Origin of the sequence: Streptomyces sp. AP-93, from assembly GCF_022808175.1 — a bacterium.
In the GTDB taxonomy this organism is placed as follows: Bacteria; Actinomycetota; Actinomycetes; order Streptomycetales; family Streptomycetaceae; genus Streptomyces.
Genome location: NZ_JALGBX010000010.1, coordinates 1 through 56,039, shown reverse-complemented (window position 1 = coordinate 56,039; position 56,039 = coordinate 1). Strand labels below are relative to the sequence as shown.

The 56,039-nt window shown below is 71.4% G+C and carries 53 protein-coding genes (1 of these 53 running past the window's edge); 28 read left to right on the top strand and 25 right to left on the bottom strand.

What is annotated here, in order from left to right:
* A protein-coding gene (locus MTF69_RS18105) for an AfsR/SARP family transcriptional regulator (RefSeq protein WP_243335765.1) crosses the window boundary here: on the top strand, nt 1-816 show its 3' portion. The gene continues 87 nt to the left of window position 1, outside the view; 816 of the gene's 903 nt are visible here — the last part of the coding sequence; its start codon lies off the left edge, out of view; its stop codon occupies nt 814-816.
* Here MTF69_RS18105 and MTF69_RS18100 read toward each other — a convergent pair.
* The 4 genes from MTF69_RS18100 to MTF69_RS18085 all read right to left on the bottom strand — a co-directional run bounded on the left by MTF69_RS18100 (nt 748) and on the right by MTF69_RS18085 (nt 6,711).
* Nucleotides 748-1,413, bottom strand: a complete 666-nt coding sequence (locus MTF69_RS18100) for a flavin reductase family protein (protein ID WP_243335763.1) — start codon at nt 1,411-1,413, stop codon at nt 748-750. The two genes, MTF69_RS18105 and MTF69_RS18100, sit on opposite strands and share 69 nt — an antisense overlap.
* A 15-nt stretch (nt 1,414-1,428) precedes the next feature.
* Nucleotides 1,429-3,540 (bottom strand): tetratricopeptide repeat protein, encoded by a 2,112-nt coding sequence (locus MTF69_RS18095; RefSeq protein ID WP_243335761.1) that lies wholly within the window; start codon nt 3,538-3,540, stop codon nt 1,429-1,431.
* A gap of 39 nt (nt 3,541-3,579) precedes the next feature.
* Nucleotides 3,580-4,785, bottom strand: a complete 1,206-nt coding sequence (locus tag MTF69_RS18090; RefSeq protein WP_243335759.1) for a hypothetical protein — start codon at nt 4,783-4,785, stop codon at nt 3,580-3,582.
* A gap of 381 nt (nt 4,786-5,166) precedes the next feature.
* Nucleotides 5,167-6,711, bottom strand: coding sequence for a ricin-type beta-trefoil lectin domain protein (locus MTF69_RS18085; RefSeq protein ID WP_243335758.1), 1,545 nt, complete (start codon nt 6,709-6,711; stop codon nt 5,167-5,169).
* Nucleotides 6,712-6,818: 107 nt separating this feature from the next.
* On the opposite strand from MTF69_RS18085, the gene MTF69_RS18080 reads away from it, so the two are divergent.
* The 3 genes from MTF69_RS18080 to MTF69_RS18070 all read left to right on the top strand — a co-directional run bounded on the left by MTF69_RS18080 (nt 6,819) and on the right by MTF69_RS18070 (nt 11,603).
* Nucleotides 6,819-8,243 (top strand): aspartate ammonia-lyase, encoded by a 1,425-nt coding sequence (locus tag MTF69_RS18080; RefSeq protein WP_243335756.1) that lies wholly within the window; start codon nt 6,819-6,821, stop codon nt 8,241-8,243.
* Nucleotides 8,244-8,355: 112 nt separating this feature from the next.
* A complete protein-coding gene (locus tag MTF69_RS18075; RefSeq protein ID WP_243335754.1) occupies nt 8,356-9,123 on the top strand; it encodes a DUF402 domain-containing protein in 768 nt (255 codons plus the stop codon).
* A 230-nt stretch (nt 9,124-9,353) separates the two neighbouring features.
* Nucleotides 9,354-11,603 carry an ATP-binding SpoIIE family protein phosphatase gene (locus MTF69_RS18070; RefSeq protein ID WP_243335752.1) on the top strand — a complete coding sequence of 750 codons (2,250 nt, stop codon included), beginning with the start codon at nt 9,354-9,356 and terminating at the stop codon, nt 11,601-11,603.
* 134 nt (nt 11,604-11,737) lie between these two features.
* Here the strand turns inward: MTF69_RS18070 and MTF69_RS18065 are convergent, their stop codons facing one another.
* Nucleotides 11,738-13,999 (bottom strand): transglycosylase domain-containing protein, encoded by a 2,262-nt coding sequence (locus tag MTF69_RS18065; protein ID WP_243335751.1) that lies wholly within the window; start codon nt 13,997-13,999, stop codon nt 11,738-11,740.
* 263 nt (nt 14,000-14,262) lie between these two features.
* On the opposite strand from MTF69_RS18065, the gene MTF69_RS18060 reads away from it, so the two are divergent.
* Together MTF69_RS18060 and MTF69_RS18055 are read left to right on the top strand one after the other, a co-directional pair.
* Entirely contained in the window at nt 14,263-15,177 is a 915-nt protein-coding gene (locus MTF69_RS18060; protein WP_243335750.1) for an SPFH domain-containing protein, read from the top strand.
* Between the two features lie 149 nt (nt 15,178-15,326).
* Nucleotides 15,327-15,512 carry a hypothetical protein gene (locus MTF69_RS18055; RefSeq protein ID WP_243336133.1) on the top strand — a complete coding sequence of 62 codons (186 nt, stop codon included), beginning with the start codon at nt 15,327-15,329 and terminating at the stop codon, nt 15,510-15,512.
* A 40-nt stretch (nt 15,513-15,552) separates the two neighbouring features.
* Here the strand turns inward: MTF69_RS18055 and MTF69_RS18050 are convergent, their stop codons facing one another.
* Entirely contained in the window at nt 15,553-16,020 is a 468-nt protein-coding gene (locus MTF69_RS18050) for a hypothetical protein (protein WP_243335748.1), read from the bottom strand.
* 178 nt (nt 16,021-16,198) lie between these two features.
* Between MTF69_RS18050 and MTF69_RS18045 the strand changes: the two genes are divergently transcribed.
* The 3 genes from MTF69_RS18045 to MTF69_RS18035 are packed head-to-tail and all read left to right on the top strand — an operon-like array spanning nt 16,199 to nt 19,853.
* A complete protein-coding gene (locus tag MTF69_RS18045) occupies nt 16,199-16,723 on the top strand; it encodes a PadR family transcriptional regulator (protein ID WP_243335746.1) in 525 nt (174 codons plus the stop codon).
* Entirely contained in the window at nt 16,720-17,406 is a 687-nt protein-coding gene (locus tag MTF69_RS18040) for an ABC transporter ATP-binding protein (protein WP_243335744.1), read from the top strand. Before MTF69_RS18045 ends, MTF69_RS18040 begins: the two co-directional genes overlap by 4 nt.
* Nucleotides 17,403-19,853 carry an ABC transporter permease gene (locus tag MTF69_RS18035; protein WP_243335742.1) on the top strand — a complete coding sequence of 817 codons (2,451 nt, stop codon included), beginning with the start codon at nt 17,403-17,405 and terminating at the stop codon, nt 19,851-19,853. Before MTF69_RS18040 ends, MTF69_RS18035 begins: the two co-directional genes overlap by 4 nt.
* Nucleotides 19,854-19,886: 33 nt before the next feature.
* Here the strand turns inward: MTF69_RS18035 and MTF69_RS18030 are convergent, their stop codons facing one another.
* Complete coding sequence (locus MTF69_RS18030; RefSeq protein WP_243335740.1) at nt 19,887-20,834, bottom strand: hydrogen peroxide-inducible genes activator; 948 nt, start codon at nt 20,832-20,834, stop codon at nt 19,887-19,889.
* Nucleotides 20,835-20,968: 134 nt separating this feature from the next.
* Between MTF69_RS18030 and MTF69_RS18025 the strand changes: the two genes are divergently transcribed.
* The gene (locus tag MTF69_RS18025; RefSeq protein WP_243335739.1) at nt 20,969-21,523 is read left to right on the top strand and encodes a peroxiredoxin; all 555 of its coding nucleotides are present in this window, start codon (nt 20,969-20,971) and stop codon (nt 21,521-21,523) included.
* A gap of 3 nt (nt 21,524-21,526) precedes the next feature.
* A complete protein-coding gene (locus MTF69_RS18020; RefSeq protein WP_243335737.1) occupies nt 21,527-22,066 on the top strand; it encodes an alkyl hydroperoxide reductase in 540 nt (179 codons plus the stop codon).
* A 72-nt stretch (nt 22,067-22,138) separates the two neighbouring features.
* Here MTF69_RS18020 and MTF69_RS18015 read toward each other — a convergent pair whose 3' ends face one another.
* From MTF69_RS18015 to MTF69_RS17990, 6 genes are all read right to left on the bottom strand, one after another.
* Nucleotides 22,139-22,855, bottom strand: coding sequence for a hypothetical protein (locus MTF69_RS18015; protein WP_243335735.1), 717 nt, complete (start codon nt 22,853-22,855; stop codon nt 22,139-22,141).
* A gap of 48 nt (nt 22,856-22,903) precedes the next feature.
* A complete protein-coding gene (locus MTF69_RS18010) occupies nt 22,904-23,671 on the bottom strand; it encodes a hypothetical protein (RefSeq protein ID WP_243335733.1) in 768 nt (255 codons plus the stop codon).
* The gene (locus MTF69_RS18005; protein WP_243335730.1) at nt 23,655-25,058 is read right to left on the bottom strand and encodes an AI-2E family transporter; all 1,404 of its coding nucleotides are present in this window, start codon (nt 25,056-25,058) and stop codon (nt 23,655-23,657) included. The genes MTF69_RS18010 and MTF69_RS18005 overlap by 17 nt, the downstream gene beginning before the upstream one ends.
* Before the next feature lie 148 nt (nt 25,059-25,206).
* Nucleotides 25,207-25,779 carry a transglycosylase SLT domain-containing protein gene (locus MTF69_RS18000; RefSeq protein ID WP_243335727.1) on the bottom strand — a complete coding sequence of 191 codons (573 nt, stop codon included), beginning with the start codon at nt 25,777-25,779 and terminating at the stop codon, nt 25,207-25,209.
* A 561-nt stretch (nt 25,780-26,340) separates the two neighbouring features.
* Nucleotides 26,341-27,657, bottom strand: a complete 1,317-nt coding sequence (locus tag MTF69_RS17995) for a PhoH family protein (RefSeq protein ID WP_243335726.1) — start codon at nt 27,655-27,657, stop codon at nt 26,341-26,343.
* 415 nt (nt 27,658-28,072) lie between these two features.
* The gene (locus MTF69_RS17990; protein ID WP_243335723.1) at nt 28,073-28,846 is read right to left on the bottom strand and encodes an isoprenyl transferase; all 774 of its coding nucleotides are present in this window, start codon (nt 28,844-28,846) and stop codon (nt 28,073-28,075) included.
* 140 nt (nt 28,847-28,986) lie between these two features.
* Here MTF69_RS17990 and mgrA point away from each other — a divergent pair, with 140 nt between their 5' ends.
* The 4 genes from mgrA (at nt 28,987) to MTF69_RS17970 (ending at nt 33,156) form a co-directional block, all read left to right on the top strand.
* Nucleotides 28,987-30,024, top strand: a complete 1,038-nt coding sequence (mgrA, locus tag MTF69_RS17985; RefSeq protein ID WP_308401416.1) for an L-glyceraldehyde 3-phosphate reductase — start codon at nt 28,987-28,989, stop codon at nt 30,022-30,024.
* A gap of 420 nt (nt 30,025-30,444) precedes the next feature.
* Nucleotides 30,445-30,837 (top strand): DUF192 domain-containing protein, encoded by a 393-nt coding sequence (locus MTF69_RS17980; protein WP_243335721.1) that lies wholly within the window; start codon nt 30,445-30,447, stop codon nt 30,835-30,837.
* A 59-nt stretch (nt 30,838-30,896) separates the two neighbouring features.
* The gene (locus MTF69_RS17975) at nt 30,897-31,514 is read left to right on the top strand and encodes an SMI1/KNR4 family protein (RefSeq protein ID WP_243335719.1); all 618 of its coding nucleotides are present in this window, start codon (nt 30,897-30,899) and stop codon (nt 31,512-31,514) included.
* 328 nt (nt 31,515-31,842) lie between these two features.
* Nucleotides 31,843-33,156, top strand: coding sequence for an extracellular solute-binding protein (locus MTF69_RS17970; protein ID WP_243335717.1), 1,314 nt, complete (start codon nt 31,843-31,845; stop codon nt 33,154-33,156).
* Between the two features lie 191 nt (nt 33,157-33,347).
* Here the strand turns inward: MTF69_RS17970 and MTF69_RS17965 are convergent, their stop codons facing one another.
* The 4 genes from MTF69_RS17965 to MTF69_RS17950 form a co-directional block, all read right to left on the bottom strand.
* Nucleotides 33,348-33,983 (bottom strand): hypothetical protein, encoded by a 636-nt coding sequence (locus MTF69_RS17965; protein WP_243335715.1) that lies wholly within the window; start codon nt 33,981-33,983, stop codon nt 33,348-33,350.
* 91 nt (nt 33,984-34,074) lie between these two features.
* Nucleotides 34,075-34,404, bottom strand: coding sequence for a nuclear transport factor 2 family protein (locus MTF69_RS17960; RefSeq protein WP_243335713.1), 330 nt, complete (start codon nt 34,402-34,404; stop codon nt 34,075-34,077).
* Nucleotides 34,405-34,506: 102 nt separating this feature from the next.
* Nucleotides 34,507-35,334: a polysaccharide deacetylase family protein gene (locus MTF69_RS17955; RefSeq protein WP_243335712.1), complete on the bottom strand. Its 828-nt coding sequence runs from the start codon at nt 35,332-35,334 to the stop codon at nt 34,507-34,509.
* A gap of 283 nt (nt 35,335-35,617) precedes the next feature.
* Nucleotides 35,618-37,216 (bottom strand): MDR family MFS transporter, encoded by a 1,599-nt coding sequence (locus tag MTF69_RS17950; RefSeq protein ID WP_243335710.1) that lies wholly within the window; start codon nt 37,214-37,216, stop codon nt 35,618-35,620.
* A gap of 124 nt (nt 37,217-37,340) precedes the next feature.
* On the opposite strand from MTF69_RS17950, the gene MTF69_RS17945 reads away from it, so the two are divergent.
* Nucleotides 37,341-37,925, top strand: coding sequence for a TetR/AcrR family transcriptional regulator (locus tag MTF69_RS17945; protein WP_243335708.1), 585 nt, complete (start codon nt 37,341-37,343; stop codon nt 37,923-37,925).
* Between the two features lie 124 nt (nt 37,926-38,049).
* Entirely contained in the window at nt 38,050-39,045 is a 996-nt protein-coding gene (locus tag MTF69_RS17940) for an SGNH/GDSL hydrolase family protein (protein WP_243335705.1), read from the top strand.
* On the opposite strand, the gene MTF69_RS17935 is transcribed toward MTF69_RS17940, so the two are convergent.
* The 4 genes from MTF69_RS17935 to MTF69_RS17920 form a co-directional block, all read right to left on the bottom strand.
* Nucleotides 39,042-40,226, bottom strand: coding sequence for an acyltransferase (locus MTF69_RS17935; RefSeq protein ID WP_243335703.1), 1,185 nt, complete (start codon nt 40,224-40,226; stop codon nt 39,042-39,044). The genes MTF69_RS17940 and MTF69_RS17935 overlap by 4 nt on opposite strands.
* 236 nt (nt 40,227-40,462) lie before the next feature.
* Nucleotides 40,463-40,678: a DUF6243 family protein gene (locus MTF69_RS17930; protein WP_243335701.1), complete on the bottom strand. Its 216-nt coding sequence runs from the start codon at nt 40,676-40,678 to the stop codon at nt 40,463-40,465.
* Between the two features lie 215 nt (nt 40,679-40,893).
* Entirely contained in the window at nt 40,894-41,298 is a 405-nt protein-coding gene (locus MTF69_RS17925) for a DUF1992 domain-containing protein (RefSeq protein WP_243335700.1), read from the bottom strand.
* A gap of 81 nt (nt 41,299-41,379) precedes the next feature.
* On the bottom strand, nt 41,380-41,805 hold the full coding sequence (locus MTF69_RS17920) for a nuclear transport factor 2 family protein (RefSeq protein ID WP_243335699.1): 426 nt from the start codon (nt 41,803-41,805) through the stop codon (nt 41,380-41,382).
* Nucleotides 41,806-41,925: 120 nt separating this feature from the next.
* On the opposite strand from MTF69_RS17920, the gene MTF69_RS17915 reads away from it, so the two are divergent.
* Both MTF69_RS17915 and MTF69_RS42900 read left to right on the top strand, forming a co-directional pair.
* On the top strand, nt 41,926-42,501 hold the full coding sequence (locus MTF69_RS17915) for a TetR/AcrR family transcriptional regulator (RefSeq protein WP_374323279.1): 576 nt from the start codon (nt 41,926-41,928) through the stop codon (nt 42,499-42,501).
* Nucleotides 42,502-42,633: 132 nt separating this feature from the next.
* Nucleotides 42,634-44,154 (top strand): SH3 domain-containing protein, encoded by a 1,521-nt coding sequence (locus tag MTF69_RS42900; RefSeq protein ID WP_279345905.1) that lies wholly within the window; start codon nt 42,634-42,636, stop codon nt 44,152-44,154.
* Nucleotides 44,155-44,314: 160 nt separating this feature from the next.
* Here MTF69_RS42900 and MTF69_RS42895 read toward each other — a convergent pair whose 3' ends face one another.
* Nucleotides 44,315-44,440, bottom strand: coding sequence for a hypothetical protein (locus MTF69_RS42895; RefSeq protein ID WP_279345904.1), 126 nt, complete (start codon nt 44,438-44,440; stop codon nt 44,315-44,317).
* A gap of 97 nt (nt 44,441-44,537) precedes the next feature.
* Nucleotides 44,538-45,746, bottom strand: a complete 1,209-nt coding sequence (locus MTF69_RS17895; protein WP_243335697.1) for a collagen-like protein — start codon at nt 45,744-45,746, stop codon at nt 44,538-44,540.
* 326 nt (nt 45,747-46,072) lie between these two features.
* On the opposite strand from MTF69_RS17895, the gene MTF69_RS17890 reads away from it, so the two are divergent.
* From MTF69_RS17890 to MTF69_RS17875, 4 genes are all read left to right on the top strand, one after another.
* The gene (locus MTF69_RS17890) at nt 46,073-46,453 is read left to right on the top strand and encodes a hypothetical protein (protein WP_243335696.1); all 381 of its coding nucleotides are present in this window, start codon (nt 46,073-46,075) and stop codon (nt 46,451-46,453) included.
* Nucleotides 46,454-46,694: 241 nt separating this feature from the next.
* On the top strand, nt 46,695-47,108 hold the full coding sequence (locus MTF69_RS17885; protein ID WP_243335694.1) for a YciI family protein: 414 nt from the start codon (nt 46,695-46,697) through the stop codon (nt 47,106-47,108).
* 1 nt (nt 47,109) lies between these two features.
* Nucleotides 47,110-48,258, top strand: a complete 1,149-nt coding sequence (locus MTF69_RS17880; protein WP_243335693.1) for an RNA polymerase sigma factor — start codon at nt 47,110-47,112, stop codon at nt 48,256-48,258.
* A gap of 168 nt (nt 48,259-48,426) precedes the next feature.
* Nucleotides 48,427-49,401, top strand: a complete 975-nt coding sequence (locus MTF69_RS17875; RefSeq protein WP_243335691.1) for a TerC family protein — start codon at nt 48,427-48,429, stop codon at nt 49,399-49,401.
* 264 nt (nt 49,402-49,665) lie between these two features.
* Here MTF69_RS17875 and MTF69_RS43405 read toward each other — a convergent pair whose 3' ends face one another.
* Nucleotides 49,666-51,120, bottom strand: a complete 1,455-nt coding sequence (locus MTF69_RS43405; protein WP_308401415.1) for a methyltransferase domain-containing protein — start codon at nt 51,118-51,120, stop codon at nt 49,666-49,668.
* Between the two features lie 265 nt (nt 51,121-51,385).
* Between MTF69_RS43405 and MTF69_RS17855 the strand changes: the two genes are divergently transcribed.
* Entirely contained in the window at nt 51,386-51,907 is a 522-nt protein-coding gene (locus MTF69_RS17855; protein WP_243335686.1) for a zinc-binding dehydrogenase, read from the top strand.
* A 55-nt stretch (nt 51,908-51,962) separates the two neighbouring features.
* Here the strand turns inward: MTF69_RS17855 and MTF69_RS17850 are convergent, their stop codons facing one another.
* Nucleotides 51,963-52,736, bottom strand: coding sequence for a hypothetical protein (locus MTF69_RS17850; RefSeq protein ID WP_243335683.1), 774 nt, complete (start codon nt 52,734-52,736; stop codon nt 51,963-51,965).
* Between the two features lie 201 nt (nt 52,737-52,937).
* On the opposite strand from MTF69_RS17850, the gene MTF69_RS17845 reads away from it, so the two are divergent.
* From MTF69_RS17845 to MTF69_RS17830, 4 genes are all read left to right on the top strand, one after another.
* Entirely contained in the window at nt 52,938-54,374 is a 1,437-nt protein-coding gene (locus tag MTF69_RS17845; RefSeq protein WP_243335682.1) for a hypothetical protein, read from the top strand.
* Nucleotides 54,375-54,638: 264 nt separating this feature from the next.
* Nucleotides 54,639-54,830: a hypothetical protein gene (locus MTF69_RS17840; RefSeq protein ID WP_243335679.1), complete on the top strand. Its 192-nt coding sequence runs from the start codon at nt 54,639-54,641 to the stop codon at nt 54,828-54,830.
* Between the two features lie 85 nt (nt 54,831-54,915).
* Entirely contained in the window at nt 54,916-55,497 is a 582-nt protein-coding gene (locus MTF69_RS17835; RefSeq protein WP_243335677.1) for an alpha/beta hydrolase, read from the top strand.
* A gap of 192 nt (nt 55,498-55,689) precedes the next feature.
* Nucleotides 55,690-56,039: transposase (locus MTF69_RS17830; protein ID WP_243336128.1), on the top strand; the 350-nt coding region annotated here is incomplete at its 3' end.

Genomic DNA, 56,039 nt, shown 5'->3' with positions numbered 1-56,039 from the left:
CTCCTCGGGCCGCTGGAGGTGCGCCGGTCCGGGGTGCCGTGCACGCCGACCCCGCTCAAGCGCCGCGCCCTGCTCGCGGTGCTGCTGCTCCACGCCAACCGGCTGGCCTCGGCCGACATGCTGATCGACGAGCTGTGGGACGGGCACCCGCCGAGATCCGCCGCGGCGACCCTGCAGATGTACGTGTCCGGGCTGCGCCGGACCCTGGACCCGGCGCACGGCCGCGCGGGCGGGGACCCGCGCCGCCACCCGGTGCTCCGCACGACCGGCTCCGGCTACGTGCTGTCCGTGGAACCGGGTGAGCTGGACCTGGACCTCTGCCGCACGCTGGCCGCGCTCGGCCGGCGGCTGCTGGCCTCCGGGGACTGCAGCGCGGCGAGCAAGTCCTTCTCGGCGGCGCTCGCGATGTGGCGGGGCCGGCCGCTGGCCGACCTGGGCCCGGCGCGGCTGCCCGCGTACTACGCGGTCCGGCTGGAGGAGGAGCGGCTCGCGCTGCTCCACGACCGGATCGGCGCCGACATCTGCGCCGGCCGGGCCCAGGAGGTCGTCGCCGAGCTCGCCGAACTGTGCGCGCGCCACCCGCTGCGGGAGGGGTTCCACGAGCAGCTGATGCTGGCCCTGGCCGGCACCGGGCGGCGGGCCGAGGCGCTGGACGCCTTCGCCCGCGCCCGGCGCGTCGTCGTCGAGGGCACCGGCATCGAGCCGGGGCCCGGGCTGCAGGCCGTACAGCGGGCCCTGCTGGGCGGGTTACACCCGTCCGCTCCCGTGCACGGCCGATGTCGCAGCCCCCGGCTCCTCCAGCCGGCCGGGCTCTGATCCGCCCCGGCCGCGCGCGGTGCCCGGGCCGCGCGCAGTCCCCGCGATCCCCGCCGGCCCCGGGTCGGGACCCGGCCCCCGACCCGGCCCCAAGTGCCAGTCCAGGCGGCGCCGGTAGTAGACCAGCGGATCGGCGTCGGTGGCCACGGCGCAGCCCGCCACCTCGCCCACCAGCACCACGTGGTCCCCGTGCGGGAACACCGCGGCCACCCGGCACTTGAGGTACACCGGGACGCCCGCGAGCCGGGGCGTCCCGTCGTCCCAGTCCCACGCCAGGTCCGCGAACTTGTCCTGCGAGCGTCCCGCGAACACCTTCGCGAGGGCCTCGTCCGCCGAGCCCAGCAGGTGTGCCCCGAAAGGGATGCCCACCCGCGCGCCCATGGCCTCGTACGTACGGGAACCCCGTGCGAGCGCCAGCATGACGGACGGCGGGGCCACGCTGTAGGAGCTGAAGGAGGACACCAGCAGTCCGCAGGGGCTCCCGTCACCGCGCCGCGCGCAGATCACCGCCACTCCGGACACCAGGCGTGCCATCGCCTCGGCGAAGACCCCCGCCGGGACACCGGAGGCGAGCTCCTCGCGCTGCCACACGCTCATCCGCCGTGCCCCGCCTCAGACCGCGCTGCGCCCGGCGGCGCTCAGGCAGGAGTCCCGGTGCTCGCTCGCGTCGGGATCGCCGGTGGCCGCGTACACCGCGTCGAAGTCCGCCGCCGCCCGGTCGAACCGGCCGGCCGCCTCGTGGACCACGGCACGGTTGAAGCGGAACTCGGGCCGGTCGGCCAGTTCCACCGCCCGGTCGAAGTCGGCGGCGGCGGTCGGCAGATCGCCTTCCGAGTAGGCCAGTTCGCCCTTGACCGCCCAGGCCTCGGCCAGTTCCGGATCGCCGGCCAGCGCCGCTTCGAGGGCCTCGGCCGCCTCCTTGGTCCGGCCCGCCTCCGCCAGCAGGCGGCCCCGCAGGCACAGCAGGTGGGCGTGGCCGGGGGCCAGGGCGAGCCCGGCGTCCACGTCCGCCTGGGCCGCCTCGGCCTCCCCGAGGTCGGCGAACAGCCCGGACCGGGCCAGGAGTGCCTCCTGGTGGCCGGGATCAAGTTCCAGGGTGCGGTCGAAGTCGGCCAGCGCACCCTCGGTGTCGCCGAGTTCCAGCCGGGCGTCGCCCCGGTTGTAGTACGCCTCGGGGAAGGGGGCCTCGAGGGACAGCGCCCGCTCGTAGTCGGCGATGGCCTCCTCGGCGCGGCCCAGTTTGCGCAGGATGTTGCCCCGGTTGAAGTAGTGGTCCGCGAAGTCGTCGTCCGCGTCCAAGATCTCGGCGTAGTCCTCCAGGGCCGCTTCCAGCCGCCCGCTCATGCTGTTGACCTGGGACCGGTTGTAGCGCAGGCCGACCCGGTGCCAGGTGCGCTCGCCCAGGTCCAGTTCCCGGCCGAGGCGCTCGATCCCCTCGTCGAGCAGCCTCAGTGCCTCGTCCGGGCGGCCGTCGCGGACCTCCACGAGGGCCAGGCCGTTTCGGTTGAAGACCGAGTAGAAGGCGCGTTCCTTGGGGTCGGGCAGCAGGTCCGAGAGGGCGATGGCGGTGTTGACCCAGGCCCGGGCCCGGCGGGGGTCGCGCCGCTCCTCGGGGTAGTGGCGCGCGTACAGCATGCCGATCTCGTAGGCGAGCTTCATGTGGTGCGCGGGGTTCAGGGTGGCCGTGCGCGCCTCCTCCTGGAGGACGGCGGACTCGTCGGGGCGGCCGGCCGCCGCGAGGCAGACGCCCGACTCCCGGATGAAGACCCACCACAGCTCTGGGCGTTCGGCCGGGTCGACGAACCGCCGTCCCTCGTCCCCCAGTTCGGCCGCCATGTGGTAGAAGCCCAGGTACTTGCAGCGCAGCAGGGCGGCGCGCAGGGCCTCGACGCCGGCTCCGGCGGCGTCGGATCCCCGCATCAGGTGGTAGGGCAGCGCGCCCAGGCGCAGCGAGGCTTCGCCCTCCTCGGCCCGGTCGGCGAGCTCGGCGGCCCGCCGGTCGTGCAGCGCGGCGCGTTCGGCCCCGGGCAGCTCCTCGTAGGCCGCGATCAGGGCCGGGGAGTCGTCCAGGCAGTCCCCGTCCACGTACCGCCGGGCCGCCCCGGGGCCCGCGGGAGCGGGGGGAAGCACGGAACCGGCGCCCCGCGTCTGCTCCGCGTGCGCGGCCAGCGCCTCGGGCAGCGAGAGGGAGGGGAACCCGGGCGGGTCCAGCAGCTCCGCCGTCCCCGAGCACAGGACCAGGGTCAGCAGCTCGGGCGGGATCCGGCGCAGGGCGGCGGCCAGGAACTCCTGGTCGGTGACGTCGGCGTGCTCGACGTTCTCCACGACCAGGGTGCGCGGGCCCCCGGCCCCGTCGTCGGCCAGGGCGGCGAGGAGGAAGTCCACGATTCCGTGCGCGACGCGCAGGGAGTGCAGCCGGGCCGGGTAGCGGCTCACCTCTCCGGCCGAGGACTGCTCTTCCATGTGGTGCGTGATCTGCGGCACGAGCGGGGCCAGCTCGGGCGTGCTCTCCTGGAGCTCGATGTAGTGCCGGGCGGCCAGTTCGGGCCGCCGCTCCAGCGCCTCGGGGGCCACGAGCCGCAGCAGCGTACCGGCGGCGGTGTACGGGCCGCGCAGGCGCCGGTGCGCGTCGAGGGATGCGAGCAGCGGGGGCAGGTCGAGTCCGGCCCGCAGCGTTTCGCGCTCGCGGTGGTGCGGCGCGCAGATCCAGTGGTGCCCGCTCATGGGCCTGCCTTTCACAGAGGCCCGCCGGGGGTGGTCCCGTCAGGCGATGACGTGGTGGAGCCGGGCCCGTCGGCTGCGCATGCGCTCCCGGGCGGCGAGCCAGAGGGCGTAGCCGATCTGGCCGAAGGTCAGGACGAGGAAGACGGCCGCGTCGAGCAGCTGGATCCAGGACGAGCCGTGGCCGGCGCCGAAGCGGTCGAACGAGGCGGAGATCATGTCCAGGAAGACGGGGCCGACGCCCCACAGGAAGGTGCTCAGGCTGACGACGTAGCCGATGGGGAGCAGCCAGGAGTACCAGCGGGCGGCCCGCCGGTCCACGGGGTGCCACAGGGACTCGTCGGTGAGCCGGCCGGTGCGCCCGAGCAGCCGGTTGACCCGGTTGGCGAGCATGCGCACGGAGGTGGTGTGCAGGTCCACGCAGCCGAGCACGGTGGTGATCAGGACGTAGATGTCGGTGCGCAGGTAGAGGAAGAACTGCCACATCAGCCGGATGAAGGTGGTGAAGGCCACGGCCAGGCACACGCGCGAGGTCAGCCCGTGCGTGAATCCGGCCGCGATGACGGCCAGGCTGATCAGGACGAGGTCGGCGACCATCCCTGCGAGGATCGGCAGATAGCGTTTGCGGCGCTCCACGCCGGCGAGGCCGTCCAGCGAGGTCTCGACGACGAGGAAGTAGAAGCGGTACGACATCCTCGTGCGCGAGCGGATGCCGAGGCGGCGCCCGGCCAGCGCGTGGAAGATCTCGTGGATGGCGATGAGCGGGACAGCGACCACGAACAGGACGACAGTGATCACCGCGTAGTAGTGGCTGAAGACGAGGTCGCCCGGGGTGGGCAGGAGTTCGGGCCGGCGCACCACGGTGATCACCGCCCAGGCCGCGATCAGCGCGTACGCGGTCCAGGCCGCCGGGGAGAAGACCGCCCGTCCGAGCCGCTGCCAGCGCACGGGCTCCGCCGCCGTCTCCGCCTCGCCCTCGGCGCGCACGAATCCGAGCTCGCGCAGGGCCTCGACCACGTCCCCGACGTCGGCGCGCTCCCCGTACGTGTCCTCGTACCAGTCGGCGGCCTGCGCGGGGGTGGCCCCCTCCTGCAGCCGGCGTACGAGTGCGGCGCCGTCGGGCGGGAAGATCGCGTAGGACTCGGTGTCGCGGCGTCCGATGGTGACCTCGCCGCCGTCCTCCAGGTAGACCAGTGGATGGAGGACCAGCGGGAGGTCGTCAGAGCTGAGGTGGGCCGGCTCCGCCATGGCGGTGCTCCGTCTCTCGTCGGCCGGGCCCGGCCGGGGAGGGCGCCCCCAGGGTGACTGGGGGCGCCCCTACTCGAACTCGCCCGGATGTGGTTAGGCGGGGTTCGGGTAGACGTGGCAGGCGGAGGACGTCAGGCGGACCGGGCCGGCCTTGCGAATCTGGATCTTCTTCATCTCAATGCACCTCTTTCGGGAGGTTGGGTGGGAGTTGGACGTTCTCCATGCTGCCGAGCCCGGCCAGAACTTCCCCAAACCCCCGCCAAAGCCCGGTCGGGCCCGGGCATGGAAACACCCGGCCGGGATGCGCCGGCCGGGTGTGGGGGGTGCGGTGAGGGGTGGGTGTGAGGGGTGCGTGTGGGGCGGGGGTGCTAGCGGGGGCTGTTACGCGAAGCGCTGGTTGGCCGAGCCGTTGCAGGGCTGGAGGCGCAGCGGTTCGTGGGCCGCGGCCACCGTCAGGCACGTGCCCGGGGCGGCGGTGGGCCGGAAGGTGGCTCCGTCGCGGACGAACTGCTGGTTGGCGCCGCCGTGGCAGTTCCAGATGATCAGCGCGGTGCCGTTGCCGTAGTTGGCGCCGGGCGCGTCCAGGCAGCGGTCGTGGGTGAGTTCGATGTGGAGGGACTTCTTGGCGGAGTCGTACCACCAGCCCTGGTTGCGGCCGCCGTGGCAGTCCCAGCCGAGGATCTTGGTGTTGTTGGCGCTGGCGCCGCCGTTGGAGTCGACGCAGTTGCCCGTCGCCTCGTTCTTCAGCGGCTTGTACAGGTCGTCCCAGGCCCCGGCCTGCAGGACGGGGGTGCCGGTGCTCGCCGGGTCGGCGCAGGAGGCCTCGCGCAGGCCGGAGGCGTAGAGCTGGGTCAGGCAGGACGCGAAGGCGCCGTGGCCGCGGTAGTTGGGGTGGAAGGACTGCCGGGCGGTGTTCTCGTCCCACGGGAAGTGGTCCCCGAGGTCGAGGTAGAGGCCGCGGGCCCAGGTGTCCTCCATGCAGACCTCGTGGCCCTGGAAGAGCCGCGAGTTGTCGAGGTAGGTCGCGCCCGCGGCGAGGGCGGCCGCGCGCATGCCCTTCTCGAAGGTGGGCACCGCGTAGTTGCGGCCCCAGGTGGCGTCGGAGTCGTAGCCGGCGCAGCCTCCGGGGAGCTTGCCGGGGAAGTCGGGGTTGTCGTAGAAGTCGGGGCCGATCGGGCTGGGGTAGCCCATCACGACCAGTTTGTAGTCGGTGTCGGCGTAACCGGCGTCGCGCATGACAGTCTTGAGGTCGCCGATCGTCGACTGCACCTTGGGCTTCAGCCCGTCGACGCGCGCCTGCCAGCCCGGACCGTACTTCGGCTCGCAGGTGCCCTGGCTGAGCACCCAGCGGGTGACGCAGTCGGTCATGACCGGGCCGAACTGCAGGTCGTCGTTGGCCCCGGCGACCAGCAGCACCATCTTGATCTTGGTGTTGCGGGCCTTGATGGCCAGGCTGTCGCTCTGCACCAGCTCGTCGGCGTACTGCTTGCTGCCGCCGATCTTGATGTTGCCCGTGTAGCCGCCGGAGCAGGCCGCGTTGAAGGTGTAGTCGGCCGCGATGCCGGTGCGGTGGATCGCCGCGTCGGGCGAGCGGTGGCACTGGTTGGACGGGGTGTTGGTCGCGGGGTCGTAGTTGCCGACGCCCTCGCCCGAGATCTCGCTGTCGCCGAGCGAGATCAGGCCGGTCTTGCGGTCGGCGAGCGGGCGGATCGCGGAGTCGCCGTAGATCTTGACGGCCTCGGCGGCCCGGATGGCCTCCAGTTCGGGCGTGAGGGGGGTCACTACGGCCCCGGCAGACCCCGCGGCGGTCGCCGCGTGGGCCATGGGGGTGATGGCGGTGACGCCCCCGAGGGCGGCCGCCGCCGCCGCGACGGCGGCGAAGGTAGATCTGAGCCTGATCCTTGATTGTGTACGGGCACGTGCCATGAACGCCTCCCCGATCTCGGTGTTACCACCGGTATTTACTGGCCGGTAGGCGAGTTGGGAACAGTCCGAACAAGACAATTGCTCAACTTTTTGAGGAGGCACCACAGATGACCGACCACCAGCAGACCGCCGACGGCCCGGGCGACCCCGAGAGCTTCCGTACCGAGCACGACTCCATGGGCGACGTACGCGTCCCCGCGCACGCCAAATGGCGAGCTCAGACCCAGCGCGCCGTGGAGAACTTCCCGATCTCCGGGCTGCGCCTGGAGCGCGCCCACATCGAGGCGCTCGCCCGGATCAAGGCCGCGGCCGCCACCGTCAACGCCCGGCTCGGCGTGGTCGACGAGGACATCGCCGCCGCGATCGTCTCGGCGGCCGCCGAGGTCGCCGGGGGCCGCTGGGACGAACACTTCCCCGTCGACGTGTTCCAGACGGGTTCCGGCACCTCGTCCAACATGAACGCCAACGAGGTGATCGCCACCCTGGCCACGGAGCGGCTCGGCCGCGCCGTCCACCCCAACGACCACGTCAACGCCTCGCAGAGCTCCAACGACGTCTTCCCGTCCTCCATCCACATCGCCGCCACCGCCGCCGTCACCGGCGAGCTCATCCCCGCCCTGGAGCACCTGGCCGGCGCGATGGAACGCAAGGCCGCCGAGTTCTCCCAGGTGGTCAAGGCCGGCCGGACACACCTGATGGACGCCACCCCGGTCACCCTGGGCCAGGAGTTCGGCGGGTACGCGGTCCAGCTCCGCTACGGCGTCGAGCGGCTGCGCGCGGCGCTGCCGCGGCTGGCCGAACTGCCCCTGGGCGGGACCGCCGTGGGCACCGGGATCAACACCCCGCCGGGGTTCTCCGCGGCCGTGATCGCCGAGGTCGCCGCGGCGACGGGGCTGCCGCTGACCGAGGCCCGGGACCACTTCGAGGCCCAGGGGGCCCGGGACGCGCTCGTGGAGACCTCCGGAATGCTCCGCACGGTCGCCGTCTCGCTCACCAAGATCTGCAACGACCTGCGCTGGATGGCCTCGGGCCCGCGCACCGGATTGGCCGAAATCAATCTCCCGGATCTCCAACCGGGGTCCTCGATCATGCCCGGGAAGGTCAATCCGGTCATCCCGGAGGCTGCGCTGATGGTCGCCGCCCAGGTGATGGGGAACGACGCGGCGGTGGCCGTGGCGGGCGCCGCGGGCAACTTCGAGCTCAACGTGATGCTCCCCGTGATGGCCCGCAACCTCCTGGAGTCCATCCGGCTGCTGGGCTCCGTGAGCCGCCTGCTGGCGGACCGCACCGTGGACGGAATCACCGCCAACACGGCCCGGGCCAGGGAGTACGCCGAGTCCTCGCCCTCCGTGGTGACCCCGCTGAACCGGTACATCGGCTACGAGGAGGCCGCCAAGGTGGCCAAGAAGTCCCTCGCGGAGCGCAAGACGATCCGGGAGGTCGTCCTGGAGTCGGGCTACGTGGACCGCGGCGACCTCACCCTGGAGCAGCTCGACGAAGCACTGGACGTGCTGCGGATGACCCGCCCCTGACCTGGGAGCGGCAGCCCCGTCCCGGGGTCCGGATCCGGTCGTTTCCCGCCCCCGGGCACCTCGGTGACCTGCAGCGCAGCGTTCCTCCGGACCCCAGCCCTAAGATCTGCCCATGACAGGTACCGGAGGCCGCGGGGGCGGCAGTGCGCGGAGCTCGGCACGGGGCGCGGCACGGGGCTCGGCACCGCGCTCGGCACGGAGCGCGGAGCGGGGCGCCGCGGAGGGTGTCCGCTGGGCGCCCGGGGAGCAGATCCTCTGGCGCTACCGCGATCACGCGCCCGACGCGAAGGGCGCCGTCCGCATCTGCCGGCCCGTGACCGTGGTGGCCGACACCGACGAGCTGCTCGCGGTGTGGATGGCCCCCGGGACGGAGTGCGTCAAGCCGGTGCTCGCCGACGGGACCCCGGTCCACGAGGAGCCGCTCGCCACCCGGTACACCGCGCCGCGGACCACCGTACGCTCACGCTGGTTCGGTGGGGGCGTGCTGAAGCTGGCACGGCCCGGGGATCCGTGGTCGGTGTGGCTGTTCTGGGGGCCGGGCTGGCGGCTCAAGAACTGGTACGTGAATCTGGAGGAGCCCAGGTCGCGGTGGGCCGGCGGGGTGGACTCCGTGGACCACTTCCTCGACATCGCCGTCTACCCGGACCGAAGCTGGAAGTGGCTGGACGAGGACGAGTTCGCACAGGCCCAGCGGGCCGGTCTGATGGACCCGGAACAGGCCGGGCGCGTGCGCGCGGCCGGCCGTGCGGCGGTGGACGTGATCCGGGCCTGGGGTCCGCCGTTCTCCGAAGGCTGGCAGGATTGGCGACCGGACCCGGCCTGGGGCGTACCGGCCCTGCCGGAGGACTGGGACCGCACTCCGGCGCATATGACCTCATGAGACCCTTGATGCGCCCCCGGGGGGCAATCGTAGGATCGTCCTCCGCCGGGGCGTCGGCGGTCAAATGCCGCCAGCGGAACAGCATTTGACCTAGGCCGACGCGATAGCGAGAGGTAACGAGCGGGACGCGGAAACGCGGGGTGATGGTGTCCCCGCCGCTGAGCGGGTATACCGCGACTGACCGAGTTGAGTGCAGCGCACATCGAGCGCAAACGGACGGAATGCCACGCGTGACGGAGTACCCCACCTCTCAGGAGGGCCCCCAGCCGGTTGCCTCCGGCGGTCGGACGGATGAGCCCGGCCACGGCACGGAGGAACTGGGCCACGGCAAGGCCCCGCTCCCGGCGGCCGAGGCCGTGCGCACGCATGCGCAGCCCCAGGCGGCGGACCTGCCCCGTCCCCGCGCCACGGCGGAGGCGCCGTCCGCCTCCGACGGGGCCGCGGAGCCCGGCGATGCCGATGCCGCCCCCGGCCAGGGCGCGGCCCGGGTCCGGGCCGGCCGTGACGGGGCCGGCCGTGACGCGGCCGCGGCCGCCGAGGCCGGCAGCGCGCGCACCCGCGACGGCGAAGCCGCCCGCGGGACGGGCCGGCCCGGCACCGCGTTCGGACAGGGCGCCGGCGGGTCCGGCTCCGCGTCCGGACCGGTCAGCGGCATCGGGGTCGACGCGACCATCGCGCGGCGGGAAGGCGACCGGCTGCGGTTCGTCGGAGCCGCCACCCGGCGGATCGCGCGCGGGATCGACCTCGACGAGATCGTGCTCGGCCTGTGCCGGGCCACCGTGCCCACCTTCTCCGACGCCATCCTCGTCTACCTGCGCGATCCCCTCCCCGTCGGCGACGAGCGGCCCGTCGGACCGGTCGTTTTAAGGCTCCGCCGAACCGACCGGCTCCGGCCGATCGACGAGTTCACCGGAGCGGCAGCGACAGCGGCCGCAGGAGCCGGCATCGCCGGCGCGATGACCCCCGACGGCGAGCTCGACTTCAGCCAGCTCGCCCTGGTCGGCCCGCAGGGTGACCTGCCCGCGGCCGAGCTGTGCGAGATCCGCCCCGGCGGGGCGCTGGCCGAGGTGCTGCGCGGCGTACGACCCGTCTTCGGGTCCTCTGCCGCCGCCCGCGCCGCCCTGCCGGAGCTGCTGGGCGCCGACCACCCGGTCCCGCGCGGCCAGCGGGCCATCCTCGCCCCGCTGCGGGGCCGCCGCCGCGTCATCGGCGCGGCGGTGTTCCTGCGCACCCCGGAGCGGCCGGCCTTCGAGACGAACGACCTGCTGGTCGCCGCGCAGCTGGCCACCCACACCGCGCTGGGCATCGACAAGGCCGTGCTCTACGGCCGCGAGGCCTACATCGCCGACGAGCTCCAGCGCACGATGCTGCCCGACAGCCTTCCCCAGCCCACCGGGGTGCGCCTCGCCAGCCGCTACCTGCCCGCCGCCGAGACGGCCCGGGTCGGCGGCGACTGGTACGACGCCATACCCCTGCCCGGCAGCCGGGTCGCGCTCGTCGTCGGCGACGTCATGGGCCACTCCATGACCTCCGCCGCGATCATGGGACAGCTCCGTACGACGGCCCAGACGCTGGCGCAGCTCGACCTGCCGCCCGCCGAGGTCCTGCACCACCTGGACGAGCAGGCGCAGCGCCTGGGCTCCGACCGGATGGCCACCTGCCTCTACGCCGTCTACGACCCGGTGTCGCACCGGATCACCATCGCCAACGCCGGCCACCCGCCGCCGGTCCTGCTGCACCTGGGCGGCCGCGCCGAGGTGCTGCGCGTACCCCCGGGCGCCCCCATCGGCGTCGGCGGCGTGGACTTCGAGGCCGTGGAGCTGGACGCCCCGGCCGGGGCCACCCTCGTGCTGTACACCGACGGTCTCGTCGAGTCCCGGCTGCGGGACGTCTGGACCGGCATCGAGCAGCTCCGCGAACGGCTCGCCACCACCGCGCAGCTGACGGGCCTGGACCACCCGCCGCCGCTGGAGGCCCTGTGCGACGACATCCTGGACATGCTCGGTCCCGGTGACCGGGACGACGACATCGCGCTGCTCGCGGCCCGCTTCGACGGGATCGCGCCCAGCGACGTGGCGTACTGGTTCCTGGACCCGGAGGAGACCGCTCCGGGCCGGGCCCGCCGGTTCGCCCGCCGCGCGCTGGCGCGCTGGGGGCTGGAGGAGCTGGAGGACTCGCTGGAGCTGCTGGTCAGCGAGGTCGTGACGAATGCCGTGCGGTACGCCGAGCGGCCCGTGACCCTACGGCTCCTGCGGACGGACGTGCTGCGCTGCGAGGTCGGCGACGACTCCCCGCAGCTGCCGCGCCAGCGCCGGGCCCGCGACGACGACGAGGGCGGCCGCGGCCTGTTCCTGGTCAACCGGATGGCCCGCCGCTGGGGTGCCACCCGGCTGAGCAGCGGCAAGGTGGTCTGGTTCGAGCTCGCGCTGCCGCCCGCACCGGGCGCGCCGGGCACACCGGGAGCCCCGGACCGCCGCTGACGGGGCCGCCACCCGGCCCCGTACGCACCACTGCCCCGCCGGCACGAAGCCGCGGGGCAGTGGTGTCTACGGATCCGGACCCGGATCCGGACCCTGATCCGGGTCCGGGTCCAGGCCGGGTCCTGCGGTGCTGCTTACCGTTCGGGCTCCCGGTTCGGCGGCGACGAGGGCTTCGACGAGCTCGACTTCGACGGCGACGGGGTGCTGCTCGGCGACTTGCTCGACGACGGGGTGCCGCTCGGCGACTTGCTCGACGACGGGGTGCCGCTCGGCGACTTGCTCGACGACGGAGTGCCGCTCGGCGACTTGCTCGACGACGGAGTGCCGCTCGGCGAGCTCGACGGGGAGCTGCTGGTGCTCGGCGACTGGACCTTGCCCATGTCCGCCTCCTCCAGGTCGAAGGAGCCCGTGTTGCCGCCCTGGAGCGCGGCGAGGGTGTACTCCTTCCAGATCGCGGCCGGGAAGCTGGAGCCGCCCGCGCGTCCGCCGCCGGCGGTACCGGTCAGGCTGGTCTGCTTGTGGGTGACGGGATCGTCTCCGAACATCGCGACGACGGTGACGAGTTCGGGCGTGAACCCGGTGAACCAGGCGGCCACGTTCCTCTCGGTGGTGCCGGTCTTGCCCGCGGCCTCGTAGGCCGAGCTCCTCACGGCCTTGCCGGAGCCGTCCTCGACGACGCCGGTGAGGACCTTGGTGACGGTGTCGGCGGTCTTGCGGCTGATGGCCTGGTCGCCGACCGCGCGGACCGCCTTGTACTCGCGGCCCGCGTGCTTGGCGGACTTGACGATGCTCGGCGTGACCTTCTTGCCGTGGTTGTCGAAGGTGGCGTAGACGCCGGCCATCTCCACGGTGTCGGCGCTCATGGTGCCGAGCGACATGGCCGGCCTGTCCTCGGGCCAGCCGTCGCGGTCCTTCATGCCGAGTTGCAGGGCGGTCGTCTTCGCGTTCTTCGGCCCGACGTCCACGATCATCTGGGCGTACACGGAGTTCACCGAGGAGTTGGTGGCGGACTGCACCGTCATCATCGGGTCGCCGTAGTCGCGGTCGTCCTGGTTCTGCGGGTTGAACGGGGTGTCGCTGCCGACCACCGGGCGCTTGCTGGTGCCGTCGTAGAGGGTGTTGGGCGTGATCGGCCTCTCGTCCTGCGTGACCGACTTGCGCTCCAGGGCGGCGGCGAGCACGACCGGCTTGAAGGTCGAGCCCGGCTGGAAGTCCTTGCGCAGGGCGTTGCTGGCCCACTGCTCGCCCTGCCCGGTGCCGCCGTACATCGCGACGATCGCGCCGGTCTTCGGGTCCACGGAGGTGGCACCCGCCTGCACGGCGGCGTCGACGGTGCGGCCCTTGCGGTCGAGCTTGGATTCCAGCTCGTCCTGGACCGCCTTCTCCAGCGCCGCCTGCTTCTTCGGGTCGATGGAGAGGGTGATCTCCCAGCCGCCGGCCTTGAGCTGGCCGTCGGTCATGCCGGTCTGCCGCTTGACCTCCTCGTCGGCGGCCTGGATCAGGTAGCCCTTCTGGCCCTCCGAGCCGGCGGCCACCTTGGGCTTGATCGGCTCCTGGAACTTCATCCCCTGGCGCTTGGCCGGGTCCAGTTTGCCCATCTCGACCATGTTGTCGAGGACGCCGTTGAAGCGGATCATGACCAGCTTCTTGCCGTTCGGGCCGGCGGTCGCCCAGTCGTACTGGCTGGGGGCCTGGAGGACGGCGGCGAGGTACGCGCCCTGCTCCAGGGTCAGCTTGTCGGCGTCGACCCCGTAGTAGGCCTGGGCCGCGGCCTGGATGCCGTAGGCGTTGCGGCCGTAGAAGTTGGTGTTCAGGTAGCCGGCGAGGATCTCGGGCTTCGACAGCTCCTGGTCGACCTTGAGGGAGATGATCAGCTCCCTCAGCTTGCGGGTCGCCGTCTGGTCCTGCGTCAGGTAGAAGTTCTTGACGTACTGCTGGGTGATCGTCGAACCGCCGGCCTTGCCCCTGCCGGTGACGGTGTTGAACACGCCGCGGCCGATGCCCTTGAGGTCGACGCCCTGGTCGGTGTAGAAGGACTTGTTCTCGATCGCGATGAAGGCCGTCTGCACGTCCCCCGGGACCTTGTCGATCGAGACGATCTGACGGTTCATCGCGCCGACGCGGGCCATGACCGTGCCGTCGGAGAGCTTGTAGACGTTGTTCTGCGCCCGCGCATCAGCGTTCGGGTCCGGCAGTTCCACGTAGAAGTAGAGGCCGATCAGGGCCGCCATGCCGAGCAGCACCGCCCCGAAGAAGGTGCCGAGCACCTTCTTCCAGGTGAAGAAGCGGCGTATGCCGGTCGGCTTCCCGCCCCTGCCCTTGCCGCGCCCGCGCCCGCGCGGCGCTCGTCGTGCACCGCGCTGCTGCTGCGCCCTTCGCGCTTCTGCTCGGCCCATCGCTCCCGCTCCGCTCGATAACCCCCCGACGTCAGCTCAGAAAGCTAACACCGCAGGCTGTGACAAAAACCGGCCAACCAATGGAGATATCAGGCAATTCGGACGTGACAATGAGCACCCACCCCACCGGAACCGACGCAGCCGGAGCCCTGGAGGTTGCCGGACCGCACACCGCTCCCGTTGCCCGACTCCCGCCCGCTCCAAAAAAGTGATATCACTTTGCTAAGGGGCTCGTGCGGCCGCAACTGAACGAAGCGGGGCAGATGATGACGAACACCACGGGCGGTACCGAGACCGGCGTACGGGAGTTCCCCGCGCGGAGCGTGGGCGGCGGGCTCGCGCTGCTGCTCGGCCTGGCGGGAGTGGCGGCCGGGGCGGGCCTGATCGCGCTCGGCTCGGTCTCCGGGACCGACGGCGCCAAGGTGGGCCTGATCGCGGCGGGCATCGTCCTGGCCCTCATCTCCCTCATCGCCATGGGCGGGCTGAACACGGTCGCGCCGGGCGAGGCCCGCGTGGTCCAGCTGTTCGGCCGCTACCGCGGCACCGTCCGCACCGACGGACTGCGCTGGGTCAACCCGCTGACCTCCCGCCGGCCCCTGTCCACCCGGGTCCGCAACCACGAGACGGCCGTCATGAAGGTCAACGACGCCTACGGCAACCCGATCGAGCTGGCGGCCGTGGTGGTCTGGCGGGTCGAGGACACCGCCCGGGCCGTCTTCGAGGTCGACGACTTCACCGAGTTCGTCGAGACCCAGACCGAAGCGGCCGTCCGGCACATCGCGATCGAGTACCCCTACGACGCCCACGAGGACGGCGGCCTGTCGCTGCGCGGCAACGCCGAGGAGATCACCGAGAAGCTCGCCGCCGAACTGTCCGCCCGCGTCGAGGCGGCCGGCGTCCACATCATCGAGTCCCGCTTCACCCACCTCGCGTACGCCCCGGAGATCGCCTCCGCGATGCTCCAGCGGCAGCAGGCGGGGGCGATCGTCGCGGCGCGCAAGCAGATCGTCGAGGGCGCGGTCGGTATGGTCGAGCTCGCCCTGACCCGCCTCGCGGAGCAGGACATCGTGGACCTCGACCCGGAACGGAAGGCGGCGATGGTGTCCAACCTGATGGTGGTCCTGTGCGGCGACCGCGCGGCCCAGCCGGTCATCAACACGGGCACCCTCTACCAGTGATCCCCGACGACGGCACGGACTCCCCCGCCGACCGGGCCCCCACCGGCCCGGCCGGGTCCGGGGCAGCCGAGTCCAGTGCAGCCGGATCCGGTACGGCCGAGGGGCCCGCGGCGGCCCCCAAGGCCGCCGGACGGCAGGCCCGCAAGCAGGTGCTGCTGCGGCTCGACCCGCAGGTGCACGACGCGCTCGCGCGGTGGGCGGGCGAGGAACTGCGCAGCGCCAACGCGCAGATCGAGTTCCTGCTCCGCCGCGCCTTGGCCGAAGCCGGCCGCCTCCCCGGCGGAGCGGGCCCGATCCCGCCGCGGGGCCGCCCCCGCACCTCACCGGATTCCTGAGGCCCCCCGGTCGCTCCGCGGACGCCCCGGGCCCTGCGGCTCAACGGATGTGGGTGGCGGCCGCGGTCATGAAGGCGTTGAGGGCGTCCTGCAGGTCTTGCTCGCGGTGGGCCAGTTGGGTTCTGGTGGATGCCGCGCGCAGTGGAGCGACGGCATCGAAGGCCAGGGCGGCGAGAGCGACGAGCGCGGGGTCTTCGGCGAGGAGGCGGACTTGGAACTGGGCGTTCTCCGCGGCGGCGCCGAGCCGGTCGCACTCCGCGAACGCCTGCCGCACCTCGGGGCCGTCCGGTGCTTCCTCCAGACGGAACCAGAGGGCGACGGTGGCCTGCTTGAGCGCCGTGACGGCTCCCGCGTAGGCGCTGTACGTCGCCAGACGTTCCTGTCGTAGCTGCCGGGAGCGGGCGAAGGCCTCCGCTTGCGCACTCGCGCGGCGCTGGACGGCCAAGGTGATGACCGAACCCAGCAGGGTTCCCGAGACGGCTATCAAGCTGGCCAGCACAGCCTCCATGCCCGCATCCCACCACACGGACCCGCACCCGCACAGCCCGAGGACGAAGTCGGCTGTTCGCTGCCGGCTGTTGGCTGTTGGCTGTCGGCTGTCGGCTGTCGGCTGCCTGCTGTCGACCGGGCCATCTCTGCACCGTGTGTATACATCGAGCGTATACACCGCGTGTATAGTCCTCGGCATGTCCATCAGTCACGCACTCCTCGGCCTCCTGGAGGCCGGTCCCCGGCACGGCTACGACCTCAAGCGGACCTTCGACGAGAGATTCGGCCACGACAAGCCCCTGGCCTACGGGCAGGTCTACTCGACCATGTCCCGGCTGCTGAAGAACGGTCTGGTCGAGGTCGACGGGGTGGAGAGCGGCGGCGGCCCCGAGCGCAAGCGGTACGCGATCACCGACGCCGGGATCACCGACGTCGAGGGCTGGCTCGCCCAGCCCGAGAAGCCCGAGCCGTACCTCCAGTCGACCCTCTACACCAAGGTCGTCCTCGCCCTCCTCACCGGCCGCAGCGCCCAGGAGCTGCTGGACACCCAGCGCGCCGAACACCTGCGCCTGATGCGCATCCTCACCCAGCGCAAGCGCAAGGGGGACCTCGCCGACCAGCTGGTCTGCGATCACGCCCTGTTCCACCTCGAAGCGGACCTGCGGTGGCTCGAACTCACCGCCGCCCGCCTCGACCAGCTCGCCCAGGAGATACAGCGATGACCCCGGCCGGCACTCTGCTCAGCGCCACGGACCTCCGTAAGACCTACGGCACCACCCACGCCCTCGACGGCGCCGAGTTCTCCATCCACGCGGGCGAGGTCGTCGCGATCATGGGGCCCTCCGGGTCCGGCAAATCGACCCTGCTGCACTGCCTCGCCGGGATCGTCACCCCCGACTCCGGCACCATCACCTACGCCGGACGCGAGCTCTCCGCCATGAACGACGCCGAGCGCAGCGCCCTGCGCCGCGGCGAGTTCGGCTTCGTCTTCCAGTTCGGCCAGCTCGTCCCCGAGCTCACCTGCGTCGAGAACGTCGCCCTGCCGCTCCGCCTCACCGGCGTGAAGCGGAGGCAGGCCGAACGGACCGCCCTGGAATGGATGGAGCGGCTCCAGGTCGACGACCTCGGCCGCAAGCGCCCCGGCGAGGTCTCCGGCGGCCAGGGCCAGCGCGTCGCCGTCGCACGCTCCCTCGTCACCGGCCCCCGGCTGATCTTCGCCGACGAGCCCACCGGCGCCCTCGACTCCCTCAACGGCGAGCTCGTCATGCAACTGCTCACCGAGGCCGCCCGGTCCACGAACGCCGCCGTCGTCCTCGTCACGCACGAGACCCGCGTGGCCGCGTACTCCGACCGCGAGATCGTCGTACGCGACGGCAAGTCCCGCGACATGGAGCGCGCGGTATGAGTCACGGGAACCACAGCGGGCACGGCGGGCACGGCAGCCCCGGCGGGCACAGCGGGCACGGCGGGCACGGCGGGCACGGCGGGCACGGCGGGCAGGGTGCACTCGCCGTCTGGCTCCGCGACCTCGGCCTCGGCGCCCGCTTCGCCTTCGGCGGCGGCCGCCAGGGCTGGACCCGCACCCTCCTCACCGGGGTGGGCGTCGGCCTCGGCGTCGCCCTGCTGCTCGTCACCAGCGCGATCCCCAGCGCCCTGGCCGCCCGCGACGCGCGCGGCGCCGCCCGCCAGACGTTCACCTCGCCCACCGCCGAGCAGCCCGGCCCCGACACGCTGCTGATCACCGATGTGAACCAGACGTACCGCTCCTACGGGGTCGACGGACGGCTCGTACAGCCCGAGGGGCCGGACGCCCCGCTGCCCCCGGGCGTGAAGAAGTTCCCCGGCCCCGGCGAACTGGTCGTCTCCCCCGCCCTCGACAGGCTGATGAAGACCGGCGAGGGCAAGCTGCTGCGCGACCGCCTCGACGGGAAGATCGTCGCGACCATCGGCGAAGCGGGCCTGGTGGGCCCCGGCGACCTCTACTTCTACGCGGGCAGCGACCGGCTCGCCCAGCTCCAGAAGGAAGCGCCCAACTACATCCAGCGGGTCACCGCCTTCGAGAGCACCTTGGAGGCGGAGGGTCTGGACCCCGTCCTCACGCTCCTCGTGGTGCTCACCTTCGTCGCCCTGCTGATGCCGGTCGCCGTGTTCATCGGCGCCGCCGTCCGCTTCGGCGGCGACCGCCGCGACCGACGGCTCGCCGCCCTGCGCCTGGTCGGCGCCGACGCCCGGATGGTCCGCCGGATCGCCGCCGGCGAGGCCTCCGCCGGATCGCTGATCGGCCTGGCCCTGGGCACCGGCTTCTTCCTGGCCGCCCGGCAACTGGCCCCGGCCATGGACCTCTACCAGCGCAGCGTCTTCCCCTCCGACCTCAACCCGGCGCCCTGGCTGGCCGCGCTCATCGCCGTGGCCGTACCGGCCGCCGCCGTCGCCGTGACCCTGTTCGCCCTGCGCGGCGTGGTCATCGAGCCGCTCGGCGTGGTCCGTACGACGACTCCGGGCAAGCGCCGGATCTGGTGGCGGCTGCTGCTCCCGCTGGCCGGACTCGGCCTGCTGGCCCCCCTGATCGGCAAGGGCAACGACAGCGGGCAGTTCAACCAGTGGCAGGTCTCGGGCGGCGTGGTCCTGCTCCTCGTCGGCATCACCGTCCTGCTCCCCTGGGTGCTGGAACGGGTCGTCGGCCGGATCGGCGGCGCGGGCCCGGTCTCCTTGCAGCTGGCCGCCCGCCGGCTCCAGCTCACCAGCGGCAGCTCCGCCCGGCTGGTCAACGGCATCGCCGTCGCGGTCGCCGGAGCCATCGCCCTGCAGATGCTCTTCGCCTCCACTGCGGACTCGTACACCCGCGAGACCGGCCACGACCCCACCCGGGCCTCTATCTCCGTCATGCAGCGCGCCCGCGGCGGGGGCGAGGCCGTCGCCCAGGCCCTGGCCGGGACCAAGGGCATCACCCAGGTCGTCGCCGAGTCCTCGACCAATGCCGGGCGCAGCACGGACATGAGCTACACGGATACCGCGATCTCGGTGACGACCGGCACCTGCGCCGCCCTCAAGGAGTACGCCGTGCTGCCCTCCTGCAAGGACGGTGACGCCTTCGTCATCACCGGCGGCGGCACGCCCGGCGGCATGACCGGCGATACCGCCAAGCCGGGCGAGAAGCTGTTCGCCGGGAACATCTTCAAGGAGGACGAGGGCGACGGCGCCAAGCCGGTCGCCTGGACGGTGCCCGCCGACGCCCGCACCGTGCAGGCCCGCAAGGGCCCCATGGGCGAAACGCTGACCGGACTGCTGGTCACCCCGGCCGCCGCGCCGAAGGGCATGGGCGGCTACCAGTCCTCCCGGGTGTACGTGAAGCTGGACCCGAAGGTGCCCGACGCGATGGAGCTGGCCCGCAACGCCGTCTTCAAGGCCGACCCGCTGTCCGTCCCCATGACGATCCAGGCCACCGAGGTCAACGACCGCTACGCCTCCATCCGGACCGGCCTCTTCGTGGGGTCCGCGCTCGTGCTGATGCTGATCGGCGCCAGCCTGCTGGTCTCCCAGCTGGAGCAGCTGCGCGAACGCAGGCAACTGCTGTCGGCGCTGGTCGCCTTCGGCACCAAACGCTCCACGCTCAGCCTCTCCGTGCTGTGGCAGACCGCCCTCCCGATCGGCCTGGGCCTGGCCCTGGCGACGGTGGTCGGGCTCGCGCTCGGCACGGTGCTGATGCAGATGGCGGGCGCCACGATCCGGATCAACTGGACCGCGGTCCTGTCGATGATCGGCATCGGCGGAGGTGTGGCCGTCCTGGTGACCCTGCTCAGCCTGCCGCCGCTGCTGCGCCTGATGCGCCCGGAGGGGCTGCGGACGGAGTAGTTCCAGGGGATCCGCGAAGCCGTGCGCCCGCTCTCAGTCCGTCAGCCAGACGGGGAGCGGGCGTACGGCTTCGCGCAGCGCGTCGGCGACGGCCCGGAACTCCGCCTCGCGGGCCGTTCCGGTCCGCATGGCCAGCGCGATCCGCCGCGAGGGCGCCGGTTCGGCGAAGTACCCGGTGGCCAGGTGCTCGTTGCGGGCGGTTTCCAGGCGCAGCGCGGTGCGCGGCAGCAGCGTGACGCCCAGCCCCCCGGCGACCAGCTGCACGAGGGTGGACAGCCCGGCGGCGGTCGTGGTGACGTCCGCCCCGGCGGCGCGTCCCGCGTCGTGGCAGATGTCGAGGGCCTGGTCGCGCAGGCAGTGCCCCTCGTCGAGCAGCAGCAGCCGCAGCCCGCGCAGTTCCTCGCGCGGGATGTCCTTGCGGCCGGCGAGCGGGTGATCGCGCGGCGCGAGCAGGACGAAGTCCTCGTCGAAGAGGGGCAGTTCGGTGACGCCGGGCACCCCGAGCGGTACGGCGAGCAGCAGCAGGTCGAGCCGCCCGCCGGCCAGCCCCTCCAGCAGCGAGGCCGTCTGCTCCTCGTGCACCTGGAGGTCGAGCCGCGGGTAGCGCCGGTGGAAGAGTCCGAGCACGGTCGGCAGCAGGTACGGGGCCACGGTGGGAATCACCCCGAACCGCAGCGCCCCGGTGAAGGGGGCCCGTACCGCCTCCGCCTCCTCCAGCAGCCCGCCCATCGCGTCGAGCACGGCCCGCGCCCGGCCCGCGATCCGCTCCCCGGCGGGCGTGAGCAGCACCTTGCGCGTGGTCCGTTCCAGCAGCCGCACCCCGAGCGCCTCCTCCAGCGCGGACACGGCCCCCGAGAGCGCGGGCTGGCTCATCCCGATCGCGGCGGCCGCGTCCCGGAAGTGCAAGTGCTCGGCCACGGCGGCGAAGGCCCGCAGCTGGGCGAGCGTCGCCTGTTTCGTTCCTCTATTGCCCACAGCCACTGATAGGCACCTCCGATCATTCGGCACCAGGCTAGCTATTTCTGCAATCAATGCAGCTGTGTCAGCATGTGAGATACGTCCAACCCCCCGGAAAGCCCCCAAAAGGGTCCCTTTCCTCTGCGCAAGGAGAGCACGTGCTCACTGTCGGCGACCAGTTCCCCACCTACGACCTGACCGCTTGCGTCTCGCTGGAGGCCGGAGCCGAGTTCGCGCAGATCGACCACAAGACCTACGAGGGCAAGTGGAAGATCATGTTCTCCTGGCCGCTCGACTTCACCTTCGTGTGCCCGACCGAGATCGCCGCCTTCGGCAAGCTGAACGACGAGTTCGCCGACCGTGACGCCCAGATCCTCGGCTTCTCGCTCGACTCCGAGTACGTCCACCACGCCTGGCGCAAGGACCACGCAGACCTGCGCGACCTGCCCTTCCCGATGATGTCCGACATCAAGCGCGAGCTCTGCGCCGACCTCGGCATCCTCGGCTCGGACGGCCTCCCGATGCGCGCCGTCTTCATCGTGGACCCGAACAACGAGATCCAGTTCTCCATGGTGACCGCCGGTTCCGTCGGCCGGAACCCCAAGGAGGTCCTGCGGGTCCTCGACGCCCTGCAGACCGACGAGCTGTGCCCCTGCAACTGGAACAAGGGCGAGAGCACCATCGACGCCGGCGCACTGCTGGCCGGTGAGTGAGCGATGTCCCTCGACTCCCTCAAGTCCGCCCTGCCGGACTTCGCCAAGGACCTGAAGCTGAACCTCGGTTCGGTCATCGGCAATCAGGACGCCCTGACGCAGCAGCAGCTGTGGGGCACGGTCCTGTCCTGCGCCATCGCGGCGCGCTCGCCGCGCGTCCTGCGTGAGCTGGAGCCGGAGGCGAAGGCGGCCCTGTCGCCGGAGGCGTACACCGCCGCCAAGTCGGCCGCCGCGGTCATGGCGATGAACAACGTCTTCTACCGCACCCGCCACCTGCTCTCCGACCCGGAGTACGGCAACCTGCGCGCGGGCCTGCGGATGAACGTCATCGGCAACCCCGGTGTGGAGAAGGTCGACTTCGAGCTGTGGTCGCTGGCCGTCTCCGCGGTCAACGGCTGCGGCCAGTGCCTGGACTCGCACGAGCAGGTCCTGCGCAAGGCCGGCGTGGACCGCGAGACGGTCCAGGAGGCCTTCAAGATCGCCTCGGTGATCCAGGCCGTCGCCGTCACCCTCGACGCCGAGGCCGCCCTCGCGGGCGAGTGACACCCCGCCATACGCACCACAGGGCCCCGCGACTCCGGTCGCGGGGCCCTGCGCGTGCGCGCGCATCCGCGGCTACCGCTCCAGCTTCGTCATCAGCGCCCGCATGTCCTCGATCATCGCCGCGTCCATCGCGCTCTCGTCGATGCTGCCGCTCTGGCCGTCCTTCAGGTTGTACCACTGCACGGTGAGGGTGAAGACGGACCCTCCGTCGAGCACCATGAGCCGCGATCCGCCGCCCGCGTAGTACCGGTCGAACATCGCCCGGTCGCCGAGGCCCGTCACCCCGAAGCGCTCGTCGGTGTTCATCCGGGTCGCCGGGTCCGTCCCCGGGCCAGTGGCGAACTCCGTCTCCGGGTCGCCCTTCTTGTGCAGCTCGACCAGCAGCTGGGCCCCGTACATCATGGTCCCCTCCTGGTACTCCGTGGAGACCGTGCAGTACGACCAGTCCTGCGCGAGGGACACTCCCTCAGCGCTCTCGCGTCCCTGGAACTCCCGGCCGGCCACCTGACCGACCGTCCCGAGCTCGAACTCCTTGCACAGGTCCGGGGAGTGCCGGTAGTCGAGGCGCGGTACGTCCGGGAAGCGGTCCTGCACGGCCAGGGTGCCCGCCCACACCGCCGAGGCCGCCACCACCCCGCCCAGCGCCCACAGCCATGGCCTGCGGGCGCCCCGTACGCGCTCGCCCCCGTTCTCGCGCTCGTGCTCGGGCCCGCCCGGAAGGGCCTCCGCGGCCCCCTCCGCGCCGCTCGCCGTCTCCCAGCCCCCGTCGATCTCGGGCTCGCCGATCATCCCGTGTCCCCCATCCCCGCGCCCCCGCGCCTACGGCACCGGCCGCGCCTACCTGCGCAGCGCCTTCATCAGGCCGTGCATGTCGTCGATCATCGCAGCCTGGACCGCATCGGAATCGGGCTTCGGCGGTTCTTCCGGGGGCCCGGAGCTCGCGATCGGATTGCCGTCGCCGTCGACCTCGTCCGGGCCGGACGCCCACACGGTCAGGTCCACGGTGAACACCGCACCCCCGTCGAGGACGGCCAGCCGCCACGACTGCTCGTACTCCATCTCCCACATCAGGGCCCGCTCCCCGAGCCCCGGCACCGAGCGCGGTTCCGCGCCGCTCGAGCCCATCCAGCCCGCGGGCGCGGGATCCGCGCCGAACTCCGGGGCGGGGTCGGTCCGTTTGTGCAGGGTCATCGAGGCCTGGACCTCGTACGCGAGCCGGAGCCCGGGGCCCTCCTCCGGATCCCTCGAGGTGCTCAGCTGGCAGTACGCCTGGTCCACTCCCGGGTGCTCGAACAGTTTCGGGGTGGCTGCCTGCCACTGGATCGCCTCGGCCAGCCGGGCCAGCGCGGGCAGCTTCGCCTCGTCGCACAGGCTCACGGGCAGCGCGTACCGCAGCGGCGGGCGGTCGTCCTGCGGGGTCGCGGCCCACCAGGCGCCGGCCCACGGCACGCAGGCGAGCAGGGCTCCGCCGAGCGCCCACCGCCACGGGCGGCGGCCGGGCCGCCACGAGGACCTCTCGTCGGTCCGGGGCTCCAGCGGCCCCTCCGGCCCCTCCGGGCCCGGCAGGCTGGACGACCCTCCGTCGAACTCAGGCTCCGTTATCACCCGTGCGGGTCTCCTCCGCGTCGGATACCGCCTGGCCCAGGGCCGTCGCACCGTGCGGCCCGGGGCCGACCGGGGAGAGCCCGTGATGGAGCTGTTCGCGGGAGTAGGCCCGCAGGTAGCCGACGACGGTGTTGGTGACGGCGACCAGCGGAACGGCGACCACCGCTCCGCCGATGCCGGCGACCAGGCCGCCGGCCGCCACCGAGAGCACCACCGCGAGCGGGTGGACCCGTACCGCCCGGCCCAGGATGAAGGGCTGGAGCACGTGGCCCTCGATCTGCTGCACGGCCAGGACCACCAGCAGCACCATCGTCGCGGTGAACGGCCCCTGGGTCACCAGGGCCACGACCACGGCGAGGACGCCGGAGATCACCGCGCCGACGAGCGGGATGAAGGCGAACAGGAAGATGAAGACGGCGAGCGGCACGGCCATCGTCACGTCGAGGAAGTAGAGGCCGAGACCGATGAACACGGCGTCGATGAGGGCCACCAGGACCGTGCCGCGCACGTACGCGGTCAGGGTCCGCCAGGCGCGCGGACCGGCGCCGGCGACGCCGGGGCGGGCGGCCGCGGGGAGCAGGCCCGTGGTCCAGGTCCAGATGCGCTTGCCGTCGTAGAGCAGGAAGAGCGTGGAGAACATCGCGAGGAGCATGCCCGTCAGCACTTCGACGAGGACCGTGACGCCTTGCAGGCCGACGGAGGTGATCTGTTCGGTGTTGGTGCCGATGGTCTCGCTGAGGTTCTTCGCGATGTCGTTGATCTGCTTCTCGGTCACGTGGAACGGACTGTCCAGTGCCCAGAGTTTGAGTTCGTTGATGCCTTCGCGCAGCCGGGCGGAGAGCTGGTCGAGGTTGTCCATGACCTGCCAGACCACGAACCAGCCGACCAGCCCGATGACCACGAACCCGAGGATCGCGGTGACGGCCGTGGCCAGGCCGCGGGGCATGCCGAGCCGGCGCAGCCGGACCACGAAGGGCTGGAGCAGCGCGGTGACCAGGAGGGCGGCGGCGAAGGCGAGGACGACCAGGCGGACTTCGCTGATCACCCGCATCAGGACCCAGAGCATCCCGGCGAGCAGCAGCAGCCGCCAGCTCGCCTCGGCGGCGACGCGCATGCCCCACGGGATGACGGACACGGGGTCGGGGCGCACGGGGGTGGCGTAGCCCGCGTGTTCGGCGCCCGGGGACGCGGGGTGCGGTGGGACGAGGGCCGGGGAAACGGGGGCCTGGGAAGCGGGGGCCGGGGCAGCGGGGGCCGGTGAGGCCTGGGCCGGGGAGGGCGCGGCGTCGGAGTTCTCGGCCTCGACCTCGGCGCGCCGCTCCGCGAGCCGGGCCTCCACGTGGCTCAGCCTGTTGCCGAGCCGGCCGAGCCAGCCTGTCTTCGCCATCTCGTTCCCCTCCCCCGCCCCTGGACCGCCTGCCGGGGGCACACCTCGAAAGACCGTACACGCGAGGAGCCCCGCACCGTAGGACGATGCGGGGCTCTTCGAGGTTGAGCACGCGGGCGCGCTCCGGTACCGGCGTGTCCGGGTGTGCCTAGTACCAGTTGTTGGCCTGGTGGAAGCTCCAGGCTCCACACGGGCTGCCGTAGCGGTCGTTCATGTAGTTCAGACCCCACTCGATCTGCGTGGCCGGGTTGGTGCGCCAGTCCGCGCCCGCCGAGGCCATCTTCGAGCCGGGCAGGGCCTGGACGAGGCCGTAGGCGCCCGAGGACTTGTTCACGGCCCGGTAGTTCCAGGTGGATTCCTGGTTGATGATCTTGGAGAAGCATGCGAACTGCCCCGCCGGGACCATCTGCTGGGCGATCGCCTTGACCTGGGCGACCGTGTACGTGGCCTGCGGCGCGAAGGCGGATCCGTCGCGGGGGGCGGTACGGCTGGCAGCCTGCTCCTTCTCCTCGCGCTCCTTCTTCGCCTTGTCGTCCGCGGCCTTCTGCGCCTCGGCCTTCTTCGCCTTGGCGTCCTGGGCGGCCTGGATGCGGGCGGCCTCCTCCGCCGAACGCTTGGCGTCGGTGTCGGCGGCGTGGGCGATGGAGTCGGCCTGCTGCGTCAGGGACGCGTTCTGGACCTGCGCCTGCTCGCCGACCGGGATGTCAGTGAGGAGAGTCATCCCGGACGCGGTCGTCTCGAGATCGTTCGAGGCGGGGTCGCCAGTGGCAACACCCACGACGGCGCCGACGGTGGTGACAGCGGTGGCCGAAGCCACAGCGAATCCCCGAACCGAGATCCGGCTCACACGGTTTCCTTCCAGCAGCGTCCGCAGTGACCGCGCGGGCGCAATAGTGCCCTGACACTGGCCTCCGTGGTGGTGCGGTCACTGGAGGCGCGGGCCCGTGGGCAACTCCCTTGCGGGAGTGCCGCGTGATGCTCCGGGCGGCATACGGCGATCGATTGTGGAGTTAGCGGTACTGCGCGCATCTCACGGGAGATACAGGTGTGCCGTATGCGGGGCCTGACGGAAAACAGACTCTGCCGGACCTCGACGCCGCAGGGCAATTCTCCGTTGCGTGGGAAAGGTCACACCTGGCATGTCGCCATCGGTTTCGATAAACCCCTGTGCGTGAAGGCGCCGCCCGGCTAGGCTCTCTGGCCTTTGCCGGGCGGCGCCAACTCACGCTCCCGCTATGGGTGTTTTACCTGTTTTGCGGCCCGTGCGGGCCGGCCGGCGGCCCTACAGGTTCTCCAGCATCTCGGTGACCAGCGCGGCGATCGGGGAGCGCTCCGAACGGGTCAGCGTGACGTGCGCGAAGAGCGGATGACCCTTCAGCTTCTCGACCACGGCGACGACTCCGTCGTACCGGCCGACCCGCAGGTTGTCCCGCTGGGCCACGTCGTGGGTGAGAACCACCCGCGAATTGGCCCCGATACGGGACAGAACGGTCAGCAGGACGTTGCGCTCCAGCGACTGCGCCTCGTCCACGATCACGAACGCGTCGTGCAGCGAGCGGCCGCGGATGTGCGTGAGCGGCAGGACCTCCAGCATCCCGCGGTTCAGCACCTCCTCGATGACCGCGCGCCCGGCGACCGCCGAGAGGGTGTCGAAGACCGCCTGGGCCCAGGGGCTCATCTTCTCGGAGGCGTCCCCGGGGAGGTAGCCGAGGTCCTGGCCGCCGACCGCGTACAGCGGCCGGAAGACCATCACCTTCTGATGCTGCCTCCGCTCCAGTACGGCTTCCAGCCCCGCGCACAGCGCCAGCGCCGACTTTCCGGTGCCGGCCCGGCCGCCCATCGAGATGATCCCGATGTCGGGGTCGAGCAGGAGGTCGAGCGCGATCCGCTGCTCGGCGCTGCGGCCGTGCAGCCCGAAGGCCTCGCGGTCGCCCCGTACGAGCTTCACGTTGCCGTCGGCCGTGACCCGGCCCAGCGCCTTGCCGCGCTCGGACTGGAGGACCAGCCCGGTGTGCACCGGGAGTTCCGCGGCCTCCGGTACGTAGAGCCGCTCCTCGGAGAAGAGGAGGTCCACCTGCTCCCCGGAGAGCCCCAGCTCGCTCATGCCGGTCCAGCCGGCATCGGTGATCGCGAGCTCCGCGCGGTACTCCTCGGCCATCAGCCCCACGGAGGAGGCCTTGATGCGCAGGGGGAGGTCCTTCGAGACGACCGTGACGTCATAGCCCTCGGCCTGGAGGTTGCGTGCGACCGCGAGGATCCGCGAATCGTTGTCCCCCAGCCTGAAACCGGCGGGCAGGACGCTCTGGTCGGAGTGGTTGAGCTCGACGCGCAGGGTGCCGCCCAGATCGCCCAGCGGGATGGGTGCGTCGAGGCGACCGTGGAGGACCCGGAACTCGTCGAGAAGGCGCAGGGCCTGACGGGCGAAGTAGCCGAGTTCGGGATGGTGCCTCTTTGCCTCCAGCTCGGTGATCACCACGATCGGGAGCACTACCTCGTGCTCCTCGAAGCGGGTGATCGCGTTGGGGTCTGCCAGCAGGACGCTGGTGTCGAGGACGTAGGTCCGCCTGTCGGGCAGGCGGCTCTTTGTGCTGGTCACCACGGAAGGACGTACCCCCTCGGAAGAGGTCGGGCCATGAAGACCGGACCGGTCATCGGCACCCCTGCGCGGGCCGACTTCCGGCCCTCCACTCCGTCCGTGCGAACCGCACGTGCGTCCTGGTGCAAAGGGCCTCCCGGGCGGACGACCCCATGCCGTCCGCTGAGACTCGACACCCGTGGATCGGGCGTCGACCTGCAAGGGATATTCCCCGAATGGGTCCAGCCATGCCATGGCATATGACGGACGCTCGGTGAATCCCTGGTGAAGGCCTCGCGCGCAGGGCCCCGGGAGACGGCACGGACGTACGGGAACACGGGGACGGCGCGCCACGGAGGAGTCCGGGCGCGCCGTGAGGTGCCGAGGGGGTGTCAGAGACCCGCAGGTCAGGTGCCGTACGGGTGCCCTGCCGGGCGGGTCAGCTGCCGTAGCGCCGGTGGCGGGCGGCGTAGTCGCGCAGGGCGCGCAGGAAGTCGACCTTGCGGAAGGCCGGCCAGAAGACTTCGCAGAAGTAGTACTCGGAGTGCGCGCTCTGCCACAGCATGAATCCGGACAGCCGCTGCTCTCCGCTGGTGCGGATCACCAGGTCCGGGTCGGGCTGGCCGCGCGTGTAGAGGTGCTCCGCGATGTGCTCGATGTCGAGGATCTCGGCGAGCTCCTCGAAGGAGGTGCCCTTCGAGGCGTGCTCCAGCAGGAGCGAGCGGACCGCGTCGGCGATCTCCTGGCGGCCGCCGTAGCCGACCGCGACGTTGACGAGTATCCCGTCGACGTTGCGGGTGGCCTCCATGGCCTCCTTCAGGACGCTCTGGGTCCCGGAGGGCAGGATGTCGAGGTTGCCGACGTGGTGGACGCGCCAGCGGCCGTCGGCGGCGAGGCCCCGGACGGTGTTCTCGATGATGTTGAGCAGCGGGCGGAGCTCGACCTCGGGGCGGTCCAGGTTGTCCGTGGAGAGCATCCACAGGGTGACGACCTCGACGTCGGTCTCGGTGCACCAGCCCAGCATCTCGGAGATCTTGTCGGCGCCGGCCTGGTGGCCCTGCACCGTCGTGCCCCCGGACGCCTTCGCCCAGCGCCGGTTCCCGTCCAGGATCACACCGATGTGCTTGGGCGTCTCGTCATGGTCGATGCGGCCTTCCACCCGGCGTGCGTAGAGCCTGTACACAGGACGGCGTACCAGGTCGCGCAGCTTCACGATCTTCCAGCCCCTCCGAGCGATACCCCCGTGCGGAATGCGGTGGTCCCCCCAAGTCCGCCACAGACCGCCACATTACTGCGGAGAGGGATCCGGCACCCAACTCGGTCCTGTCACAAGTCCGTGATAGGGAGGACAACGTGACTGAAACCAATCCCTATCGGGCAGAGCCCTCGCGCTACGACTCCATGGAGTACCGGCGCACCGGCCACAGCGGCCTCAAGCTCCCCGCGATCTCCCTCGGCCTGTGGCACAACTTCGGCGACGACACGTCCCTGGTGTCCCAGCGGGCGATCCTGCGCCGGGCCTTCGACCTCGGCGTCACCCACTTCGACCTGGCGAACAACTACGGCCCGCCCCCCGGCTCGGCCGAGCTGAACTTCGGGAAGATCTTCGCGCAGGACTTCGCGTCCCACCGCGAGGAGCTGGTCCTGTCCACCAAGGCCGGCTACCTCATGCACGAGGGGCCGTACGGCGAGTGGGGCAGCCGCAAGTACCTGCTCGGCTCGCTGGACGCGTCGCTGAAGCGGATGGGCGTCGACTACGTCGACATCTTCTACTCGCACCGCTTCGACCCGGACACCCCGCTGGAGGAGACCATGGGCGCGCTGGCGTCCGCGGTCCAGCAGGGCAAGGCGCTCTACGTCGGCGTGTCCTCGTACACCGCGGAGCAGACGGCCGAGGCGGCCCGGCTGCTGCGGGAGATGGGCGTGCGCCCCCTGATCCACCAGCCCTCGTACTCCATGATCAACCGCTGGACGGAGGACGACGGACTGCTGGACACCCTGGAGGAGGCCGGCATGGGCTGCATCTCCTTCGTGCCGCTCGCGCAGGGGCTGCTGACCGGGAAGTACCTCAAGGGGATCCCGGAGGGCTCGCGGGCCACGCAGGGCAAGTCCCTCAACCCCGACCTGCTGTCGGACGAGGTCGTGCGCCGGCTGAACGGACTGAACGAGATCGCGGCGCGGCGCGGGCAGACGCTGGCCCAGCTCGCGCTGAACTGGGTGCTGCGGGACGAGCGGATGACGTCGGCGCTGATCGGCGCGTCGAGCGTGAAGCAGCTCGAAGAAAATGTGGCTTCACTGTCCGGCGCACCGCTGTCGGAGCAGGAACTGAAGGAGATCGACTCCTTCGCGGTGTCCACCCCCGGCGCCAACATCTGGGCCCAGCGGGGCTGACCTGCGTCTTTGCCGGCCGCTGCGCGGAGACAAAAAACGGGCCGGTCCGTGGGGGGGATACGGACCGGCCCGAGGGGGGGGTTCCACCATAACCCTTCGTAAAGCCCGCTGCGTGCACCACCGCGACACGATTACGCTCCGGAGCCGTCCGGGAGCGCTCCGCAGAGCCGAAACGGCCCCACAGCCCTTGCGGGGCCCGGCCTGAGCCCGTACGGACCAACCTGCCGCCGTCCCTCCCCCGGGGGACCCCCTCGGGTGCGCCGTCTTGACGCCGCAGCCCGGACCCGGGGGCGGGCCGGGCCCTAGGGTGGCCGGCCACATCCAGCCCCGCCGGCGTTTGAGGCGCGGGGGTCCGGGGGCTGGCCCCCGGCGACGGCGCCGCACCTCGCGACGGGCGGGACGGGCCCTAGGGTGGCCGGCATGGGGAACAGGGAACGGTGGCACGACGGCCGGGGCGTGCTCTACGTCGACCGGGGCGCGGGGCTGGAGCGCCCGGAGCTCCTGGAGGTCCCCCTGGAAGTGGCCGCCTCCTACCGGGCCCGCACGCGCGGCCTGCTCGGGCGGGACGGCATCGAAGGGGCGATGCTCCTGACCCCGGCCTCGAGCGTGCACACCTTCCGGATGCGCTTCGCCATCGACGTGGCCCACCTCGACCGCCGGCTCACCGTCATCGCGCTGACCACCATGGCCCCCGGCCGGCTCGGCCTCCCCCGGCTGCGCGCCCGCCACGTCCTGGAGGCCGAGGCCGGAGCCATGGCCGCCTGGGGCCTGCGCGTCGGGTCCCCGCTGCGGGTCCGTCTCACCATGCGCTAGGCGCCACCCTGCACCGGCGGTAGGTTGGGGCGGTTGAGCTGGGGTGGCAGGGGAGCGGCATGACCGAGAACGCGCGCATCAAAGCGCTGGAGCAGATCATGCCGGCGACCCACGGAGCCGACGAGGACATCGACTGGCAGGCGGCCGAGGCCGTCTGGGGCAGCCGCTTCCCCGCCGACTTCGTCGCCTTCATGGGCCGCTTCGGCGCCGGCTCGATCAACGGCGAGGCGAGCGTGCTGCTTCCGCTGCCCAAGCCCGGACTCCAGTGGGACCCGGCCCAGATGGCGGAGGAGACGGCCAACGCCCGCCAGATCTGGGAGGCGGAGGGCGGCCGGGCCGCCTTCGATGTGGACCCGGAGTCGATCCTCGCCTGGGGCGTCACCGGCGGCTCCGACATCCTGTGCTGGCTGACGACCGACCTCGACCCCGACCGCTGGCCCGTTCTGGTGGTCGGCCGGCACACCGCCGACTCCTTCGCGGTGTACCCGTACGGCATGGCCGAGTTCCTCCACCTGCTGTGCTCCGACGAGTTCGACGTGAGCCCCGTCAGCATCACCTTCTGGGACGGCGGCCACCTCAGCTTCGTGCACTGGCGCAAAGCCCAGCGCCGCTGGCAGGAGGGGCGAAACCCCGAAACGGGCGAGCCCGACCCCTACGCGGGCGACTTCGCGGACTGAGACCCCGCCCGCTCGCCCGCCGTTCCCCCGCCGTTCCCCCCGCGACTCCCCTCCCGCCGTTCCCGCCCCTCGCACCCGTTCCGCCGCGCTCCGTGGCCGGAAACGGGCGTTTCGGCATGTCTACGCGCGTCCGAATTGTTGATCACATATCGGAAAACACCATTCTGAAATGCCGCACTTGGAGCATTGAACACAAGTGCCGACCCAATGGAACCAACCGCCCTCCCTCAGGAGAGAATTCCGGCCAACGGGCCACTGAGGGACACCGCAGCCCGGAGTAACTCATAAGTAATAACGGGACTCAAAAGAAAATCAGGGGAATCCACCCGTGCGACGAAGAAACTTCGGCGCGGCCGCCACCACGGTCGTGCTCGGTCTGCTGATACCGCTGGCCGGCTGTGGCAGCTCCGGCGGAAGCGCTGATGACAGCGGCACCCTCCGCCTCGTCGCCGCCGAGTACGGCGACCCCTCGACCAACACCAGTTCCAAGGCTTTCTGGGACAAGGTGACGGCTGATTTCACCGCCTCGAACCCCGACATCAAGGTCCAGGTCGAGCTCCTGCCGTGGGCCGACATCGACCGTGAAGTCTCCCGCATGGTCAAGGCCGGCAACGCTCCGGACATGGCCCTCATGGGCGGTTACTCGGACTTCGCGGCGCAGGGCAAGCTCTATTCCGCGCCCGAACTCCTCTCGGTTTCCGCCGAGGCGAACTTCCTGAAGCCCCTCTCCGACGCCGGCTCCGTCCGCAACACCCTCTACGGCCTGCCCTTCGTGGCGAGCAGCCGCCTGCTCTTCTACAACGAGCAGCTGCTCATCGAGGCCGGGGTCATCCCGAAGGGCTCCAAGAACGGCTGGCAGCCCAAGACCTGGTCGGACCTGAAGGCCGCCGCCACGGCGCTCAAGGCCGAGGGCGTGAAGACCCCGTTCGCCATGCCCCTGGGCCCGGAGGAGGCGCACGCCGAGGCGATGATCTGGGAGCTCAGCAACGGCGGCGGCTACGCCGACAACAGCGGCAACTACAGCCTGGCCTCCGAGCAGAACATCCTGACCTTCAAGTGGATCAAGGAGCACCTGGTCACCCCCGGGCTGCTCGGACCCACTGCCCCGTCCAAGCTCAACCGCGCCGACGCCTTCGCCGCCTTCGAGCGCGGCGAGGTCGGCATGCTCAACGGCTACCCCCAGCTCGCCCACGAGGCGCGTGCCAAGGGGATCACGGTCGGTGCCGTCGCGATGCCCGCCTCGGACATGCTGAACACCGGGGAGGTCCCGCCGAACGTGGGCGTGGCCGACTGGATGATGGCCTTCAAGCAGAACGGCCACCGCGAGGAGATCGGCACGTTCCTGGAGTTCGTCTACCGGGACAAGAACCTGTCGGACTTCGCCGGCCGCTACCACCTGCTGCCGTCCACCGTCTCGGCTTCCCGCACGATGGCCGGAACCTCGGGCATGGACAAGAACGACCAGCAGTTCCTGAACGCCCTGCGCGGTGCGCAGCTCTACCCGGTCAACGACCCGTCCTGGGTGGTCATCAGTGACACCATCAAGCGCAACATCGGCCGCGCCGTGGACCCCGGCGGCGACCCGAAGGCCGTCCTGGAGGAGATCGCCTCCAAGGCGAACGAGGCCAAGAAGGCCCGCTGACGCGCGGCCGCGCCGCCGTCGAGAAACCCCCGAACGCCCCTGTCGAAAGGGACCTTCGCCCCCTGCCGCGCCCCACCCCGCGCGGCATCATGGCTGGTACGGCCTTGATCCAAGGCCGAGGCCCAGCCGCCCGCAAGCGCCCACAAGGCGCGCGGGGCGGCCGGCCCACCTCCTGTGCCCAGGCGGCTCGACTAGCTCGCGCCCTGGTTCTCCGGGGTGAAGGCCGTGCGGTACTGCTCGCAGCTGGAGTCCCACTGCAGGGAACCGGTGAGGGTGCCGTAGCCGGTGCGGGTCACCGACCATTCCACCGTGTACACACCGGTGTCACAGGTGATGCGCTTGCCGCCGGGGATCTTCGTACGGCCCGTCGCGGGCCGGTCCTTGAGCTCCTGGTGCACCTGCGCCACCCCGGCGCGCCGGGCGTCGCGCAGGACGGCGTGCAGGACGAACACCTGCTTGCCGTCCTTCGTCGTCAGCAGCTTCTTGACCCCCTGCGAATCCGACACCGACCACGCGAACTCGTACCCGGGCTCCCAGGCCAGGGTCTTGGGGTCGCCGACCTTGCGCTCGTACTCCTCTGCGCCCTTGGGGCCGGGGCGGGTGACGGTCTTGTACTGGATGCCGGGGTGGAAGCGGAACTGCGCCTCCACCTTGTGCATGTCGTCCTTGGTCCACATCGACTTCATCGACTTCTCGCCGCCGCTCGGGTCCTGGAGGTAGGACGCGGACGCGCCGTCCGCGGCGGTGGCCGCGCCGCCCGAGAGGGCCGGGGCGAGGGCCGCCGCGGCGGCGGCGAGGACGAGGGCGGCGGTGCGGGTGCGGTTCATACCCGGACCAACGGGACCCTCCGGCGGGCCGGAACGACGCCGGGCGCCCTTTCACCCGTACGGGATCCGGCCGGGCGGTGGTGGACGCGCGCTACGCCTGGCCGGTCTCGAAGCGGCTGATGCGGCCTCCGCCGGGGGCGATGACGAACCGCCAGGAGGTGCGCATCTCGCCCCAGGTGTCGTTGCGGTAGCCGACGGTCAGGGTGCGGCCGCCGTCGGACTCGGACTGGACGTCCATGTGACCGCCGGAGTCGAAGATCTCCCGGTCGATCCACTCGTGGAGGTCGCGCTCCGTCCCGTCGTCCGACATGGTCGCGTCGGCGGTCAGGAGCGCGAGGAAGGCGTCCTTGTCGTGCGCGTTGACCGCGCTGACGAGGGCGCCGACGACGGGGTCGGACAACTTCCCGGGGGCGATGGCCACGGAGACCTCCTGGTGGGGCGTACGGGCTTGCGTGCGGGACCAGGGAACACCCCGGGCGGCGCCGGGGCGTCGACCCTCACCCGTTCGCCACCGGACGGCGTGTCAGGCGCTGGGGCCGGTGACCACCGGGAAGCCGGTGGGCCGGCCCTGCTCCTTCAGCCAGGCCAGGACCTGGTCGAGGGCTTCGACGCTCTGGGTGCGGTCGCCTCCGCCGTCGTGGAAGAGGACGGTCGGGCCGTTGCCGATCTCGGCCTTGACGGTGCTGACGATCGCGGCCACGCCCGGCTTGCTGAAGTCCTTGGTGTCGACGTTCCAGCCGAGCGGGCGCATGCCGTTGGCGGCGGCCAGGGCCCGGCTCTCAGGGGTGAACGCGCCGCCGGGGGCCCGGTAGTACTGCACCTTGGCCCCGCCGCCCGCGGCGTCCTCGATCTGCTTCTTCGCGTCGAGGATCTGCTGCTGCTGGTAGGGGAAAGGCTTCTTGTCCATCCCGGTGTTGTGGTCCATCGTGTGGTCGCAGAGCCGGTGGCCGCCGGCGACGACCTTCTTGACCAGGTCGGGGTGGTCCTTGGCCTGCGGTCCGATCATGCAGAAGACCGCCTTCACGTCGTACTTCTCCAGCACCTCCAGCACCTTCGGGGTCCACTTGGGGTCGGGTCCGTCGTCGATGGTGATGTTGACCGCGTCGCCGCCGCTCTCCGACGCGTGGGCTATGCCGTCCGGGACCTGCCCGCCCGGTTTCCCGGGCGCCTGCGGCTCGCCGTCGCCGCCTCCCTCGGCCGGGTCGTCGGTCTGCCGGGAGACGTTCTGGTGACGGGTGTCGTGGCCCGTGTCGACGAGCGCCGTCACCCCCCACGCGGTCGCGGCCACCGCCGCCACGGCTCCGGCGACGGCGATCCGCGCCTTCGTACCCCGCATCTGTGTGCGCGTCATGAACCCCATGTGCTGTCTCAACTCCCCATATCGACGTCCGCCGTGTGAGCTCGCACTGGTCAGGACGTCGGCCGGGGATGCGGGGTTCCAGCCAAATGGCCCATAAATTCCGGGTTCCAGGACGTTGGTCCTTGATCGTCCCGAATTCCGTCCCACCTGTTTTCCAGCCCCTCCGGCGTTTGAGGAGCGGGGGTCCGGGGGCGGAGCCCCGGCACGGCGACGGGCCCGGTCCGGGCGGATCCCTTCGTCCGCCGGGCCGGGCCCGCAACTCGTCACACCCTCGTCAGTGGGAGAGCGACGCCGCCTGCACAGCCGGCTCACCCTTCTCCGCATCACCGCCGGAGGAACCCGCTCCACCGCCGGAGGCACCCCGCAGCGGGACCTCCTTGACGAACCAGGCGGCCACGAAGCCCAGTACCGCGATCCCCGCACCGAGCAGGAACGCCGAGTGCGTACCGGCGGCCACCGCGTGCTGGTAGGCCTCCCGCACGACCTCGGGCAGCTTCGCCAGACTCGCCGCGTCCAACTGCGCGGAGCCCGCCGCGGACGCCGCCTCGGGGCCGAGCCGGTCGGTCATCGTGCTGGTGACCTGACTGGTGAACAGGGAGCCCATGAGCGCTACGCCGAAGGAGCCGCCGAGCGTACGGAACAGGGTCGCCGAGGAGGACGCGACGCCCATGTCCTTCATCTCGACGCTGTTCTGCGCGACCAGCATCGTGATCTGCATCAGGAAGCCGAGGCCGGCGCCGAGCACCGCCATGTAGACGCCGGACATCAGGCGGCTCGTCCCGGTGTCCATGGTCGCGAGCAGGAAGAGCCCGACGACCATCAGCCCGCCGCCGATGATCGGGAAGATCTTGTACTTGCCGCTGTTGGTCGTGATCCGGCCCGCGATCAGCGAGACGGCCATCATCGAGAGCAGCATCGGCAGGAGCAGCAGGCCGGAGTTGGTGGCCGAGGCGCCCTGGACCGACTGCTGGAAGAGCGGCAGGTACAGCACGCCGCCGAACATCGCGAAGCCGACCAGGAAGCCGATCACGGACATGAGGGTGAAGTTGCGGCTGCGGAAGATGTGCAGCGGCATGACCGGGTCGGCGGCCTTGGTCTCGGCGTAGAGGAAGCCGGCGATGGAGACGATGCCGACGGCGATCAGGCCGATGATCTCGGCGGAGCCCCACGCGTACTCGCTGCCGCCCCAGGTGGTGACGAGGACGGTGGAGGTGATGCCGATGGTGAGCAGCGCCGCGCCGAGGTAGTCGATCTTGGGGCGTTCCCCTTGGGGCTTCTTCGGGAGGTGCAGCACCGCGGTGACCATGGCCAGGGCCACGGCGCCGAGCGGGAGGTTGATGTAGAAGGACCAGCGCCAGCCCATGTGGTCGGTGATGGTGCCGCCGACCAGCGGTCCGCCGATCATGGCGAGGGCCATCACGCCGGCCATCATGCCCTGGTACTTGCCGCGCTCGCGGGGCGGGATCAGGTCGCCGATGATCGCCATGACGCCGACCATCAGACCGCCGGCGCCCAGGCCCTGGATCGCACGGAAGCCGATGAGCTGGCCCATGTCCTGGGCCATGCCGCTGAGCGCGGAGCCGATCACGAAGATGACGATCGCGGTGAGGAAGGAGCCCTTCCTCCCGTACATGTCGCCGACCTTGCCCCAGATGGGAGTGGAGGCGGCGGTGGCCAGCGTGTAGGCGGTGACGACCCAGGAGAGGTGTTCCAGGCCGCCGAGCTCGCCGACGATCGTGGGCATGGCCGTGCCGATGATCATGTTGTCGAGCATGGCCAGCAGCATCGCGATCATGAGCGCCATCAGGACGACCCGTACGCTGCGCGGCTTCACCTCCTCCGAGGCGTCCGCGTTCTTCTTGATTTCCACCATGTTCCACTCCCCTGGCGCATACGCACCGGCCCCTGGGACTTACTTGCCGACCGGCTAGTTCACTACACTGGGGAAGGTAGACCCGTAACTAGCCGGGCGTCAAGTAAGTAACCAGAGGAGAGTCATGTCCAGCAGCAGTCCGCAGCAGCGCCGCGGCGACACGCGGCAGCGCATCCAGGACGTCGCACTGGAACTCTTCGCAGAGCAGGGGTACGAGAAGACGTCGCTGCGGGAGATCGCGGAGCGGCTGGGGGTCACGAAGGCGGCGCTGTACTACCACTTCAAGACCAAGGAAGACATCATCATCAGCCTGTTCGACGACCTGACCCGGCCGATCGACGAGCTGATCCGGTGGGCGGAGGAGCAGCCGCGCACGCTGGAGATGAAGCGGGAGGTCCTGCGCCGCTACAGCGAGGCGATGGCGGGCGGCGCCTCGCTGTACCGCTTCATGCAGGAGAACCAGGCCTCGCTGCGGGAGCTGAGCATCGGCGAGACGGTGAAGAAGCGCCTCTTCGCCCTGGTGGAGCTGCTCCGGACCGGCCAGGAGGACGCCCCGCTGGCCGACCAAGTGCGGTGCGTGAGCGCCCTGTTCACCCTCCACGCGGGGATGATGTTCCTCCAGCACGTGGAGGGGGACCCGGAGGAGACCCGCCAGGCCGCCCTGGAGGTCGCGACGGACCTGATCACCCAGGCCCACCGGCAGGCATAGCCCGCCTGTTCACTCGATCGAACGAACAAAACGCCAAAGGATTACTCTCTGTAGTCATTGCGGCTACTTTTGGTGATGTGCGCTGCGGAAGAGCCGCGGCGCCCGACCCAAAGGAACCGCCGTCATGATGCGTCTCGCCCTCACCACCGCCGCTGCCACGGCAGCCGCCTTCGCCACCGCTCTCGCGCCGCAGGCGCCCGCACCCGCCGACCCTCTCTCCTACGTCGCCCTCGGGGACTCGTACAGCGCCGCTTCCTTCGTGCGCCCCTGGAACACCGACGGATGCGGCCGCTCCGAGCAGGACTATCCGCACCAGGCCGCGCGGCGGCTGAAGGTGAAGCTCACCGATGTCACCTGCTCCGCCGCGGAGGTCAGAGCGGGGCTGCTGGGTCCGCAGTCCGAGCTGAAGGGGCCACCATCCGTGCCCCCACCGGGCGGATGGACCGCAAAGCCGGCGCAGATCGGGGCCGTCACGGCAGCCGCCGATCTCGTGACGGTCGGCGCCGGCGGCAACTCCGTGGGCTTCTCGGAGATCGTCGAGGCCTGCGTGAAGCGCGGCCTGGCCTCTTTCGGTACGGGCACCCCGTGCACCGATCACTACGCCCGGGGCGGGGGCGCCGCGGGGCTCGACGCCCGGTTCACCGCGCTGGAGGCCGATTTCGCGGCCCTGCTGAAGGAGATCCGCACGCGCGCTCCGCGCGCCGGGGTGGCGGTCGTCGGGTATCCGGCCGTCGTGGACGAGTCCGCGGGCTGCGGCTGGGGGTCCTGGCACCAGCTCGGAACCGTCACCAAGGGCGACATGCCCTGGCTCGACAGCCTGGAGCGCCGGCTCAACACCCTCCTGCGGGAGCAGGCCCGCCGCAGCGGCGCGGTGTATGTGGACACGTACTCCTCCAGCACCGGGCACGGGGTGTGCGCGAGCGGAGAGCAGCGCTGGATGTACGGGATCAAGGACAGCCTGACCGGGCCGGGCGAGCAGAGCGACCCGCCCTCCGAGCTCTGCCGCTCCATCCCGGCCCGGGGCGAGGCCTGCACCGCCCTCCATCCGAACCTCCGCGGCGCCACCCACCAGGCGGACCGCGTCACCGAGGCCCTGACCGCACTGGGGGCGACTGCCTAGCCGATACGGCTGGTGACGGGGGCCTCGTGCTCTGCCGGTCGCCTGGCGGCCGGGGCCGGGGCCAGGGCCAGGGCTTCGGTGTCGGGGCTGGTGCGGGGGTGCTTGTGGGCGGGGGTGTTGCGGCGTACGTCGTCCACCCCGCGTCGCATCGCGTTGCGGAGCCACTTGCCGAGCGGGCGTTCCACGAGCCGGTGGATCAGCCAGGCGGTGACCATCATCAGTACGGTCACCGAGACCAGGAGGACCGCTGCGGGCACCTGGTTACGGAAGTGGTGGATCAGGGTCATCCCGATGTACATGTGGATGAGATAGAGCGGGTAGGTGATCGCCCCGGCGGTCGTCAGCCACTTCCACTGCACCTTGTCGAAGGCGCCCAGCGCGATCGCGGCGACCACGGCGAACCCGGCGATCACGATCAGCCGGACGGGCCAGGTCGGCAGCAGGTTGGCCGCGACCTTGCCCAGGCTGATCTCCATCCGGTAGTGCAGGTAGCGCTGGGACAGCAGCAGCTGCATCACGACGATCCCCCACAGCATGGGGTTCGACCCGTAGCGGCGCATGAGGTAGAAGGCGATGCCGGCGATGAAGAACGGCGCGTACACGGGCATCGCGAAGGCCGCCAGCAGGGGAAAGCCGAGCGAGGGCGCCAACGCCGCGGCCACGGTCCAGACCCCGCAGAAGATGACCATGTTGCGGTAGGTGACTCCGCAGAGGACGACGACCGCCATCAGCACGTAGAACTTGAGCTCGACGAAGAGCGTCCAGTAGACGTCGTCGACGTTGCGGGTGTTGTTGCCGGCCTGGAGCATCGTCAGGTTGATGATGACGTCGTCCCAGCCGCGTATGGAGTGGATCTCCGGCCACGCCTTCACGACCAGCGCGGTGAAGGGCACGGCGACCCAGTAGGCCGGGAAGAGCCGGGAGACCCGCGATATGGCGAAGTCGCCGACCGTGCGCCCCCAGACGCTCATGCATATGACGAAGCCGCTGACCAGGAAGAAGATTTCGACCCCGAGCCACCCGAACTGGGCGAAGTGGTGGAGGGTCGGGAAGATCGTGACCGGGTCGTGGCCCCAGGGGCGACTCAGAGCTGCGTAGTGGTACAGGACCACCATCAGCGCGGCGACCAAGCGAAGCCCGTCGAGGGCCGCGAGTCTGGTCTTGAGCCCAGGCTGGGGCATGTGAAACCTCCGTGCCGCCACCGGCGACACCCTGCAGTGAGAGAAAGGCTCCCCAAATCGGTCCACGGACGCAGGCCCGGTGTTACCTGTGGGGAACCTATGTGCGGCACATGTTCTCATGAACTCTAAAGATTGCGACTGTGACGACGGACATGCCGGTGACGACAGCAGGGCCCGGACCGCGCGTTGCGGTCCGGGCCCTGCCCTGTGCGATGCCGCCCTGCGGCGGTGGTGCGTCAGCTCTGTGCGGCGGTGTCGCCCGTCTGCCCGGCGTCCTCGGCCGCGACGGCCTTCTCGCGCATCTTGCGCAGCAGCTCCGCCTTCAGGTCGGCGGCACCCTGGCGGTCGAGGTTGCGGTGCGGACCGTTGTTCTGCCGTTCGGCGCGCGACTGCCGCTTGCGCTGGCCGCCGCCCTGACCCACGGGGTTGTTGATGTTCTTGCTCACGGTCACGGGTTCTCCCGGTAATGATGCGAAGTGATCTACGGATGCGTCGGTGAGGGACGGGCGGCAGCAGCGGCGTCGAAGGACGTCAGCGGGGGCCCATCACGCTCACTCGTAAATCGGCCTCTGGAAGAACATGACAAAGACGTTACCCGCTCCCGTCGACCCCGCACGCCAACCGTTTCGCCGCACCGGCGAAACGCCCAGCCGTTACGGGACAACCATCAGCGGGCTTCCCGGGATTCCCGCCACTGGGCGAGTTCGGCTTCGACGTCGAATTCCTTGAGCTTCAGCGGCGGGCCGGGCGGCGGCCTGCGCAGGGCCGCGCGGATCTTGTCGTTGACCTCCGTGAGGAGGTCGCGGACCTGGCGTTCGGTGCGGGCGGCCTTGACCGCTTCACGGGCGTCTTCCGCCTCCTTGCGGAGTGCGAGCGCCGGCGGAAGGACCGCGAAGCCTTCGCGGTGGAGTTTGCCCTTGATCCACCACAGCTCGTCGTACGGAGCGTCGAGCGAGGCCAGCGGCTTTCCGAAGCCGGGCAGATCCTCGATCTCGCCGCGCTCCTCGGCCTGTCTGATCTGCCGGTCCACGAAGGATTCGAAGCTGACACCAGGCGGTTTGCGCTCGGTCACATTGCCTCCCAAGGGTCCCTGCCAGCATAACTCCGAGGGCTGGGGAGGGGGTTGCGGAGCGTAACCGTCCCGCCTTCGGGCTCAGAGGCGGCGGTCCGACTCCTCGATCGGGATGTCGTTGATGCTGGCCTCGCGGCGGCGCATCAGGCCCGCGGCGTCGAACTCCCACTGCTCGTTGCCGTGGCTGCGCCACCACTGGCCGCTCGCGTCGTGCCACTCGTACGCGAAGCGCACCGAGATGCGGTTGCCGGTGTACGCCCACAGCTCCTTGCGCAGCCTGTACTCCAGTTCGCGCTCCCACTTGTCGGCGAGAAAGGCGCGGATCTCGGCGCGGCCGGTCAGGAAGCGGTCGCGGTTGCGCCAGGCGGAGTCCTCGGCGTAGGCGAGGGAGACGCGTTCGGGGTCGCGGCTGTTCCAGGCGTCCTCGGCGGCCTGCACCTTGGCGCGGGCGGACTCCTCGGTGAAGGGCGGCAGCGGCGGTCGCACGGAAGAAGGAGCGGCAGTCACGATGGGCACCTCTCGACATCGACTGGATGAGGGTGAGCATGAGAACGGTCGTTCTCCTCGTTGCCCGAGCCTAGAGAACGAGCGTTCTCCGCGCAAGCGGTTCTGGTCTACGCTGCTGTCATGCCCGCCGCCCCGATGAACGACGAAGACGCCCGCGCCCGCCTGCTGGACGCCGCGGAGGCGCTCTTCTACGCCGAAGGCATCCAGGCCGTGGGCATGGACCGGATCCGCGCCGAGTCGGGCATCCCGCTCAAGCGGCTCTACCGCCTCTACCCGGCCAAGGAATCCCTGGTCACCGCCTATCTGGAGCGCCGCGACGGCCGCTGGATGGCGAGCCTGCGCGCAGCGGTCGCGGGGCAGGCCGACCCGGTCGGGGCGGTCTTCGAGTGGCTCGCGCGGTGGTTCTCGGAGCCGGATTTCCGCGGCTGCGCGTTCCTGAACGCGTACGGGGAGCTGGGCGCGGGGCCCGCCGGAGTGCTGGACGTCGTACGCCGCCACAAGGCGGAGCTACGGGCGCTGCTGGCCGGCGTCGCCGGGCGGGGCCGGGAGAGCCTGGCGGAGCAGTTGCTGCTGCTGGTCGAGGGGGCGACGGTGGTCGCCGCGCTGGATCCGGGCCCCGACGCGGCGGTGCGGGCGCGCGAGGCGGCGTACGTCCTGGCCCGGGCGGACGGAGGGATTCACGCGGCTGCCGAGTGATCGGTTACGCGTCGCACCCGACTGGGTCGCATTGTCAGCTTTTAAATGGTGTCGGGACTTTTGTCCACCGGAAGACCGCATTCGGCGGTCACCCTCCGGTTCCGTCGCTTTTTCCTCGCGGAGGAAACACCCTTGTCTGCTTCCCGCTGCACGTCGGCCGCCCTGGTCGTCGCGGCCGTCACCGCGACCTGCCTGCTGCCGGCCGTACCGGCTTTCGCCGCCGGCTCGCCGCACATCCGGTTCTCCCAGCCGTACGTCCCCTCGATCGCCGCCGGAAAGACCGGCCGCGTGGTGATCGTGGCGGAGACCGGCGGAGATCCGGCGCTCAGCAGCAGCTTCCGGATCACCGCGCCGGAGCGGACGACCTTCCCCGAGGCCCGCTTCTACTGGAACGGCGACCGCGCGGGCGCACCCTGCACCCTCTCCGGCAACGCCCGCCAGCTGACCTGTGACGCCGGGACCCGCGCGGGCTTCGCCTTCCCGGCGGAGAGCGACACCCGGCTGGGCGTACTCGTACGGGTGGACGCGGACGCCCCCGAGGGCACGACCCTCGACGGCGGCGAGTGGGCGGCGGCGGGATCGTCGCCCGGTCTGTACGCGGTGTCCACCCCGGTGACGGGCCCCAAGGGCGACGACGGCGAGGACGGGCACGACGGGAAGCCGGGCCACGACGGAGAGCCCGGCCACCACGGCAAGCCGGGCCGCCCCGGCCCCAAGGGCGACAAGGGCGACAAGGGCGACCAGGGCGAGCGGGGTGAGCGGGGCGAGAAGGGCGAGCGCGGGGACCGCGGCGACCGCGGCGAGAAGGGGGACCGCGGCGAGAAGGGCGACCAAGGGCCGAAGGGTCCGAAGGGCCACAAGGGCCACAAGGGTCCGAAGGGCGACACCGGCCCCGCGGGCCCGAAGGGCGACCAGGGACCGGCCGGAGGCCCCCAGGGCCCGAAGGGCGACACCGGCGCACCCGGCCCGAAGGGCGACACCGGCCCGTCCGGCGGCCCGAAGGGCGACACCGGGGCCCCCGGCCCGAAGGGCGACGCGGGCAACCCCGGCCCGACGGGACCGTCGGGACCGGCTGGAGCATCCGGACCGAGCGGACCGCAGGGCCCCAAGGGCGACACCGGCCCGGCCGGCGGACCCAAGGGCGACAAGGGTGACAAGGGCGACCGCGGAGACACCGGACCGACGGGACCGAGCGGACCGAGCGGACCGAGCGGACCGAGCGGACCGAAGGGCGACACGGGCCCGAAGGGCGAGCAAGGCCCGAAGGGCGAGAAGGGCAAGCCGGGCCGCCCCGGACCCAAGGGAGACCAGGGCCCGAGGGGTCCGAAGGGCGACCAGGGCAAGCCCGGCAAGTGCAAGTGCGGCAAGGACCACGGCGGTAAGGACCACGGGGGCAAGGACCACGGCGGCAAGGGCGACAAGCCCGGCAAGCACGCGGCCCGCATCGTCAGCGACAAGCTGCACGTCCGCACCGGCCCCGGCACGCACTACAAGAAGACCGGCGTGATCAAGTACGGCACCCAGGTCCAGGTGCAGTGCAAGACCAACGGCACCTCGGTCGACGGCAACACCGTTTGGTACAAGCTCGCCGACGGCCGCGGCTGGATCGCCGCACGCTACGCCGCGAACCTGAACCGCATCCCCACCTGCTGACCGGACCTGCCCCAGCCTGACCCTGCCTGACCCCGCCTGACCACCTTCGGTGCGCACCGAGGCCCCCAAGCCTCGGCGCGCACCGAAGGCGTTTGGTCTGTCAGGCCCCGAAAGTCAGGGGTACACCGTGCGTCGGCCCGGCGGCGATCGAGGCACGGGATCACGTAGAGCAGGTGTCCCGCTGCCGGAAGGTCCGTGAAGAGCAGGACCGTTGGACGGCCGCGCCGGCGACGCCGCGCACCACCACCACCACCACCACCGCCACGGACACGGACACGGACACCATCAGGTCACCCCGCCGGGCCTGGGCATGCTTGTGCCGTGCCCGGGCGCACCCGGACACGGCACAAGCGGTCAGGCCCCGATCAGCTGCGGGGCGCCGGTTACTTCATGTCCTTCCGGCGGTGGTTGGGGTCCATGGGGGCCTCCATGCCCTGGGCCGGCTTGCCACGCTGGGCCATCGTGAGCGGCAGCGGCGGGGTGACCAGTACCCAGCCGGTGGTGCAGTTCACCAGGGTGTCGGTGTTGTTCTGGAGCTGGCACCTGCGCTCGTACAGCTGGTTGCCCGTGGTCAGGACCTGGAACGAGACGTCGTTCGCCTGGGAGGCCACGGAGATGGCGCAGGCGTCGGCGGGGAGGTTCGCCCCACCCATGACGCCCTGGGTCAGGTTCAGCCAGTTCCAGTTGTTCGGGTTCTGGATGGAGCGGACGCCGCCGACGACCTGACCGTCGGTCAGAACGGCCTTGACCTCGCTGGAGTTGCTGGGCTCGTAGGCGTCGACGTCACTGCAGGTGGCGGGACCGGCAGGACCCGTCGCGCCCGTCGCACCGTCCGCGCCGTCGGCGCCGTCGGCGCCGGCCGGACCCTGCGGACCCTGCGGACCCGTCGCACCGTCCGCGCCGTCGGTACCGTCGGCGCCGGCCGGACCCTGCGGACCCTGCGGACCCGTCGGACCGGTCGCCCCGCCGCCAGGTCCGGTCGGACCCTGCGGACCCGTCGCACCCGTCGCACCGTCCGCACCGTCCGCGCCGTCGGTACCGTCGGCACCGGCCGGACCCTGCGGACCCGACGCACCCGACGCACCCGTCGCACCCGTCGCGCCGGCCGGACCCTGCGGACCCGTCGGACCGGTCGCCCCGCCGCCAGGTCCGGTCGGACCCTGCGGACCCGTGGCACCCGTCGCACCGGCCGGGCCCTGCGGACCCGTCGGACCCTGCGGGCCCGTCGGGCCGGTCGGGCCCTGGCCACCCGGCTTGCACTTGTCGTGGTCATCGCCCTGCGCGAGGAACGGGGCGGCCTTGTGCTGTTGCTTCGCCGCCCAGTGCTCCACCTGCGGGGACTTGAGCCAGTCCGGTCCCTCCCCGCGCGGCCCGTCATGGCCGTCGTGCCCGTCGGGCGGGCAGTCATCGCCTCCGTCCGCCGGGCTCGCCGCAGTCACCGCCGCGGCCGGGGCTGCCCACGTACTGGCTGCGGCAGGGCTCGCGATGCCCGCCACAACGAGGGCCAGCGCCGCGAACGTGCCGGTGGTCAGCCACCCTGCCCGCCGGGGAAGCGGACCGAGGGAAGATCGGGTCCTGGACTCAGGACTCATGCGTTGCTCCTTCTGGAACCGAATCAGGTGTGGATCTACGGACTGGGTCGAAACCCGCAGCCACAGTCGACCCACAGCGGGGAGGCATGTCAGAGGCACGCGCAGACATCAGCACATCGGCCCACAGCGGGCGGGCCATGAGGGCGACCCTCCCGCGCGCCTCCCCGGCCCGGACACATGCATGAGCGCCCGGCATGGACTCCCGCGATGGGTGGTGTCCGGGTTTCCCGTTTTCCGGCGGCCGGACGAGGGGGATCGACGGGGCCGAACGGGGGAAGGCGGGGCGGGAGCGGTGACCGGAGGCGGCGCCTTCCCGTTTCCCGAGCATGCAGATCAATCGAATCTCAGTAGTCGGCAGCCTGGCCGGCACGGTCCTCCTCTTCGGTGGCGCACCCGCCCACGCGGCCGACCCGCTGGTCTCGCTCCTCGACAGCCTCAACGTCTCGGACGTCTCGCTCACTCGGATCCTCAACCCGACGGTCGTCCTGACCAACGGAGGCGCGACGACGCTCCAGCAGGCGGCCGAGCCGCTTCTGGCGACGCCCGCCACGCCGGCGGCCGCTCCGGCTGCTCCGGCCGCTCCGGCCGCAGCGCCCGCCGCTCCGGCAGCAGCGCCCGCCGCTCCGGCGCGCACCGTCACCCTGCAGGCCGCCCCCGTGCTGCCGGGGGGTCCCGCGCAGGCCGTCCTGACGCCGGCCGCGCCGTAACGGGTGAACATATGCAGGCCCTGTCCGGGACGGGACGCCGCTCGTAGACCCTGGCCTGCGGGACGATGGCCTGCGCGACCCCGTTGGGGTTGCGCAGGCCATCGTCTTGTTCATCGAATCCCGCGGATTGTTCTTCGAATCCCGCGGAAAAACTTCGCCGGCGATGTCGAGAACCCGTGCCCCGCTCCGTCTCCTCTGTGGAAGCGGCCAGAATGGGCCGCACAGCACGGAGGAGACCATCATGGCCAAGTACCTGCTTCTGAAGCACTACCGCGGCGCCCCGGCTGCCGCCAACGACGTCCCCATGAGCGAGTGGACGCCGGAGGAGATCACGGCCCACATCCAGTACATGAGCGACTTCGCGGCGCGGCTGGAGGGCACCGGCGAGTACGTCGACGGTCAGGCGCTCGCTCCCGAGGGGGCCTGGGTCCGCTACGACGGCGAGGGCCGCCCGCCGGTCACCGACGGCCCCTTCGCCGAGACGAAGGACCTGATCGCCGGCTGGATGGTGATCGACGTGGACAGCTACGAGCGCGCCGTCGAGCTGGCCGGTGAGCTCTCGGCGGCCCCCGGTGCGGGCGGCAAGCCGATCCACGAGTGGCTGGAGCTGCGTCCCTTCCTGTCGGCGCCGCCCACCATCGCCGAATGCCACTGACGTGAACGAGGCCCTGCTCCGGAGCCTCACCCCGCAGGTGCTCGGAATCCTCGTCCGCCGCGGAGCAGACTTCGCGGCGGCCGAGGACGCCGTGCAGGAGGCCCTGCTCGAAGCGGTGCGCGTCTGGCCCGGGGACCCTCCCCGGGATCCGAAGGCCTGGCTGGTCACCGCGGCCTGGCGCCGGTTCCTCGACGCGACGCGGGCGGACACCGCCCGCCGCCGGCGCGAGGACCGGGTCGAGGAGGAGCCGGCGCCGGGTCCCGCGCCCGCGGTGGACGACACCCTCCAGCTCTACTTCCTGTGCGCCCACCCGTCCCTGACCCCGTCGTCCGCCGTCGCGCTCACCCTGCGCGCCGTCGGCGGGCTCACGACACGCCAGATCGCCGCGGCCTACCTCGTCCCCGAGGCGACCATGGCGCAGCGCATCAGCCGTGCCAAGCGCACCGTCTCCGACGTCCGCTTCGACCGCCCCGGCGATGTGGGCACGGTCCTGCGGGTCCTCTACCTGGTCTTCAACGAGGGCTACTCCGGCGACGTGGACCTCGCCGCCGAGGCCATCCGCCTCACCCGCGGCCTGGCGGCCTCCATCGACCACCCGGAGGTGTCGGGGCTCCTCGCCCTGATGCTGCTCCACCACGCCCGGCGCGCGACCCGCACCGCCCCCGACGGCAGCCTGATCCCGCTCGCCGAGCAGGACCGCAGCCGCTGGGACACGAAGCTGATCGCCGAGGGCATCGGCATCCTCCATCCCGCCCTCGCCCGCGACCAACTGGGTGAGTTCCAGGCCCAGGCGGCCATCGCGGCTCTCCATGACGACGCGCAGACCACCGAGGAGACCGACTGGGTGCAGATCGTGGAGTGGTACGACGAGCTGGTCCGCCTGACCGGCAGCCCGATCGCCCGCCTCAACCGCGCAGTGGCCGTCGGCGAGGCCGACGGCCCGCGCGCCGGACTGGCGGCGCTCGCGGAGCTCGACGCCTCGCTCCCGCGTCACACCGCGGTGGCCGCGTACCTCCACGAGCGCGACGGCGACCTGCCGACGGCGGCCCGCCTGTACGCCGAGGCGGCCCACCGGGCCCCCAACCTCGCGGAGCGCGACCACCTGACCCGCCAGGCGGCCCGCCTGAACGCCGCCCGCCGGAGCGTCTGACCCTGCCGTGGGGCAGGGCCCGCCAGGTGCATCCGGTGTCGGTCACGTCGCGGATCGGGGTCCTAGGAGGCGGCCTCACCCGCTCCGCATGCTGCCGGGGTCGCAATGTCGGACACTCCTGTATACGGGCCGCGAAAATCTACCCGGCCCCCAGTGAAGGTGCTCGGCGTGCTTGAGGTCCCGCTCTGGCTTTGGGGGGCGTTCGCCGCGACGGTGGTGGTGTCGCTGGCGGTGGACCTGCTGTCCCACCGCACCGCGCACGTCATCGGCTTCAAGGAGGCAGCCGCCTGGAGCGGCTTGTGGGTGAGCCTCGCCCTGATCTTCGGCGCGGTCGTTTTCCTCGTCCTCGGCACGACCGCCGGCACCGAGTACACGACGGCCTGGCTGCTGGAGAAGAGCCTGTCGGTCGACAACCTCTTCGTCTTCGCCGTGATTTTCGCGTATTTCAAAGTGCCCCGCGCCTACCAGCACCGTGTGCTGTTCTTCGGCGTCATCGGCGCGCTCGTCTTCCGCGGGATCTTCCTCTCCCTCGGTGTGGCCGTGGTCGGCCGCTTCACCGCGGTGCTGTTCGCCTTCGCGGTGGTCCTCTTCTACAGCACCTACAAGCTCCTCCAGGACGAGGAGGAAAGCTTCGACCCCGGCAAGAGCTTCGCCGTGCGGATGCTCCGCAGGCTCATCCCCGTGCGGGACGAGTACGCCGGGGCGAAGTTCTTCGTCAAGGAGGCCGGCAAGCGGGTGGCGACCCCGCTGCTCGCGGTGGTCGCCGCGATCGAGGCCGCCGACCTGATCTTCGCCGTCGACAGTGTCCCGGCCGTCCTCGCGGTCAGCGACGACGCTTTCATCGTCTACACCAGCAACGCGTTCGCCATCCTCGGACTGCGGGCCCTTTATTTCATGCTCGCGGGGCTCCTGGACCGCTTCCACTACCTGAGCAAGGGCCTGGCGATCATCCTCGCTTTCATCGGCGTCAAGCTCATCCTCCAGGCGTCCCACAAGATGATCAGCCCCGGCATCCCGGAAATCCCCTCACCGATCAGCCTCGCAGTCATCGTCGTCGTCCTGACGGGTTCCGTGGTGCTCAGCCTCAGAAGGCCCGTCCCATCGCGTTCCGAAACCGACGGAGGAACAGAGGAAGCGGGCTAGCCGGGAACAGTGCACTTCCCGACGCACCAGTAGGGACATATCGTAAAAAGATGGTCAAGATGAAGCGCAAGCGCGAAGCGTACGTGTGTCCGACCTGCAAGAAGTCCGTGCCGGTCACAGTCCACCGCCGCAAGACCCTCGGTGTATTCGTTCCCATGTGGGGCCCGGGCGCATGTCAGAACCGCGACTGTCCCGACTTCCGGCTGGACCCCCACCACAAGCACTCTCCGGCCCCGTAAGTGCCTGCTTGCCCGCGGAACGCCGTCAGGGCCGGGTGGCGGTGCGGCCTGCTCGGGCGATGAGGAGGACTGCGTCGTCCTGGACGGTGTGGGGGCCGGAGGCGAAGGCCGGGGCGAGTTCGGCTCCGAGGGCTTCGCGCATGTCCGGGTTGCGGGGGTGGCCGGTGTGCCAGAAGTCGGCGAGGAGGCCGGCCGCCGCGCCGGCGGAGTCCTGCGGCGTGGGTCCGTCGAGGGCGAGGCGGGCGCCGACCCGGCGGAAGGAGATGTCGTCGAGGCCTGCCTCGGCCAGGAGGCGGGCGGCACGGGTCAGGAGGTAGCCCTGGTGGTCGGGCTGTTCTCCGGCGATCGCGGTGCAGTGTGTGTTGAGGAGGCGGACCATCTCGTTGTCGGGGGCGCCCTGAATCAGGACGACCTTCGCAGCCGGGTGCGACAGGTCCAGGACACGGAGCATCTCGGAAACGGCGGCGTCCGGGTCTTCGGTGTAGTGCAGGACCCAGGTGGCGACGACGGCGTCGAAGGAGTCGTCGGGCAGCGGCAGGGCTTCGGCCCGGCCCGAGTGGACCTCGATGCCCGGGAGTTGGGTGCGGATCGTCTCCCGGCGGGTGGCGTGGGGCTCCACGGTGGTGCAGTGCCCGAGGCGGGCCGCGATCGCCCGCACGCCGGCCCCGGTGCCGCCGCCGACGTCCAGGACCCGTTCATTGCCGTCGAGCGCGTCGACGACGGCGGGGATGTCCTCTCGGTCGAAGTACGGCTCGAACGCCGCCCACGCCTGACCGCTCAGCCCGTGCGGGCCCCGGTACTCCTCGGGCAGGGGGTACGGGCCGAGCAGGACGTGCTCGGGCACAGCAGGTCCGCCGGGGCGGCGGGCGTAGCAGAAGAGGTGGTCTTCCGGCTCGGCCAGTTCGCTGTCGGGGGAGAAGACCGAGCGGGTCGAGCGCAGGATGTTCAGCCCCGTGCGTTCGATCTCCTTCAGGTACCGCTCGGCCGGGAAGCTGGTCACCGACATCTGCATGCCCATCCACACCATGGGGTGGTCCTCGATGTCACCCGGGACCGTGGCCGACACGAAGAGCCCGCCGGGGGTCACCCAGGCGGCGATCCGCTCCAGCACCGCCCGCTGCTCCGCACGCGACATCCGCAGCAGCGGGAAGAACGCGCACACCGCTTCGAACGAGCCGTCCGGCGCCCGGAAGTCGCGTACGTCCTGCCGCTCGAACCGGCCACCGGGCACCCGGTCACGGGCCAGGGCGACCATCGTCGCCGACACGTCGATCCCGGTCACCCGGAACCCGGCCCCCACCAGCGCCTCGGCCACCGGCCGGCCGGTCCCACTGCCGATGTCCAGCACCCGGGCCCCCTGCGGCAACCGCGCCGCCAGCCACTCCACCGCCGCGAGCTGCTCCGGCAGGCGCCCGAAGGCCCGCTCGTACTCCGCGCCCAGCATGTCGAAAGGCTCCGCCGCCGCTGCCAGCCGATCCATGACCCGCCCGTCCCTTCCCTGCACCCCGCAGCACCTGAAGCGGCGCTTGCGTGACGCAACGTAGTGGTGCGGTGAGAGCCGCGCCCCGCGCCTCGCCCGCGAGCGAGCACCTGCCGCCCGATCGCCGAAGCCGACGATCTCTCCCAGGTCCCGACCGGTCGTTGCGGCCCTGGGAGTGACATGTCTGCTCCGATGTCCTGGTCAATACCGCCTACGGTCGGATGTCCGGGTTCCGGACGGCCTGGACCTGGTCGAGGCGGCGGCGGTGCCGCTCAACGCCACCGCCGCGGCCCAGCTCGTCGGCCTCCTCGGTGAGGCGCCCGGCGAGGCCCGGCGCCTGCTGGTGACCGGCGCGGCCGGTGCGGTGGGCGCGCACGTCGCCGTACTCGCCCAGGACAGCGGCTGGCAGGTGACCGGGATGGCCCGAGCGGCCGACGAGCCGTTCGTCCGGAGCCTCGGCGTCGACTTCACCACCGGTCTCGGGCAGGGCTGGGATGCCGTTGCCGACACCGGAGCCCTTCAGGAGCCCGCCCTGCGGGCGGTGCGCGACGGTGGCCGTTTCGTCGGCGTACAGCCTGCCTCGCGGCTTCCGGAGGAGCGCGGCATCGCCGTCGAGGTCGTGTTCGCCCGTCCCGACGGTCCTCTTCTCACCCGGTTGCTCGCACGGGTCCGGACGGGGGAACTGCCGGCTCGCGTCCACGCCGTCACGCCGCTCGCCGAAGCGGCGGGTGCCTACCGGGCGATGGCCGAGGGCGGCATCCGCGGCCGGATCGTTCTCGTCCTCTGACCACCGCTTCGTCCGGGGAACGCCTCCGGCTTCGGCCTGCTGCTCTGAGCGTCGTTCAGGACGCGGGCGCGCCCTGCTTCGGCTTCCGCTTCACATCGGCCACGTTCACGCCCTCCTCCTCGGAGGCCCCGAACGCTTCGGCGCTCACGCCGCTGCTGGTTCCCGTGACCTCCAGGGCCAGCCGGCTTCCCAACAGGCGCAGGTCGACCCTGGCCCGGGGCGCGCCCTCGTGGTCCGGCATCCGGTGGATGTACGCCGCCGGGTAGCCGAGGTCCGTCAGCTTCTTCTGCATCGCCTGGTAGTCGGCCGTCTTCGTGTTCTCGAACGCCTCGCTGACGCGCCGTACGTGGTCGCCGCCGAAGCACTCCTCCGCAGCGTTCAGAGTCACCTCCTCCTTCGGGTCGGGCGGAGTGACATCGGGGTCCGGCTCCGGCGGCGCGGGAGCATCGGGCAGGCGGACCGGTATGCCTTCGTCAGCCTTCAGAGGCTCCGGCGACGACCCGCCCGGCGCGTGCTCCGGCCCCGGACCCCCCTTCCCGTCCGGCGCCTGCTCGGGCTCGGGCGGGACTCCCCCGGCCGGCAAGTCCTCAGGGAGGACGCCCTTCTCGTCCGCGACCTCCTGAGCGCAGCTCGACGGCATGTTGTTCATCAGCTCCAGGAACTGCAGAAACTCTTCATCGCTCGGCGCGGCATCCTGCGTGCCGACCGCCGAGACACCGCTGCCCGCGAGGGCCAGGTCGGTGGTGGCGTTCCGGGTCCCGCAGCCGGACAGGACTACGCAGCCGACTACGGCCAGCAGCAGGGACTTCGGGAGGAGGCGTGATCGCATGCACGCATCATGCAGAGACCCGTTCACCGGCCACATGAGTACGTCTACTCACCCCGCCCTGAGCAGGTCGCGCCACACGACCACGCATCGGACCGTCCGGCCCGATGTCCGGAAGGCAACCATCCGTCCATGGCCCGCTGTTGGCCTCGCCCGGCATTGATCGAAAACGGGGAAGCGGGAAACATGCGCACGGCGAAAGCAATGGCAGGCATCGTCCTGTCGGTCACCTTGGCGGCCGGTTGCAGCGGTTCGGGCGGCGGCGCGGGGGGCGCGGACGCCGCAAACGGCAAAGGCAGGACCGGCGCCTTCGGAGAGCAGCTCGAAGCGGCCGGGCCGACGGTCAAGCTGAGCGTGCCGCCGCAGTACGACGGGTCCAAGGGCTGGGACGAGACCCTGGGCTGGGTGCCCGAATCGGTGGGCAGCCTGCCGGTGGCGTCCGTACCCCGCACCGGCTCGGTCGCGCTGCTGTACGGGTCCCCCGAGGGGTACACCGTGAAGACCAGGGCCGCCGACGGAAGGGCCGGCTGGAGCTCTGCTCCCTGGAAGGTCCCGATACCCGTCAACGCCGACGAGGGCGGCACCTCGTCCGACGAGGTGGCGGAGATCCCCGACCTGACGGACGTCGAGGTGGACGGCCGCGGCTACGTCGTCGCCTACGCCCACGGGATGAGCGGCAAGGACGCCCTGCACGAGGGCACCGAGGTGGTGCGGCTGGCGGTGTTCCCCGCCGACTCCTCCGGCGTGGGGGTCAAGCCCCTGCGGGAGGTGGACGTCCCGGTGTCGGGGTCTGCGCAGCAGGTCCGGGTCAGCGCGGACGGCGGGCGACTGCTCGTCGCCTACGGGGAGCGGGGGCCGTACCCGCGCTCGGGAGTCGCCGTGGACGTGACCACCGGGTCCGTCACCCCGTACGAGGACCCGAACAAGCTCCTCCCCCAGTGCACTCAGGCCACCCTCTGCCAAACCAGCCGGGTGATGGCGGTGAGCCCCGACGGCCCCCTGGTCTCGATGGGCCTCGGGTACGGCTTCGGCGTGCCTGGCCGCTGGTTCAGCGACTCGGTCCGCCCCGACGGGGTCCCGTCGAAGGCCCCCGTCCTCGAACGCTGGAACGGCAGGGCGTACGGGGTGACGAACGGCCGCCTCCTCGCCTCGTGGGCCAACGGAGGCAAGGACGGGGAGCCGGACCGTCCCCCCACCTGGTCGGTGCACGACGTCCGGACGGGCGCGCTGCCGGCCCGCATGGAGTGCGCGTACAAGGAGACCCCCGGCATCCTCGACCAGTCCCCCGCCCACGCGACCATCGCCTCCCCCTCGGGCCGCTACCTCGCGGCCGGGCCGGTCACCTTCGACGTGGAGCGGAAGAAGGGCATCTGCCTGGAGGGCGACGGCAACCGCAAGACGATCAGTCTCGCCTCGATCCGCGACGACGGGACGGCCTACGGAGTGGTCGACAACGGCGAGGCCACGGCCTCCGAAGCGGTCGTCGCCCAGATCGACCTCAACTCCGCTTCCGGGGACGCGAAGGTACTGGGCGCGGGCGTCGACATCCCGCTCCTGACCGACGTGGCCGGCGGTGGCGGTCTCTTCCTCGCCCGCGACGACAACAAGAACCTGCGGGTCTCCCTCCGTCGAGGCCACTGACCGGTGGCCGGCAGCTACGAGGATGCGCGCAGGATCGGCCTGATCGTGCGGACGAGTTCCTCGGGATGAGACCACTGCGGCGTGTGTGCGCCCGGGGTCTGCACCACCTCGCCCCCGAGTCGGGCGGCGAGCCAGGCACCGGCTTCGCGGAAGAACTCCGGTGATTCCCGGCCGACCAAGACCTGGGCAGCGGTGATGCCGGCGAGCGTCGCACCGTCAGGGCGGTAGGGCTCGCCCGGGTTCTCCAGAACCGAGCGGGATCTCGTGCAAGAGGGCGCCACGGGCGACGCCGGGGTGGCGGATGAGCAGGTCGAGGGCGATGGTTGCCCCGTAGCTGTTGCCGAACACGGCGGCGGGAGCGAGCGCGAGCGCGGCGAGAAGTGCTGCGGCGTCGTCGGCCTGCTCGGCTACGGGGCGCGTCGAGCGGCCGCATGGCAGTCGGGTCCGTGCGGCTGATCTCGGTCACCATCCGTTGCGGTACGGGTCGGGTTCGCCGTTGATCACCTCGGGCTTGGACCTCCATGGTTTGTAGAGTGCGGCCATGTGGAACCGCAGCTTTCTGATCCTCCATGGCGTCGAGAACCGCCGCCCGGCCGAGCACTGGCAGTACGACCTCGCCCAGCAGCTCCGGGAACACCGGGAGCAGGTCTTCTACCCTCAACTGCCCGATCCCGACCGGCCAGCACTCGCCGCCTGGACCGAGGCGATCGAGGCCGAGCTGGACATGATGCGCGGGGAGCGCATCGTCGTCTGCCACAGCCTGGCCTGCGTGGCCTGGCTCCACCTCGCGGCCAACCGCGGTGACATACCCGCCGCCGATCGCGTGCTCTTGGTGAGTCCGCCGGGGCCGGCGGCGTTCTCCTGGGACGTGATCGCCGGGTTCACACCCGCGTCCCTCGATCTGACCGGGTTGAAGCTCGCCGTGGCAACGCCTCGGCTGGCGTGCTCCGACAACGACCCCTACTGCCCGGAGGGCGCCGCCGAGGTCTTCGGTCTGCCGCTCGGTTGCGACGTCGATCTCCTGGTGGGCGCCGGGCACGTGACCGTTTCGGACGGCTACGGTCCCTGGCCGTCGGTGCTGGACTGGTGCCTGGACCCCACCACACGCCTGGCCGTCAACTAGTACTCCAGCAGTACTTTGTGGCTTGACCTGGGGAAACGTCGAGCGGTGGGAGTGTAGCGGGCAGGTTGCCGTCACGGACGGCTTCTGCCCGCCTGCCCCTCGAAGGAGTGCCCACGACGGCAAGGTCGTCCCGGGGCGGGGAAGCCTCTGGCCGTGATCACAGAACAGGCAGACGAGACCTGGGAACGCGACCTGGACCACCTCTTCACCACCATCGGGCACCACTTCGGCCGCGTCGAACCACGCCGCCGCATGCGGGACTACGTGCGCGCACTACTGGGCCCGGTGGCCCGAAAGAACAGCTGGCAACTTGCCGAACACGCCGGCCACGCCACCCCCGACGCCTTGCAACACCTGCTCTCCCGAGCCCGCTGGAACCCCGACGGCATCCGCGACGACCTGCAGGCCTACATCGCCGAACACCTCGGCCGCCCCAACGGGGTGCTGATCATCGACGACACCGGATTCCTGAAGAAGGGCACCACCTCCGCCGGAGTCCAAAGGCAGTACTCCGGCACCGCCGGCCGCACCGAGAACTGCCA

Coding starts and splice junctions, on each gene's coding strand:
- MTF69_RS18085 (WP_243335758.1), bottom strand. CDS start 6,711: ATGGCACGTGCCCGTACACAATCAAGGATCAGGCTCAGATCTACCTTC.
- MTF69_RS17975 (WP_243335719.1), top strand. CDS start 30,897: ATGACCGAGAACGCGCGCATCAAAGCGCTGGAGCAGATCATGCCGGCG.
- MTF69_RS18000 (WP_243335727.1), bottom strand. CDS start 25,779: ATGACTCTCCTCACTGACATCCCGGTCGGCGAGCAGGCGCAGGTCCAG.
- MTF69_RS17835 (WP_243335677.1), top strand. CDS start 54,916: ATGTGGAACCGCAGCTTTCTGATCCTCCATGGCGTCGAGAACCGCCGC.
- MTF69_RS43405 (WP_308401415.1), bottom strand. CDS start 51,120: ATGGATCGGCTGGCAGCGGCGGCGGAGCCTTTCGACATGCTGGGCGCG.
- MTF69_RS17950 (WP_243335710.1), bottom strand. CDS start 37,216: ATGGTGGAAATCAAGAAGAACGCGGACGCCTCGGAGGAGGTGAAGCCG.
- MTF69_RS18035 (WP_243335742.1), top strand. CDS start 17,403: ATGAGTCACGGGAACCACAGCGGGCACGGCGGGCACGGCAGCCCCGGC.
- MTF69_RS18100 (WP_243335763.1), bottom strand. CDS start 1,413: ATGAGCGTGTGGCAGCGCGAGGAGCTCGCCTCCGGTGTCCCGGCGGGG.
- MTF69_RS17965 (WP_243335715.1), bottom strand. CDS start 33,983: ATGAACCGCACCCGCACCGCCGCCCTCGTCCTCGCCGCCGCCGCGGCG.
- MTF69_RS17895 (WP_243335697.1), bottom strand. CDS start 45,746: ATGAGTCCTGAGTCCAGGACCCGATCTTCCCTCGGTCCGCTTCCCCGG.
- MTF69_RS18080 (WP_243335756.1), top strand. CDS start 6,819: ATGACCGACCACCAGCAGACCGCCGACGGCCCGGGCGACCCCGAGAGC.
- MTF69_RS17980 (WP_243335721.1), top strand. CDS start 30,445: ATGGGGAACAGGGAACGGTGGCACGACGGCCGGGGCGTGCTCTACGTC.
- MTF69_RS17940 (WP_243335705.1), top strand. CDS start 38,050: ATGATGCGTCTCGCCCTCACCACCGCCGCTGCCACGGCAGCCGCCTTC.
- MTF69_RS17915 (WP_374323279.1), top strand. CDS start 41,926: ATGCCCGCCGCCCCGATGAACGACGAAGACGCCCGCGCCCGCCTGCTG.
- MTF69_RS17935 (WP_243335703.1), bottom strand. CDS start 40,226: ATGCCCCAGCCTGGGCTCAAGACCAGACTCGCGGCCCTCGACGGGCTT.
- MTF69_RS18095 (WP_243335761.1), bottom strand. CDS start 3,540: ATGAGCGGGCACCACTGGATCTGCGCGCCGCACCACCGCGAGCGCGAA.
- MTF69_RS17890 (WP_243335696.1), top strand. CDS start 46,073: ATGCAGATCAATCGAATCTCAGTAGTCGGCAGCCTGGCCGGCACGGTC.
- MTF69_RS18060 (WP_243335750.1), top strand. CDS start 14,263: ATGATGACGAACACCACGGGCGGTACCGAGACCGGCGTACGGGAGTTC.
- MTF69_RS18040 (WP_243335744.1), top strand. CDS start 16,720: ATGACCCCGGCCGGCACTCTGCTCAGCGCCACGGACCTCCGTAAGACC.
- MTF69_RS42895 (WP_279345904.1), bottom strand. CDS start 44,440: ATGGTGTCCGTGTCCGTGTCCGTGGCGGTGGTGGTGGTGGTGGTGGTG.
- MTF69_RS18090 (WP_243335759.1), bottom strand. CDS start 4,785: ATGGCGGAGCCGGCCCACCTCAGCTCTGACGACCTCCCGCTGGTCCTC.
- MTF69_RS18050 (WP_243335748.1), bottom strand. CDS start 16,020: ATGGAGGCTGTGCTGGCCAGCTTGATAGCCGTCTCGGGAACCCTGCTG.
- MTF69_RS18020 (WP_243335737.1), top strand. CDS start 21,527: ATGTCCCTCGACTCCCTCAAGTCCGCCCTGCCGGACTTCGCCAAGGAC.
- MTF69_RS17885 (WP_243335694.1), top strand. CDS start 46,695: ATGGCCAAGTACCTGCTTCTGAAGCACTACCGCGGCGCCCCGGCTGCC.
- MTF69_RS18075 (WP_243335754.1), top strand. CDS start 8,356: ATGACAGGTACCGGAGGCCGCGGGGGCGGCAGTGCGCGGAGCTCGGCA.
- MTF69_RS17845 (WP_243335682.1), top strand. CDS start 52,938: ATGGCAGGCATCGTCCTGTCGGTCACCTTGGCGGCCGGTTGCAGCGGT.
- MTF69_RS17850 (WP_243335683.1), bottom strand. CDS start 52,736: ATGCGATCACGCCTCCTCCCGAAGTCCCTGCTGCTGGCCGTAGTCGGC.
- MTF69_RS18015 (WP_243335735.1), bottom strand. CDS start 22,855: ATGATCGGCGAGCCCGAGATCGACGGGGGCTGGGAGACGGCGAGCGGC.
- MTF69_RS18045 (WP_243335746.1), top strand. CDS start 16,199: ATGTCCATCAGTCACGCACTCCTCGGCCTCCTGGAGGCCGGTCCCCGG.
- MTF69_RS18065 (WP_243335751.1), bottom strand. CDS start 13,999: ATGGGCCGAGCAGAAGCGCGAAGGGCGCAGCAGCAGCGCGGTGCACGA.
- MTF69_RS18005 (WP_243335730.1), bottom strand. CDS start 25,058: ATGGCGAAGACAGGCTGGCTCGGCCGGCTCGGCAACAGGCTGAGCCAC.
- MTF69_RS17955 (WP_243335712.1), bottom strand. CDS start 35,334: ATGACGCGCACACAGATGCGGGGTACGAAGGCGCGGATCGCCGTCGCC.
- MTF69_RS17945 (WP_243335708.1), top strand. CDS start 37,341: ATGTCCAGCAGCAGTCCGCAGCAGCGCCGCGGCGACACGCGGCAGCGC.